This is a genomic window from Cupriavidus sp. 8B (assembly GCF_054589115.1).
In genome coordinates this window covers 43720-100831 of the sequence record NZ_BAAILO010000026.1, presented here as the reverse complement: position 1 = coordinate 100831, position 57112 = coordinate 43720, and the positions used below count along the sequence as shown (strand labels likewise).

Genomic DNA, 57112 nt, shown 5'->3' with positions numbered 1-57112 from the left:
ACGTGGGCCAGCGCCAGATCCATGTTGTCCCCGCCCAGCAGGATGTGCTCGCCCACGGCGATGCGGTGCAGTTCCAGGTTGCCCTCGCGCTCGATCACGGCGATCAGCGAGAGATCGGTGGTGCCGCCGCCCACGTCGACGACCAGGATGATGTCGCCCACCTTGACCTGCTTGCGCCACTGGCCGCCGCTCTTCTGGATCCAGCTATAGAGCGCCGCCTGGGGCTCCTCCAGCAGGGTCATGTGCGCATAGCCCGCGGTTTGCGCAGCCTCTGCCGTCAGTTCCCGCGCTGCCGGATCGAACGAGGCGGGAATGGTGACGGTGATTTCCTGCTCGCCGAACGGCGCGTCGGGATGTGCGTGGTCCCATGCTTCGCGCAGGTGCGAGAGATAGCGTATGGAAGTCTCGAGCGGCGACACGCGCGGCACTTCCGCCGGCGCGTCGTTCGGCAGGATCGCCGCGCGACGGTCTACCCCGGGGTGGCACAGCCAGCTCTTCGCGCTAGAGACGAGGCGGATCGGCGTGGCCGCGCCACGGCTGCGCGCCAGCTCGCCCACGGCGAAGTCGCGCGCGGCGTTCCACGGCAGGGCCAGGTCGTCCGGGGCCAGCTCGCTCGGATGCGGCAGGTACAAAAACGACGGCAACAGGTCGAGTTCTTCGATAGCGCCGGGTGCGGTGAGCTGCGTGACGCCCAGGACGCCCTGGGCGGTTTTCTCGCCGTCACTGGCGGTGAGGTCGACGTAGGAGAGGGCGCAATGCGTGGTGCCCAGGTCGATGCCGATCGAGTAGCGCGGGTCGCTCATAGTTCGACCTCGGCCGGGGCGATCACGGTGGCGTCATGGCGTTCCGCCAGCCGGGGCAGGCGGACTTCCGCCACGCGCCAGCCACGGTGGCTGATGTTGCCGTTGAACGGCGCGCTGCCGACCACATTGCCGGTCAGGCGGATCGCGGTGGCGTCGAACCCGTCGGGCACCGTCACGCGGCTGCCTTCGGCTTCCTCGCGCACGGGCCGGATGGTGAAATGCTCGCGCAGCACGGCGCGGCAGCCGTCATGCACCAGCCGGGCGGCGGCGCCGATTTCCGTGTCGGAATAGCCGGCGATGTCTTCCTCGACAAAGTCGATGAAGCGCGCGTCGCGCTGGAGCAGGCCCAGCAGCTGGAGCGCGGCCTCCGGGCTCGCCTCCTTCAGCGTGCGTGGGGCGGGTGCTGCCTGTGGCGCGGGCGCGGCCACCGGGGCGGCCACTGGAGCGGCGGCAGGAGCAGCGACGGGGGCCGTGCCGTCACGCAGGCGCTGCACGCCGGCGGCAAGCTCGCGGTCGCCCAGGATGTTGAAAAACGTGCCCACGGCAAGCGAAATCCTGCCGAGGAAAGACATGTTCGAGTCGGTCATCAATGGCTCCAGATGTGCTCTGTTGAAGGACGAGCTGTCCCCTGGCGATGCCGTACAGCGCCCCCGTAGCCACTGCGCCAAGCGCTTGCCGGAAGGCAATGGTGCGGCGCGCGGAGGTGCGGGACGGGTGTCGGCATCTTGTTCTTTGGGCCCGGTCGGGCCGCTCAAGGCGGTATTTTGCCCTAAGGCGCCCATCAGCCGGTCATTGCGGCGCTGCAAAGCAGCCACGACTCTCCCTTACACATGACGCCGGAGTAGCCTTTAATAGAAATGAGGCCCGTCACGATCTGCATTGGAGCTGGGATGAAAGCGCTTTCCACCAAGGAACGGACGCGCAGGCGCCCGTCCGACCGGGTACTGAACGTTCTCTCGGCGCTGGTCGGCCTCGTTACCCTCGCGGCCGGCATCGCCTTGCTTATCTACAAGTGGCGCGTAGATCTCGAGGTACCTTACTTTGCGATTCCGCTGGTACTCACCGTGCCTGTGATCGCCGCCGCTGCCTTTCGCTGTTTCTGGGACTAGCGGAGTGCCGTTTTGTGCCCGTTAGCCGGCTTTAGGCGCAGTTAGGCGCGTTGGCCCGCCAGATGGGCGTAGCGAAGGGGCAGATGCTGCGCCGCGCCGCCTCGCGCACACTCCGCGTACCGGCACCCTTGCGCCCACGCAAAACTTGCGTTTTGCGTGGGCGAAGCAAAAACCCCGTGTGGTTCAGACCCCCCCTGGAGAAAATTCAGGCAAAATTCGGGCATTCCTGCCGGGCTGTGACCCAGCCGGTGGCGTTCTCCAACCTATTTCTTGATCCTGAGATAAGCAATGAGTACCCAGCAACCCACCATCATCTACACGCTGACCGACGAAGCTCCGCTGCTGGCGACCAGTGCCTTTTTGCCCATCATCCGCACCTTCACCGCCCCGGCCGGCATCAACGTGACGACCAGCGACATCTCGGTGGCGGGCCGTATCCTGGGCGAATTTCCCGAATTCCTGACCGAGGCACAACGCGTGCCCGACAACCTGGCCGAGCTGGGCCGACTGACCCTGCTGCCCGACACCAATATCATCAAGCTGCCCAACATCAGCGCCTCCGTGCACCAGCTGGTCAGCGCGATCAAGGAACTGCAGGCCAAGGGCTACAAGGTCCCGGACTTCCCGGAAGACCCGAAGACCGATGCCGAGAAGGCCATCCGCCAGCGCTATTCCAAGTGCCTGGGCAGCGCCGTGAACCCGGTCCTGCGCGAAGGCAACTCGGACCGCCGCGCGCCTGCCGCCGTCAAGAACTACGCCCGCAAGAACCCGCACAGTATGGGTGAGTGGAGCATGGCGTCGCGCACCCACGTGGCGCACATGAAGCACGGCGACTTCTATCACGGCGAAAAGTCCATGACCCTGGACCGCGCACGCGACGTCAAGATGGAGCTGGTCACCAAGAGCGGCAAGACCATCGTGCTCAAGCCGAAGGTGTCGCTGCTGGACGGCGAGATCATCGACAGCATGTTCATGAGCAAGAAGGCGCTGTGCGACTTCTACGAAGAGCAGATGGAAGACGCGCGCAAGACCGGCGTGATGCTGTCGCTGCACGTGAAGGCCACGATGATGAAGGTCTCGCACCCCATCGTGTTCGGCCACGCCGTGAAGATCTTCTACAAGGAAGCCTTCGAGAAGCACAGCAAGCTGTTCGACGAACTGGGCGTGAACGTCAACAACGGCCTGGTCAACCTGTACGACAAGCTGGAAAGCCTGCCGAGCTCCAAGCGCGAAGAAATCATCCGCGACATGCACGCTTGCCACGAGCACCGTCCCGAGCTGGCGATGGTGGATTCGGCCAAGGGCATCTCCAACCTGCACGCGCCCAACGACGTGATCGTGGACGCCTCGATGCCGGCCATGATCCGCATCGGCGGCAAGATGTGGGGCGCCGACGGCCGTCCGAAGGACACCAAGGCCGTGATCCCGGAGAGCACGTTTGCCCGCATCTACCAGGAAATCATCAACTTCTGCAAGACCAACGGCAACTTCGACCCGGTCACCATGGGCACCGTGCCCAACGTCGGCCTGATGGCCCAGCAAGCCGAGGAATACGGCTCGCACGACAAGACCTTTGAAGTGCCCGAAGCCGGCGAAGCCCGCATCGTCGACATCGCCACCGGCGAAGTGCTGCTGGTGCAGAACGTGGAAGAAGGCGACATCTGGCGTATGTGCCAGGTCAAGGACGCGCCGATCCGCGACTGGGTCAAGCTGGCCGTCACGCGTGCGCGCAACTCCGGCATGCCCGCCATTTTCTGGCTGGACCCGTACCGCCCGCACGAAGCCGAAATGATCAAGAAGGTCGAGACCTACCTGAAGGATCACGACACCACCGGCCTGGACATCCAGATCATGTCGCAAGTGCGCGCCATGCGTTACACGCTGGAGCGCGTGATCCGCGGCCTGGACACCATCTCGGTGACCGGCAACATCCTGCGCGACTACCTGACCGACCTGTTCCCGATCATGGAACTGGGCACCAGCGCCAAGATGCTCTCGATCGTCCCGCTGATGGCCGGCGGCGGCATGTACGAAACCGGCGCGGGCGGCTCGGCTCCGAAGCACGTCAAGCAGCTGGTGGAAGAAAACCACCTGCGCTGGGATTCGCTGGGTGAATTCCTGGCTCTCGCCGTGTCGCTGGAAGAACTCGGCATCAAGACCAGCAACGAAAAGGCCAAGATCCTGGCCAAGACGCTGGACGCCGCCACGGGCAAGCTGCTGGACAACAACAAGAACCCGTCGCCCAAGACCGGTCAGCTGGACAACCGCGGCAGCCAGTTCTACCTGGCCATGTACTGGGCCCAGGAGCTGGCGGCACAGACCGACGACGCCGCCCTGGCAGCGCAGTTCGCGCCGCTGGCCAAGCAACTGACCGACAACGAGCAGGTCATCGTTGGCGAGCTGTCGGCCGTGCAAGGCAAGGAAGCCGATATCGGTGGCTACTACAAGCCCGACTTCGCCAAGCTGGACATCGTGATGCGCCCCAGCAAGACGCTGAACGCCGCGCTGGCCGCCATCAAGGCTTAATCGATGCAAGCCTGGCCGCCCTGTTTCGCAGGGCGGCCGTCGGCGGCTGCCACGCCTTGGGAAAGGCGAGCCGCCACGGGAGCCCCCGGTACCCGGTAACAGGTACTCGGGGCTCCTGCTATTCCAGCTTGACCCTGCCGTCCTTTGCGAGCCGACGATATTGCGTTATCTCGCCCTGCACGCGCCGGCGGAAATCCTCCGCGTTGCCGCGCATGACCCTGATCGACTGCCGCTGGAACGCCGCTTCCACGGAAGGGTCCAGAAGCACCGCCTGCAACTCCTTTTCCAGCCGTTCCACCACCGCTTGCGGGGTGGCGCGCGGCGCGGCAATCCCGAACCAGAAAGCATTGCTGGGCATGGCGATGCCGATCTCGGCAAAGGTTGGCACAGCCGGATACTGCGGGGAGCGCGTCCCGGCACTGATCGCCAGCGGGCGCAACTTGCCCGACTCGAGGTAAGGCCGGGCAACGGCGATGGGGTCGAGACTCAGGTCGATCTGCCCGCCGATGACGTCGGCGAGGATCTGTGTGCTGCCGCGATAAGACACGGGCGTGATGTCCGCATGCAAGTCGGCCTCGATCATGGCGCCCACGATGTTTTGCGCGGTGCCCGGGCCGGTGGTGCCATAGGTGACGGCGCCCGGATGGGCGCTTGCACGCGCCAGCATGTCCGTGAACGACTTGATGCCAGAGTCCGCACGGGTGGAGAGCATCACCGGAGCCTCCGCGATGATTCCGATCGGCGCCCAGGCGCCTTGCGCCGGGATGGGCAGGCCGGTGCGCAGCGCAGGAAGCATGCTGAACGTGGTGGAACTGGCGAGGAGCAGCGTGTATCCGTCGGCGGGCGCCTTGGCGACCTGCTCGGCGGCGATCATCGTGGCGGCGCCCGGCCGGTTGTCGACCACCACCGGTTGGCCCAGGCGCGTGTTCAGCTTGTCGGCAATCACGCGGGCAATGATGTCGGTGGTGCCGCCCGCCGTGAAAGGGATCACTAGGTGAACGGTCCGCTGTGGGAATTCTTCTGGGACGGCCTGGGGGTTGGGCACCGTGGCCGCCACCAGCATGGAACTGGTGATCAGGCGGCGCAGCGGGTCTAGCGAAAAAAGGAAATCCATGGGCAGGTCAAGTGGCGTCGGGTAGCAGCACCTGCAGGCTGGCGTAAGCAGATAAAGACACCTTGAGCACAAAAAGGAGCTCGGATGTCGGGACTAGATGGCTTTGCCGAGCCATCGCGTTGATTCTACGCCAGATGGTGCGCCGCAGCATGCGTGGTTGGGCGTGCTGTTGGTTGCACTAATCATTTTTCGTACCATATAATGCGAACCATTCTCATTTAAGTTTGGCCGTGCCAGACACTTCACTACTAGCAAGGGAAGCGATGGCCGCCGCCGAATCCGCGTTACAGCAGCATGTCCATGCCCTCTACAGCGATCACCATCGCTGGCTGCAGGGATGGTTGCGGCGCCAGCTCGGCAACGCGTTTGACGCCGCCGACCTGGCGCAGGATGTGTTTCTCCGCTTGCTCCACCGCGAGCCGTGCGATATCCGGGAGCCGCGCACCTACCTGAGCACCATCGCGCGCGGCCTGGTCATCGAGCACTGGCGCCGCCGGGAGCTTGAGCTGGCCTGGCTGGAGACATTGGCGCAGCTGCCCGCGCCGCAGGCACCGTCGCCCGAGAGCCGTCTGCTCTTCCTGGAAACCCTGATCGCCATCGACCGCATCCTGGATGCGCTGAAGCCGCAGGTGCGCAAGGCATTCCTGTGGGCCCAGCTCGAAGGCCTTACCTGCCGGCAGATCGCGGAGCGCCTCGGCGTGTCGCTGGCTACCGCCGAGCGCTATGTCGCGGCGGCGCTGCGCCATTGCTACAGCTTGCGCTTCGGTGGTTGATGCCCGTGAGTGATTCCGCGCTCTGCGACCCAACGGCTACGCCGGGGCCGGAAACCCCGATTCCTGCGCGCATCGTCGACCAGGCCATCAGCTGGACGGTCAAGCTCGACTTCGGCGAGGCCAGCGCCAGCACGCGCAAGGCATTCGCCCAATGGCGCGACGCCAACCCGCTGCATGCGCTTGCCTGGCAGCGCGTGCAGGCACTGCGCGAAGATTTCTCCGCCATGCCGCCGGCGCTGGCGCTGCGTACCCTGCAGGCTGCCGACGCCCGGCGCGGCGCGGGCGGGCTCAAGCGCAGGCAGGTGCTCAAGGTGCTGGCGCTGGCCGGCATCTCGGTGGTCACGGCGGCGAGCGTGCGCGATCTGGCGCCATGGCAGCGCCTGGTAGCCGACGCGAGCACGGCCACCGGCGAGCAGCGCACCGTGCGCCTGATGGATGGCAGCACCATTGTGCTCAACACCGATAGCGCCATCAGTACCGGTCTTGGCAATGAGCGCCGCGTGGTCACGCTGCGGCGCGGGGAGATCCTGGTGACCACGGGCCATGACGATGGCTTTGCTGCCAGCAGTGGCACGGTGCGCCCGTTCTGGGTGCAGACGCCGTTCGGCAGCCTGCGTGCGCTGGGCACGCGCTTTGTGGTGCGGATCGAGGACGAACGCGCGCGCGTCAGCGTGCAGGAGGGCGCGGTCGAGTTGCATCCGGCGGCGGGCGGGGCTAGCGATGTGGCCCGTGCGGGAACGACCTGGTGGCTCGCCAAGGGCAGCAGCATGCCGGCGCCGCCGCTGCCGTTCGAGGCCCACGGCTGGGCCGACGGCGTCATCGCGGGCAAGGACATGCGGCTGGCGGACGTGCTGGCCGAGCTGTCGCGCTACCGCACCGGCCACATCGCCTGTGATCCGCGCGTGGCGGATTTGCGTATCTCCGGCGCCTATCACGTGCGCGACACGGATCGGGTGCTGCGTTTCCTGATGCAGGCGCAGCCCATCACCGTCGTCTATCGCACGCGCTTCTGGGTCTCGGTGGGTCCGGCCGGAGGAAGTTGACCCCATGCCAGCCACGCCCGGAAAGAAACTTGAAAAAGATTGAGGGGATTTCGATTCTCGGCCGGCCTACAGCGTAGGAACTCAAATTGAACGCTGCCGGAGAAAGGAATCATGTCTGTCACCCGTTATGCCACTGCCATCGCCGCTGCGCGCCCACCCCGACCCAAGCCGTTCGCGCTCGCCTTGCACCAAGCCATGGTCTGCCTTGCCATGGGCGCAACCGTGGCGCCGCTTGCCGTGAACGCGCAATCGCAGCCAGCCGCGGCGGACGCCGCGCCGACGCTGCCGGCGGTGACGGTCACCGCCGGCGCCGAGGCGCCGGGCGAGCTGCCGCAGCCCTACGCGGGGGGCCAGGTGGCGCGCGGCGGCCGCCTGGGGCTGCTGGGCAACAAGGGCGTCATGGACACACCGTTTGCCGTCACCAACTACACCGCGCAGCGCCTGGAGGACCAGCAGGCCACCACGCTGGCCGAAGTCCTGAACAGCGATCCGTCCACGCGCTTCACCGGCCAGGTCGGCGGCGTGACCGATTCCTTCTATATTCGCGGCTTCCCGATCAACGAGGGCAACCTGTCAGAGATCGCGTTTGACGGCGTGTACGGCGTGTCGCCTAACTACCATCTGTTTACCGAATACCTGGAGCGGGTCGAAGTGTTGAAGGGGCCAGCCGCCTTGCTGTACGGCATGTCGCCGAACAGCGGCGTCGGCGGCGTGGTCAATGTCGTGCCCAAGCGCGCGCTGGCGACGGACCTGACGCGTTTCACGCTCGACTATGCGTCCGACGCGCAGGTGGGCGGCGCTGTCGACCTGAGCCGCCGTTTCGGTGAAGACCGGGAGTGGGGCATTCGTTTCAACGGCCTGCATCGGCAGGGGCCGACGGCGCTCGACAACCAGAAGTCGCGCGCCGAGGTGGCCGCGCTGTCGCTCGACTACCGCGGCGAGCGCCTGCGGGCGTCGCTCGACCTGATCGAGCAATACCAGTGGGTGGATGCGCCCACGCGGCCGTTCCTGGTCGCAAGTGGGGTGCAGGTGCCGTCGGCGCCGGACGGCCGGCGCAATGTCAGCCAGCCCTGGGGCTGGTGGAAGTCCAACGATGTCTCGACGCTGCTGCACGCGGAATACGACCTCACCGACAATGTGACGGTATTTGCCGATGCCGGCGGTACCCGCTCCGACGTGGCTCGCTTGTCCGACCAGACACCAACCATCCTGAATTCGGCCGGCGCCACCTCGTCGGCCGTGCAGAACTGGAAGTTCCAGGTCAACCGATCGAGCTTCGATACCGGCGTCAGGAGCAAGTTCGAGACCGGCCCGGTCAAGCACGCGCTGGCGCTGCAGGCGAACCTGTACATGGACCGTTTCGCCAGTGCGAACGTGTCCGGCACGCCTGTCACGTCCAATATCTATGCCCCCACCGACCGGCCGCAGCAGAACATCGCCGCGCCGCAAAGCGTGCCGAAGGTGTCCGACTCCACGCTGTCGGGCCTGTCGCTCGCCGACACCTTGAGCGTGCTGGACGACCGCTTGCAGTTCACCCTTGGCCTGCGCTACCAGCAGGTCAAGTCGAGCAACTACGCTGCCACCGGCGCGAAGACCGCTTCGTACGACGAAAGCGCCGTCACGCCGCTGGCGGGCATCGTCTTCAAGCCGTGGCACAACGTGTCGCTCTATGCCAACTACGTGGAAGGGCTCAGCAAGGGGGACATCGCGCCGGCCACCGCGTCGAATGCGGGGCAGGTCTTTGCGCCGTACAAGACCAAGCAGCAGGAGGTGGGCGTCAAGCTCGAGTCGGGCAAGGTGATGGCGACCCTGGCCGCTTTCCGCATGACCAAGCCCAGCGGCCAGCTGTTCGGGACGGTCTACGCCATCGACAGCGAGCAGCGCAACCAGGGGCTGGAGCTGACCGTGTCGGGCCAGGCCTACAAGGGCGTGCGCCTGCTAGGTGGGCTGACCCTGCTTGACGGCGAGCTGACCAAGACCAACAGCGCGGCCACGCGTGGCAACCGCCCGGTGGGCGTGCCTACCGTCATGGCCAACCTTGGCGGCGAGTGGGACCTGCCGTGGGTCCCGGGCCTGACGCTGACCAGCGCGGTCTACTACACGGGCCGCGAGTACGTCAACCAGGCGAACACGCAGCAGGTGCCGTCGTGGACAACGGTCGATCTCGGCGCGCGCTACAAGACGTCGGTGTACGGCAAGTCCACGACATTCCGGGCGGGTTTGTTCAATGCGTTCAACCGGAAGTACTGGTCCGGGGTGGCATCGTACGGCACGATCTCGCTGGGTGCGCCGCGGACCTTCATGGCTTCCATGAGCGTGGACTTCTAAGCATTGACCACACGACGCCGCGCGCTTGGCAGCGCCTTCGCTTGTCTTGCCCTGGGCTTGGGCGTGGCGCCGGATCCGGTGCTCGCCCAGGCGAGCCCGAGGGGGAGCCAGATGGCGAGCGCAGGCCAGGCGCGGATGTTCGCCATCGCGCCTGGCCCGCTCTACGCGGTCCTCAATCGTTTCGCCAGTGCCGGCGGCATTGATCTTTCCTATGATGCCGCGCTGCTCGGCACCGCCCAAAGCCCGGGATTGAATGGCAGCTATACGGTGCCGGATGGGCTGAGGGCGCTGTTGGCGGGCAGCGGGCTGGAAGCGGTGGAACTGCCGGGAGGCGGATTCACATTGCGCAAGGCGCAGGCTGTCCCTGGCATGCAAGCCGCGCCATTGCTGCCCACGGTGACGATCTTCGGGGCGGCAGCGGCTGCGAGCGAGCTGCCCCCGGCCCTTGCCGGCGAGCAGGTCGCGCGCGGCGCCAGGCTGGGCTTGCTTGGCAACACCGACATCATGGATACGCCGTTCAGCGTCACCAGCTACACCGCCAAGGCAATCGAGGACCAGCAGGCGCGCACGGTTGGCGATATGTTGGCCGTTGATTCGTCCGTGCGCTATGTCAGCCAGCCTGGCGGCATCCTGGATGCCTTCACGATCCGTGGCTTTCCCGTTGGCAATGGCAACTTCGGGGAGATTGCCTTCGACGGCATGTATGGCGTGGCCTCCAACTACCGGGTATCGACCGGCTATATCGAACGGATCGAGCTGATCAAGGGCCCGACCGCCATGCTGGTCGGCATGGCGCCCAGCGGCAGTGTCGGCGGTGGCATCAATATCGTTCCCAAGCGGGCGACCGGTCCCGACCTGACCCAGGTCAGCGCCGACTATGCCGTGTCATCGCAGCTTGGTGGCAACCTTGACTTGAGCCGGCGGTTTGGGGGGGAGCGCCAGTTTGGCATTCGCTTCAATGGCAACTATCGGGCGGGCGACACCAACCTGGACAACCAGTCGCGCAACGCCGGCGCCGGCGCGCTGGCGCTGGACTACCAGGGCGAGCGCCTGCGCGCAACGCTGGATTTCATCGGCCAGCAGGAGAAGCTCACGGCGCCATCGCGCCTCTTGCACATCGTTGCCGGCATCAAGGTACCCGATGCGCCCAACGGACGGAGCAATATCTCGCAGCCCTGGGAAAACTCCAGTATCCGCGACCAGTCCCTGCTGGCGCGGGCGGAATACGACATCAGCGACAAGCTCACCTGGTTCATCGCCGGCGGCGGCGGCCGTACCCGGGTGGCCCGGCTCTTTGCCATCACGCCCACCATCATCAACGAGGCCGGCGATATTGCCGTGCTGGACTCGAACTACAAGTTCAACGTAGCCCGCGCCACCGTGGATACGGGCCTGCGCGCCCGCTTCGACACCGGGGTGGTGGGCCATAGCCTGAGCTTCCTCGTCAGCGACTATCGGGACCAGCTGGCGCGCAGCTTCAACAACGCCACGACCACCTCGCTGACAAACCTCTACCAGCCCGTGGCGCTGCCTGCGCAGTCCATCGAGGAGCCTGTCAGCGTGCCGAAGGTTTCCCGGACGCAGCTGTCCGGCGTGGCCCTGGCCGATACGCTGTCGATGCTGGACAAGCGCGTGCAGCTGACGCTGGGCCTGCGCCATCAGCAGGTCAGGTCAGACAATTTCAGTGCGGGCGGCGCTATCGCTTCGCGCTACGACCAGGGCGCCTGGACGCCGATGCTCGGCCTGGTGGTAAAGCCCTGGCAACACGTCACGCTGTATGCCAACCGAGCCGAAGGGCTGAGCAAGGGCGACACCGCCCCCGGCAACGCCAGCAATGCCGGCGAGGTATTCGCACCCTACAAGTCAACGCAGCTTGAGTTCGGCGTGAAGGTCGAGCAGGGCGGGATGATGGCGACCATCAGCGCGTTCCAGATCGCCAAGGCGAGCGGCCAGATGTCCGGGACGCTGTTCGCCGCGGACGGCGAGCAGCGCAATCGCGGGCTGGAGTTTGGGCTGTACGGGGAGGTGGCGGCCGGGGTGCGGCTGCTGGCCAGCGCCACCGTGCTCGATGCCAGGGTTATCCGCAGCGGCAACTCCGGGTTGGCAGGCAAGACTGCCGTCGGCGCGCCGACGCTGCAAGCCAACCTGGGCGCCGAATGGGATGCCGGCTTCGCGCCCGGCCTGACGCTGGCCGGCGGCCTGGTCTACACGGGCCGGCAATATGTCGACCAGGCCAATACGCAAAGCATCCCGCACTGGACCCGCGTCGACATCGGTGCACGGTACCGGACCACCGTGGCGCGCAGGCAGACCACCTTCCGGCTCAATGTCCGCAATGTATTCGACAAGCATGACTGGGCGGCGGTCGATGCCTACGGCGGGCTGGCGCAAGCCGAGCCGCGCACGCTGCTGCTATCTGCGACGATGCGCTTCTGAGGCCGTTTTACTTGGCGGCGGCGGATTCCGCGGCGCGCTTGTCGGCATCGCGCAGGCGCTTGACGGCTTTCCCCAGCAGTCCGCCTTCACTATCCGATACCGCTTCTTCCAGCGTGGCCAGAGCGGCCCTGATCTGCGTGCCGTGCGCGTTCGAGTACGCCTGGTCTTCAATCAGCGCATCGGCTTCCTTGCGCACACGCTTGCCCAGCTTGCGGGCGAACTCGGGATCGAGCTGGCCTTGCGCGGTGGCATTGGCGATGTGGTCGAGCAGGGCGATCAGCCCCGGCGCGGTGGTGGTGGCCGGGACGGCGTCCTCGGTTTTCCTGGGTTTTTTGGGCATGGTTCTTTTCCTCCGGTTGGGGCTCGATTCTAGCGCTAGGGGGAAACCCGAGCCTGCTTCCCAGTATGAAAGATTTGTGACAGCTTGTTGGCGCGAATGGCGGCAACCAGGTCAAGGCAGCGGCAGGAAAAGCGCGGGGCGCCAATGATTTGCTGCGGTGCACACAATAGCACATTGCGGTCGGCATAAAAAAAGGGAGGGGGCACCGCATGTGCCTCCTCCCCTTGGCCGGGCGCCTTGCGGGCGCTCAGACGACCGTGGCCAGCGCCAGGGTCAGCAGCAGCGCGATCACCGAGATGAGCGTTTCGCACACCGACCAGGTCTTGAAGGTCTGGGCCACGGTCATGTTGAAGTACTCCTTGACCAGCCAGAAGCCGCCGTCGTTGACGTGCGACAGGATCAGCGAACCGGCGCCGGTGGTCAGCACCAGCAACTCGGGGCGGGTGCCCGGCACGCTGGCGGCGATCGGCGCGACGATGCCGGCAGCAGTGGTCATGGCCACGGTCGCGGAGCCGGTGGCGATCCGGATCAGCACGGCAACCAGCCAGCCCAGCAGCAGCACCGAGACATGCGCGCCGGTGGCCACATCGACGATGGCGTTGGAGATGCCCGAGTCGCGCAGCACGCGGCCAAAGCCGCCGCCCGCGCCGACCACCAGCGTGATGATGGCGGTGGGCGCCACGCACTCGTTGGTGAACTTGAGGATGTTTTCCCGGGTAAAGCCGCGGCGCTTGCCGAAGGTGTAGAAGCTCACCAGCGCGGCAATCAGCAGCGCGATCACCGAGTTGCCGATCAGCTTGAGGAAGTCGTTGGCAAAGCTCTTGGGCGTGGTGATGAGGTCGGCCCAGCTGCCGATCAACATCAGGATCACGGGCAGCAGGATGGTGAACAGCGTGATGCCGAAGCCCGGCAGGTCATGCGAGGCCTGGACGCGTTCGTCTTCCTCGGTGAACTGCACGGCCAGCGGATTCACATCCGGCAGCGTCACGTAGCGGGTCATCAGCTTGGCGAACAGCGGGCCGGCGATGGCCGCGGTGGGAATGCCCACGATCAGCGCGTACAGGATGGTCTTGCCGATGTCCGCCTTGTAGGCGGTCACGGCCAGCAGCGCGGCAGGGTGCGGCGGGATCAGCCCGTGCACCACCGACAGGCCGGCCACCATCGGGATGCCCACCAGCACCATGGAGGTGCCGGTACGCTTGGCCACGTTGAAGGCGATCGGCACCAGCAGCACGAAGCCCACTTCGAAGAACACGGGCAAGCCGACGATAAAGGCGATGGTCACCATGGCCCAGTGCACGTTCTTCTCGCCGAAGGCGTCGATCAGCGTGCGCGCGATGCGCTCGGCGCCGCCGGACTCCGCCATCATCTTGCCGAGCATGGTGCCCAGGCCCACCACCAGCGCGATGTGGCCGAGGGTGCCGCCTACGCCGGCCTCGAACGATTTGACGATGTCGCCCATCGGCATGCCCACGGCAAAGCCGAGCAGGACCGAGACGACCACCAGGGTGATAAAGGGATTGAGCTTGAATTTCGCGATCAGCACGACCAGTGCGATCACCGCGATCAACGCGTACAGCAATAGGGTGGTTCCGGTTACGGCGCCCATGTTGTCTCCTTTGTGCGAGGTCCGCCGGGCCTCCGGCGGGGCTCCCTCGCGTCCGCTATGAAAAGGGCCGCGCTAGCGGCGGCCGGTTCTGGTTTTGGTGGCGGGCTGGCCTGGGATCAGGCAGCCGGCTTCTTGTAGGCAATGCAGTCCACTTCAACCTTGCAGTCCACTACCATGCTCGACTGCACGCAGGCGCGCGCGGGCGGGTTGGCGCCGAAGTACTCCTTGAAGATCTTGTTGAACGACGCGAAGTCGCGCGCGTCGTCCAGCCACACGCCGCAGCGCACGATGTGCTCGGTGCCATAGCCGGCCTCGGCGAGGATGGCCAGCACGTTCTTGATCGCCTGGTGGGTCTGCGCAACGATGCCGCCGTCGATCACCTCGCCGGCCACCATCGGCACCTGGCCGGAGACGTAGAGCCAGCCGTCGGCTTGCACGGCACGGGAAAAGGGCATGTGCTGGCCGCCGGTACCGGCGCCGCCCTCGACGCCAAATCGTTTGATATCCATGGAGACTCCTGAAGCAGATTGCTGATTGCAGATTAGGTTGTTACTGTTGCGGCCGCATGGGCTCGGTGAAGCTGTCCCCGGCAGGCTTGCTGCGCGCGAGGAAGCGGCCGGCCCGCGTGCCGGTGGGCTTGCGCTGCTGCCACGACAGCTCGCCGTTGACCCACACGGCAGCGATGCCCTCGGCCGGCTGCATGGGATCGGTGAAGCTGGCCGCATCGCGGATGGTGGCGGCGTCGAACAGGACCAGGTCGGCCCAGTAGCCTTCGCGGACAAAGCCGCGCCCGGCCAGGCCGAAGCGTTCGGCCGACAGGCCGGTCATCTTGTTGATCGCGACAGTGAGCGGGAACAGTTCGCGGTCGCGGGCGTAGTGGCCCAGCACGCGCGGGAAGGCGCCCCACAGGCGCGGGTGCGGCAGCGGATCGTTGGGCAGCCCGTCGGAGCCCACTACCGTGGCGGGATGGCTCAGGATGCGGTCCACGTCCGCGTCTTCCATGCAGTGATAGACCGCGCCGGCCGGCTGCAGGCGGCGCGCGGCGTCTTCGAGCCCGAGCTCCCACTCGGCCGCGATATCGGCCAGCAAGCGCCCGCCCATCTCGGGGTGCGGCTCGGACCACGTCACCATGATGTCGAAATCGCTGGTGACCTGCTTGAGGTCGAGCGTGGAGGAACTGGCGGTGTAGGGATAGCAATCGCAGCCCACCGGCTGCCAGCGTTGCGCGCGCTCCAGCGCGTCCAGCACTTCCCCGCTGCGGCCCCAGTTGTCCAGGCCGGCGCACTTCATGTGCGAGATCACCACCGGCACGCGCGCATGGCGCCCGATGCGGAAGGCTTCATCCATCGCCTCCAGGATGTCGGCGAACTCGCTGCGCAGGTGGGTGGCATAGAGCGCGCCCGCATGTGCCAGCGGCTCGGCCAGCGCCAGCACTTCGTCGGTGGTGGCGGCGAACGCATTGGCATAAGCCAGTCCGGTGGACAGGCCGATCGCGCCATGGTCGAGCGCTTCTTCCAGTTGTGCACGCATCGCCGCGATCTCGGCCGGGGTGGCAGTGCGGTCCAGCCGGTCCATATGGTTGCTGCGCAGCGCCGTATGGCCGATCAGCGCGGCCACGTTCACGGCGGGCCGCGCCGCCTGCACGGCTTCGGCATAGGCGGCGAAGTCCGGGTAGCAAAAGGCGTCGGCGGTGCCCAGCAGGTTCATCGGGTCGGGTGGCTCGCCGCGCAGTGTGACGGGCGCCGCGCTGATGCCGCAGTTGCCGACGATCACGGTGGTGACGCCTTGCGACAGCTTGGGGGTCATCTCGGGCTGGCGAACCACGTTGGTGTCGTCGTGCGTGTGCACGTCGATAAAGCCCGGCGCCAGCACCAGGCCTTCGCCTTGCACCACATGCGCGGCGCTGCCGGGGTCGATGGCATCGGCGCCATCTTCCAGCATGGCGATGCGCGCGATGCGCCCGGCGCGCAGCGCCACGTCGGCCAGGCGCGCCTCGGCGCCGGAGCCGTCGAGCAGGGTCACGCCGCGGATGAGGGTATCGAACAGTTCAGGCATGGTCAGTCTCCGAGCGGCTGGCGGCTATCGGTGGCGCCAGTGCCGCGGTGCGCGTCGAGCACGTACTTGAGCCGGCGCAGGTTGTCCTGGCTCTGGTCTTGCTGCAGCAGGGCGAGCTGGGTGGCCAGCACGTCCATCACCAGCAGCATCGCGTAGCGCGAGGCCGAGGGCTTGAAAATGAAATCGGTTTCCAGCGTGCGCACCGGCAGCAGCACGTCGGCACGCGCTGCCAGCGGCGAGCCCAGCGCGGTCACGGCCACCAGTTTCGCGCCGTATTCGCGTGCGATATCGCAACTGGCCAGCATCTCGGGCACGTTGCCCGTGGCGGAGAATGCAAGCACGACATCGTCCTTGTGCAAGGTGGCTGCCACCATCTTCTGCAGCAGCGCGTCCTGGTAGCTGGCCACAGGACGGCCCAGGCGGGCCAGCCGGTAACGCGCCTCGTCGGCCATGAAGGACGAGCCGCCGCCCATGCCAAAAGCGTAGACCATGCGCGCCTTCAGCAACAGGTGCGCCGCACGCTCCATATGGTCGGGATCGATCAGCTTGCGATTGACCTCAAGAGAGTCCAGGATATCCGCATGAATGCTGTCGGCCAGCGTGGCAGGGGACGGCTCCGCCGCGCGGGCGACTTCCGCCTGCAGGAAGCGCTGGCCCACGGCCGTGGCCTGCGCCAGGCGCAGCTTGAGGTCGCGCACGTCGCGGCAGCCGATGGCCTTGGCAAAGCGGGTCACGCTGGCCTCGCTCACCCCGGCCTGGCGCGCCAGCTCGTTGATGCTGGTGGCGGCGGCGCCCGCCAGGTCCTGCAGGATCACCTGGGCGACCTTCTGCTCGGCCAGGCGCAGCGTCGGGCCACGCTCGGCGATGCGGGTCAGGATGTCGAAGGGCGCGGACATGGTTGGCGGGTCAGTGGTGGAGGCGAGCCGTCCCGGGTGCGCAATGTCGTCCCGGAGCCAGCTTTGAATGTTACTTTATAACAAGGGTGAAATATCGTAATTTCAAGGCTATCATTACGTCAATCGGAATTTTGCAGGATGATGACAGCATGCGTGAAATAAAGTACCAAACCGGCACGATCGATCCGCTCAACAAGGCGCTGGGCAAGCTCGACGCCCCGCTGGCACCCGACGAAGCCGGCCAGGTGGGCTGGCAATTGCTGGCCGAAGACCTCAGCCTGCCGGCCGCGGTGCTGTATGAAGAACGCCTGGCGCATAACCTGGAGTGGATGCGCCGCTTCATGGGCGAGTACGGCGTGCAGTTGGCGCCGCATGGCAAGACCACCATGGCGCCCAAGCTGTTCGCGCGCCAATTGGCCGCCGGCGCCTGGGGCATCACGCTGGCCACCGCGCACCAGACCGCCGCCGCGTACGCGCACGGCGTACGGCGCGTGCTGATGGCCAACCAGCTGGTGGGCCGGCGCAATATGGAAATCGTGGCCGACCTGCTGCGCGATCCGGATTTCGAGTTCTTTACGCTGGTGGATTCGGCGGCGCTGGTGGACCAGCTGGGTTCATACTTCCGCGCGCGCGGCCAGAAGCTGCAGGTCCTGCTGGAACTAGGCGTGCCAGGCGGGCGCACCGGCGTGCGCGACGCGCAGCAGCAAGAAGCGGTGCTTGCGGCGCTGGCGCGCTGGCCCGGCGTGCTGTCGCTGGCCGGCGTGGAAATCTACGAGGGCGTGCTCCAGGAAGAGGCCGACATCCGCGACTTCCTGCGGCGTACCGTGGCGGTGACGCGCGAGCTGTTCGCGGCCGGCCGCTTTGGCCGCAGCCCGGTGGTGATGTCCGGCGCGGGCTCGGCCTGGTACGACGTGGTGGCGGAGGAGTTCGCCCGCACCGACATCGGCGCGCCGATCGACATCGTGCTGCGCCCGGGCTGCTACCTCACGCATGACGTGGGCATCTACCGCGCCGCGCAAAAACGCATTCTTGCCAGCAACCCGGTTGCGCAGAAGATGCGCGAGGGCCTGTTGCCGGCCTTGCAGTTGTGGGCCTATGTGCAATCGATTCCCGAGCCGGAACGCGCCATCATCGGCATGGGCAAGCGTGATGCCGCCTTCGATGCGGGCATGCCGATCCCGGCGCAGGTTTACCGGCCCGGCGCGAGCGCGCCGGTGGCGGTGCCCGCGCACTGGGAGGTGACGGGCATGATGGACCAGCACGCTTACCTGGCGATCCGCCCGGGCGACGATGTCCAGGTCGGCGACATGGTGGCCTTTGATATCTCCCATCCATGCCTTACCTTCGACAAGTGGCGCCACATTCCGGTGCTCGACGGCGACCTGCGCGTGATCGATCTCGTGCAGACGTTCTTCTGAGCGGCGCCGCACGCAGCAGCAACGACAGCGATAACAGCAACGACAGCAACGATAGCAACGACAGCTACAACAGTGACAACTGGGGACGCTTGCACCATGAGCATCGACATTCTCGCCTTCGGCGAAGCGCTGGTTGAGTTCAACCAGCAGCCCGACGATCCCGCGCGCTACCTGCAGGGCTTTGGCGGCGACACTTCCAATTTCTGCATCGCCGCGGCGCGCCAGGGCGCCCGCGCCGGCTATATCAGCGCGGTGGGCGAGGACACCTTCGGCGAGCGGCTGCTGGCGCTGTGGACGCAAGAGCGGGTGGATACCCGCCACGTGCGCATCGACGCGGGCTCACCCACCGGCGTGTACTTCGTCACCCACGACGCGCACGGCCACCGCTTCGACTACCTGCGCAGCGGCTCGGCGGCCAGCCACTACAGCCACGAGAACCTGCCCCACCATGCCATTGCCGAGGCGCGCTACCTGCACGTGTCCGGCATCAGCCTGGCCATCAGCACCAGCGCCTGCGATGCCGGCCTGGCGGCGATGGAGCATGCGCGCAAGGCGGGGTGCAAGGTCACGCTCGACACCAACCTGCGCCTGCGCCTGTGGACCCTGGCGCGGGCGCGCGGCATCATGCGCGAGGCCTTCGCGCTGACCGATGTGTGCCTGCCGAGCTGGGACGACATCACCGTGCTGACGGGCCTCAATGACCGCGACGCCATCGTCGACTACCTGCTGGGCTGCGGCATCGGGCTGGTAGCGCTGAAGCTGGGCGAGGAGGGCGCGTATGTGGCCACCCCCGAGGCGCGCACGCTGGTGGCGCCGTACCCGGTGCGCCCGGTGGATGCGACCGGTGCCGGCGATTGCTTTGGCGGCAGTTTTGTCGCGCGGCTGGCCGGCGGCGACGATCCCTTCGAAGCCGCGCGCTACGCCAACGTGGCGGCCGCGCTGTCCACCACCGGCTACGGCGCCGTGGCGCCCATCCCATCCACCGAAACCGTGCTGGCGCGAATGGCGCAGTCGGTTTCCGTGATCGCCTGATTCTTAAGCACTCAATCTCTCAAGCTTTGAGCTCAACCGTCCGACCTGACCGAAGATCCACTGCCATGCAAACTCAATCTCCCTCGCTGATCGAACGCCTTGTTAACGTGCCGGTGATCCCGGTGCTCGAGTTCTCCTCCGTGGACGAAGCCCTGCATGTGTCCGAAGCCCTGATCGGCGGCGGCCTGCCGGTGCTGGAAATCACGCTGCGCACGCCCGTGGCGCTGGAAGCCATCAAGGCGGTGGCGGCAGCCTTCCCGCAAGCCTGCGTGGGCGCGGGCACGGTGCTCACGGCGGCCGACCTGAAGGCCGTGAGCGATGCCGGCGCGCGGTTCGCGGTTTCGCCCGGGCTCACGCCGGCGCTGGCCGTGGCCGCGCAGGGCGCGGGCGTGGCACTGTTGCCTGGCGTCGCCACCGCCAGCGAGGCGATGGCCGCGATGGAAGCCGGTTTCAAGTTCCTGAAGTTCTTCCCGGCGGAAGCGTCGGGCGGGGTGCCGATGCTCAAGTCGCTGTACGGGCCGTTCGCGCAACTGCGCTTTTGCCCCACGGGCGGCATCGACCTTGCCCGCGCGCCAACCTACCTCGCGCTGCCCAATGTGGTTTGCGTTGGCGGCTCCTGGGTGGTGCCCAAGGACGCCGTGGCCAAGGGCGACTGGGCGCGGGTGCGCACGTTGGCGCAGGAGGCTGCTGCGCTGCGCAAGTCCGTCTGAAGCCCCCAAGGGGAAGCCCCAGGCGTCGGACAAAGGCGGATAGCGGGCCGCCGTGCCAGGTTGTAAGCTTGGCATATCCCGATTGCTGGAGGCAGCATGACTGTGCGATTGGCGGGCCCGGCGCCGGGTAGCATGGCAGGCTCCCGTGGCCGCGGCGCGATGCTGGCCCACTGGCTCGGCCGTGCGCTGATCTGCGCGTTCGTCCTGTTTGCCGAGGGTTGCGCCAGCCTGCCGAAGGATGTGCCGCGCGAGCGGAGCGCAGCCCTGGCCGATCCTTCTACTACCGCTCTCGGGCGGCTGGTTGCGCAGAGCTCGCCCGATCCGGCGCTTTCCGGCTTTCACGTGATCGCCTCTGGCGAAGAAGCCTACGGCACGTTGATTTCGCTGGCCGACCATGCCACGCGCACCCTGGACCTCCAGTACTACATCATCGAGGCCGACGAGTCATCCCGCGAGATCCTGCGCCACGTGCGCGCTGCCGCCGAGCGGGGCGTGCGCGTACGCGTGCTGGTGGATGACCTGCATAGCGACGGCGAGGATCGCGCCTTCCTGCGCTTCGCTGGCCATCGCAATATCGAAGTGCGCATGTTCAACCCGTTTCCGGCGGGGCGCTTCTCCAAGCTGACACGGATGCTCTCGTCCGCCACCGATGTCCGGCGGCTCAACCGCCGCATGCACAACAAGGCCTTTATCGCCGACAACGCGCTGGCCATGACAGGCGGGCGCAATGTCGGCAACGCCTACTTCCTGCGCGCCCCGGACACGAATTTCGTCGACCTTGACGTGATCGCCGCCGGCCCCGCGGTACGGCGGCTCTCTGCCGCGTTCGACCGATACTGGAACAACCCGCTGGCTGTGTCGGTGGAAACGCTGGCGACGGTGGCGGAGGCGGCGGACGCGGCCTCCGCCACCGCCGCCAGCGCGGCGCGGCCCGAGCAGGCCCTGGTCGATCCTGAGACCGAAAGCAAGCGTATCGAAGCACAGGGCATGACGCTTCCCGGCAAGATCGATGCGCGGGACAGCTTCCTCGGCCGCCAGTTCACGGCTGGGGGCAAGCTGGCTCTCGAATGGGCTTCGGCAAGCGTGATGGTCGACGCGCCGAGCAAAGCCGCGCCGGACCAGGCGCCGGCCGCCGGCGAGACCATGAGCGAGGAGTTGGGCCGCATGTTGAGCGGGGCGAGCCAGGAGGTGATCCTGATCTCCCCTTATTTCATCCCGGGCGACCGTGGGGTGGCGTGGATGGCGGATCTGGTCAAGCGGGGCGTGCAGGTGCGGGTGCTGACCAATTCGCTGGCCGCGACCGATGCGCCCATCGTCCATGTCGGCTACCGGCGCTACCGGCCCGATCTTCTGCGCGCGGGGGTGGAGCTGCATGAGCTCAAGTCGCGGCCCGGCCGGCCGCAGAAAGCCATCGGGGATTACACGTCGTCGCAGGCCAGCCTGCATGTGAAGGCGGCCGTTGCTGATCGGACCAACCTGTTCGTGGGATCGATGAACTTCGACCCACGCTCGGCCAGCCAGAACACGGAGACGGGGCTGATCATCCATAGCCCCAAGCTGGCGCAGCAAGTCGCGAAGCTGTTCGCCGGGGCGATCGACGACAACAGCTACCTGGTGCGCTTGTCCGATCAGGGCGCTTTGCAGTGGGTGGACGGCAAGGGGGAAAAGGCGGTGGTGCTCGATACCGAGCCGGATACCACCTGGCAGAAGCGTTTGTGGATCGACGTACTGGCGCCGTTCACGCCGGAGCAGTTGCTGTGATGCCGCGGAGCGCCATGCCTGGCGCTCCGTTGCCGGCAGCGCATCTTACTTACTGCGATCGGCTGCGCCTTCCAGCTTTTGGCCACCCTTCTGAATATCCTGGCCCAGGCCGGCCATGGTGTTGCAGCCAGCCAGCAGGGTGGCAAACAGAACGCAGAAGATCCATCCTTTTTTCACGCCAGACTCCTTTCGGTCATTGAATTCGCCGCAATTCTACCGTTGTCGCGACACTCTATTGAAGCACGATACGTGCCATTTTGTAACCGATCGTGCCAGGACGGCGGCACATCCTAGGCGAGCAATTCACGTGAACGTACACAGATTGCGGCATGTGTCTGCGCCAGCCAGTGGGCCGGGAAGGGCTGCGCCAGCAAGTAGCCCTGTATGGCACAGCAGCCCCAGCGTCGTACTTCGGCCAGTTGGTGCCGCGTTTCGATGCCTTTGGCACAGACTGGCAAGCCAAGGCGCCGTGCCTGCTCGCAGGCGGCTTGCAGGTGCGCGGCGGCGCCGGCCTGGTCCGGCTTGCCTGGCTGGTCGGTGCTGCCGATGCAGCGCGCGTTGAATGTGAGCAAGTCAGGTTGCAGCCGCTCCAGGGTTGCCGTGCCACCGGGCGCGTCGGCGAAGTCGCTCAGGGCAAAGCGCAGGCCCGCGCCGCGCAGCGTGGCGAGCTTGGCGGCCGCAACATGGTCGTCGGCGAGCAAGGCCTCGCCGGGAATTTCAAGGCAGATCCTTGCCGGGTCGAGCTTGCGTGCCGCCAGGGTACGCAGCAAGGTATCGATCAGCGGGGTGCCGTGCAACTGGGCGCTGGAAACCAGCAACGACAGTTCCACCGGGGCGGCGACGCCGGGGCAGTCCAGCAAGGGTAAGGCGTGTTCCATCAACCAGCGTGCCACCTCGCCCATCATGCCAAGCGACTCCAGCGCGGGCAGGAAGTCCTGCGGCGCAACACGCCCCAACTCAGGGCTCTGCCAACGCAGCCGCGCCGTGTAGCCGGTCACGCACCCCGTGGCCAGCGATGCCCTTGCCTGCAGGTTCAGCGCGATCTGCCCGCGCGCCAAGGCATAGGGCAGGGCGGCCAGGATCGGTGCGGAAAGTGACGCAGGCGTGGCAACGACACTGCCGGCAACGCCGTCGCCGCCGCGTTTGCGCACGCGCAGCATCGCGTCATAGGCTTCCTGGAGGCTACGCTCCGCCGGCTTGTCGGGTTCGTCCAGCGCCACGCCAATGCTGCTGGACAGGAACAGCTCGAACCCGCCCTGCACGAATGGCCGCGCCAGGCCCGCGGCCACGGTGCGCGCCAGGCGCAGCGCCGCTGCCCCGGGATCGGTCGCGGGCTGTAGCTGTGGGGGCAGCGGCACGGCCGCGCCGAGGTCCGCCTGGCCCAGCCAGCTCACTTCGGCCGTCAGCGCCAGCGCGGCTACGCGCGCCGCGACCTGCGCGCGCAGCCGCGTCGATAGTTCGGCGCCGAGCGTTTCGCTGGCGCGGGTAAAGCGGTCGAGGTGGATCACCAGCACCACGAAGCGCCGCTCCGTGGCCAGCGACTGCTGCCGCCGCGCCATCACGGCAGCCGCGAAGTCGCTTCTTACATGGGGGTCCACCTCCGGCGAGCGGACGGCATCGTCTGCGTCTGGGTGCATGGGGGTCCCTGTGGGCAGCATGAATTCGCCACGGTGGCATGAGCGCGGCCAGGCTAAGCCTTGACCGCGGCAACCGCCGTGCCATCCGCGCGCCGGCTCGGGGATCAGGCCCTCAAGCCGGTGTCAGGGACGGCACGGCACAGTGACGATCATACGGGAGAGCAGGCGCCGCCCGAAGCGTGGCGGATACAGGGATAGTGCGGATTCGCCGGGGCTTGACGCAGATCAAGTTTCGGCGGCAGGCGGGTTTGGGGGTCAGCCGGTGGTCTCGGCGTCGGCGCCGTCGTCGGGCAGCACGCGCGACGCCAGTACCTTGTCGATGCGCTTGCCGTCCATGTCCACGATCTCGAACTTCCAGTCGCCCCAGCGCACGGTGTCGCCGGTCTGCGGAAGGCGGCCCAGCAACAGCAGCAACATGCCGGACAGCGTGTGGTAGCGTTCCTTGTCCTCTTCCGGCACCTGGCGCAGGCCAATGCGGTCTTTCAGTTCGGGGATGGGAATGAGGCCGTCGAGCAGCCAGGAGCCGTCCTCGCGCTGCACGGCCCATTCCTCGCCCACGCCATCCTGCTTGAACTCGCCGGTGATGGCCTCGATCAGGTCCTGCAGCGTCACCAGGCCCAGTACCTCGCCGTATTCGTCGATGACAAAGGCGATCTGGCCGCCGGAAACGCGGAAATTCTCCAGCAGTTCCATGCCGGTCACGCTCTCCGGCACGAAAACCGGGGGCTGCGCCACGGTGGCGAGATCGGTCGGCTCGCCGCGCAGGCGGCGCGCCAGCAACTGGCGGGCGCTCACCACGCCCAGCATGTCGTGCATGCCGCCGCGCACCACCGGGAAGCGCGAGTGATCGGACTCTTCGATGCGGCGCAGGTTTTCTTCCAGCGGGACTTCCACGTCCAGGCAGACCACATCGCCGCGTGGCACCATCAGCGAGGTGAGCTGGCGGTCGTCCAGGCGGAACACATTGCGCACCATGGTGTGCTCGTGCTGCTCGATGACGCCGGCCTCCGAGCCTTCCACCAGCAGGGCATGGATCTCTTCTTCGGTCACCGCCGGGCCGCGGCCGCTTTTCACGCCAAGCATGCGCAGCACCAGCCGGGTTGAGCTGGAGAGCAGCTTGACAAACGGGGTGGAGGCCAGCGCCAGGAAGGAAATCGGGCGCGAGACCAGGCGCGCGATGGTTTCGGGGGCCATCTGGCCGAGGCGCTTGGGCACCAGTTCGCCCAGCACGATGGAGAAATAGGTCAGGCCGGCCACCACGATGGTGGTCGCCACCCAGCCTGCGGTCGAGTCCTGCATGCCAAAGCCCTGCAACCAGACGCCGAGCGGCTGCGCCAGGGTGGATTCGCCAACGACGCCGTTGAGCACGCCAATGGAGGTGATGCCGATCTGGACGGTAGACAGAAACCGGGTGGGATCCTCGCCCAGCTTGATCGCTTCGATCGCGCCGCGGTCGCCTTCCTCGATGCGCCGCTGCAAGCGGGCCTTGCGGGCCGTCATCAAGGCGATCTCAGACATCGCGAACAGGCCGTTGATCAGAATCAGCGCCAGTAATATGGCAATTTCCATCAGGGTGCGCGCCCTGTGCGCGCAGGAGTTATCGAGGGCCAAAGCATAACATTGCTGTGTGTCAGGGCCGCCGCGGGCTTCCCGGGATTGGCATGCCCATGGCCCTGCGTCACTTTGCGCTGATCGCGCCTGCGCCGGGGGCAGCGCGGAAACCGAACGATTCCCCCGTTCGAAAACACGACGTTCGAGACGGTGCAAGTCGGGACCCGTCCGGCTCCCTTGCCTGAAAATACTCCATATCTCCTTGATATAAAAAGAAAAAAAGCTTGTCTCCAGGATCTGGCACAGCGGTTGCGATACAGAGACCGAACCACCGTGCCATGCGGTGCGTTTGGCAACGGCGCTGCCTGGCAGCCGCCGTGAACGCTGACAAAGCAAGGAGACAAGCATGGAAGTGCAATCACAAGTCCAGGTGATGGGCATCGACGCCGGCGGCACGATGACCGACACCTTCTTTGTGCGCGGCGACGGGCGGTTCGTCGTCGGCAAGGCGCAAAGCAACCCGGAAGACGAATCCCTGGCCATCTTCAACTCCTCGGAGGACGCGCTTGCGCACTGGCAGCGCGGGGTCGACGACGTGTATCCCGAACTGCTGACCTGCGTGTACTCGGGCACCGCGATGCTCAATCGTGTGGTGCAGCGCAAGGGGCTGGCCGTGGGCCTGATGGTGAACAAGGGCTTCGAGCACGTCCATTCGATGGGGCGGGCCATCCAGAGCTACCTGGGATACGCGCTGGAGGAGCGTATACATCTCAATACGCATCGCTACGACGAACCGCTGGTGCCCCTGTCACGCACCCGCGGCGTGACCGAACGCACCGATGTGCAGGGCGAGATCGTGATTCCGCTGCGGGATAGCGAGGTGCGTCAGGCGACACGTGAGCTGGTGGCGGCCGGGTCCCAGGCCATCGTGATCTGCTTTCTGCAATCGCACAAGAACGGTACCAGCGAGCAGCAAGCGCGCGATATCACGCGCGATGAACTCAAGAAGCTGGGTGCCGATATCCCGGTGTTCGCCTCGGTGGATTACTACCCGCAGCGCAAGGAAAGCCACCGGATGAACACCACGGTGCTGGAGGCGTACGCGGCCGAGCCTTCGCGGCAGACCCTCAAGAAGGTCAGCGACCGGTTCAGGAAGCACGGCGCCAGGTTCGACCTGCGGGTGATGGCCACCCACGGCGGCACCATCAGCTGGAAGGCCAAGGAACTGGCGCGCACCATCGTATCCGGCCCGATCGGCGGCGTGATCGGCTCCAAGCTGCTCGGCGAAACCCTTGGCTATGACAATATCGCCTGTTCCGACATCGGCGGCACTTCGTTCGACATGGCGCTCATCACCAAGGGCAACTTCGCCATCGCCGCCGATCCCGATATGGCGCGGCTGGTGCTGTCCTTGCCCCTGGTGACGATGGACTCGGTGGGCGCCGGCGCGGGCAGCTTCGTGCGGCTTGATCCCTACAGCGGCGCCATCAAGCTCGGCCCGGACAGCGCGGGCTACCGCGTCGGCACCTGCTGGCCGGAGAGCGGGCTGGACACGGTGTCGGTCTCCGATTGCCATGTGGTGCTGGGCTACCTCAATCCCGACAACTTCCTTGGTGGTGCCATCAAGCTGGACGTGGAGCGGGCGCGGCAGCATATCAAGGCGCAGATCGCCGAGCCGCTGGGCTTGTCGGTGGAGGACGCGGCAGCGGGCGTGATCGAACTGCTCGACCTGCAACTGCGCGAGTACCTGCGATCCAACGTCAGCGCCAAGGGCTACAACCCGACCGAGTTCGTGTGCTTTTCCTACGGCGGCGCGGGGCCGGTCCATACCTATGGCTACACGGAAGGCCTGGGCTTCAAGGACGTGATCGTGCCGGCGTGGGCGGCGGGCTTTTCGGCATTCGGCTGCGCCTGCGCGGACTTCGAGTACCGCTATGACAAGAGCGTCGACCTGGCGCTGCCGCAGGACGCCGCCGATGCGGACAAGGCCCAGGCGGCCCAGACCATCCAGAAGGCGTGGTCGGACCTGGCCACCAAGGTGATCGAGGAGTTCAAGATCAACGGCTTCAAGGCCGAAGACGTGATCCTGCGCCCGGGTTACCGCATGCAGTACATGGGCCAGCTCAACGACCTGGAAATCAGCTCGCCGATCGCCAATGCCGCCACGGCGGGCGATTGGGACCAGATCGTCGATGCCTTCGAGGAAACCTATGGCCGCGTGTACGCCAGTTCTGCGCATTCTCCCGAGCTGGGTTTCTCCGTCACCGGCGCCATCATGCGCGGCATGGTGATCACCCAGAAGCCGGTGCTGCCGGAAGACCCGGAAAGCGGCCCGACGCCGCCCCCGCAAGCCCGCCTGGGCACGCGCCCGCTGTATCGCCAGAGAAAGTGGCATGACGCGGTGCTGTGGAAGATGGAAGCGCTGCAGCCCGGCAACACCATCATCGGGCCCGCCATCATCGAGTCGGACGCGACCACCTTTGTGGTGCCCGAGGGCTTTGCCACCACGCTCGACAAGCATCACCTCTTCCATCTCAAAGAAGTGAAGTAAGGAGACCAGCCATGAATATGATGTCCAGCAAGGAAGTCGGGCTCGCCGACCTGCTCAAGACCGGCGAGACGCTCAAGCAGTTCCGCGACGCCATCCTGGAGCGTACGGCCAACACCGGCCACTACAACGGGCTTACGCGCCTGGCATTCCGCGAACGGGACCCGATCCGCTACGAGAAGCTTTTCTCCAAGCTGCGCGGCGGCCTGGTGCACGCCCGTGAAACGGCCAAGAAGATCGCCGCCAGCCCGATCGTCGAGCAGGAAGGGGAGCTGTGCTTCACGCTCTACAACGCCGCGGGCGACTGCGTGCTGACTTCCACCGGGATCATCATCCACGTCGGTACGATGGGGGCCGCGATCAAGTACATGATCGAGAACGATTGGGAGACCAATCCCGGCATCCATCCCGGGGATATGTTCACCAACAACGATTGCACGATCGGCAATGTCCATCCCTGCGATATCGCCACCATCGTGCCGATCTTCGCGCATGGCAAGCTGGTGGGCTGGGTGGGCGGCGTGACCCACGTGATCGACACCGGCGCGGTGACGCCGGGGTCCATGTCCACCGGGCAGGTGCAGCGCTTCGGCGACGGCTACATGATCACCTGCCGCAAGACCGGCGTGAACGACACCCCGCTGCGCGACTGGCTGCATGAAAGCCAGCGCTCGGTACGCACGCCGAAATACTGGATACTCGACGAGCGCACCCGCATCGCCGGCTGCCACATGATCCGCGACCTGATCGAGGAGGTGATCGAGGACGAAGGGCTGCAAGCCTACGAGGAGTTTGCCTACGAGGTGATCGAGGAAGGGCGCCGCGGCCTGCAGACGCGCATCAAGGCTATGACCCTGCCGGGCAAGTATCGCAAGGTGGCCTTTGTCGACGTGCCGTACAACCACCCCGACGTGCAGACCTCGTCGGCCTTCGCCAAGCTCGATTCGATCATGCATTCGCCGGTGGAAATGGAAATCCGCAAGGACGGTTCGTGGCGCCTGGATTTCGAAGGCGCGAGCCGCTGGGGCTGGCATTCTTATAACGCCCACCATGTGGCCTTTACCAGCGGTATCTGGGTGATGATGACGCAAACGCTGGTGCCCACGCAGCGCATCAACGACGGCGCCTATTTCGGCACGGAGTTCCATCTGCCCAAGGGCACCTGGATGAACCCGGACGACCGCCGTACCGGCCATGCCTATGCCTGGCACTTCCTGGTCTCGGGCTGGAGCGCGATGTGGCGCGGTTTGTCGCAGGCCTACTTCAGCCGCGGCTACCTGGAAGAGGTCAACGCCGGCAACGCCAACACCTCCAACTGGCTGCAGGGCGGCGGCATCAACCAGGAAGGCGAGATCCACGCCGTCAACAGTTTCGAGGCTTCGTCGTGCGGCACCGGCGCCAGCGCCATCAAGGACGGCCTCAACCACGCCGCGGCGATCTGGAACCCGGAAGGCGATATGGGGGACATCGAAATCTGGGAAATGGCCGAGCCCCTGCTTTACCTGGGACGCAACGCCAAGGCCAATTCCGGCGGCTATGGCAAGTATCGGGGCGGCTGCGGCTTCGAGACGCTGCGCATGGTGTGGAAAGCGCAGGACTGGACCATGTTCTTCATGGGCAACGGTTATATGAACAGCGACTGGGGCCTGATGGGCGGCTATCCCGCAGCTACCGGCTACCGCTTCGAGGCCCACAAGACCGGCCTGAAGGAGCGCATCGCCGGCGGCGACAGCCTGCCGCTGGGTGGCGATGCCAATCCGGACCTGCCGGACTACGAGAATCACCTCAACGCCGGCGCGGTCGTCAAGCGCGACCAGCAGTGCATGACCACCGAAGACTGCTACGACAACTACGACCTCTACCTGAACTACCTGCGTGGCGGCCCGGGCTTTGGCGACCCGCTCGACCGCGAGGTCGGAGCCATCGAGCAGGACCTGAACAACGCCTTGCTGCTGCCGGAATACGCGCAGAAGGTATATGGCGCGGTCGCGACCAAGGATGGCAACGGGATCTGGAAGGTGGATGCCAAACAGGCCGCGCTGAAGCGAATCGAGATCCGCAACCAGCGCCTGGCGCGTTCGCAGCCTGTCCAGGAATGGATGAAGGGCGAGCGCGAGCGGATCCTGGTCAAGCATGCCTCGACCCAGGTGCAGCACATGTTTGCCACCAGCTTCGGCCTGTCGAAGACGTTCGAGCAACAGTTCCGGACGTTCTGGGACCTGCCTGACTCGTGGACCTTGACCGAGGACGAACTGGACGTGCCGACCTATGGCTCCAGGTACCGCATGGACCTGTCCAAGATGCCCGACGTCAACACCGTGGTGCTGGTCGAAGAGTGAGGCCAGGCCGGCGCTAACGAACGCACACATTAGTTAGTCAATACGCCAGAGAGGATTCAAGATGTCCACCTACACCAGTGAACAGGTCAAGAACCTGGTCGACGGCAAGCTCGACTGGGACACCACCCTGCGCATGCTGTCGATGCCCAAGGATGCCGCGCGCTTCCAGCTATACGTGCAAGCGCTGCAGAAGAAGCTCGACTGGGATGATCGCATCGTGCTGCCTTTGAGCCCGCACATGTTTATCGTGCAGCAGGCCAAGACCAAAAAGTGGGTCACGCAATGCGACTGCGGCCATGTTTTCTGCGACTACCGGGAGAACTGGAAGCTGCACGCCAACGTCTATGTGCGCGACACGGACGAAGCCATGGCCGAGGTCTATCCGCAACTCATGGCGCCGGATACGCAATGGCAGGTGTACCGCGAGTACTACTGCCCCAAGTGCGGAACCATGCACGATGTGGAAGCCCCCACGCCGTGGTATCCGGTGATCCACGACTTCGAGCCGGACATCGAGGCGTTCTATACCGACTGGGTGAAGCTGCCACTGCCCGAACGCGTGGATTGATGCGGGCCTCGGCATCGCGGTAATCGTTTCTCCACATCCGGGCCTGGGGATGGATCGTCCATCCTTTGGCGCAGGCCTGGCGGCCGTTCGATTTCCGGACGGCCGTTTCGTTTTCGGCCGGTCGCAAGTGGCCCCTGCCGGTCGATCAGGTGCGCGTGCGGCCCGGCAGGCCGAGCGGCTGGCGTGTGGCCTGGGTTTTGCTCTACTAGGAGGGGGGCAAGTCCCGGCTGGTTTTGGCAGCGCCGTCGGGAGTAGGATGCATGAAATGCGTGAAGCGGGCGCAAGTCCCGCGAAGCAGGCGAAGCAAGACACAGAGCCGGTGAACCGGCCATCCTGGCCCGCATTGGGCGGGCCCCCGCAAGGAGACACGGAATGCAAGAAGCCAGCACACCGATGGACTGGTTTTCCCATCCAGACCATGACGCCAGCATCATGTCCGCCTGGGAGCACCTGATCGACGGTGGTGAGGCGAGCGCCGGCGAACTGCGCTGCGTGGTCGACGATTCCTGGCACCGGTGCCTGGTGGGCCGGGTTGATCCCGCTGCCGGCGCCGCGCCGCCGCCGCTTGACGAAAGCGGCCTGAGGGCGCGGCGGGAGAAGAACGATCGGCTGGTCAGTACCAGCCTGCCCCTGATACAGCAGACCCGCGAGTTTCTCTCGCAGACGGGCACCATCATGCTGCTGGCCGATCCTGACGGGATGATCCTCCAGCAGGAGGGCGACATGCGCATCGTCGAGCCCGCCGGGGAAGTCGGCCTGATTCCGGGCTGCGACTGGAAGGAGCTCAACTGCGGGACCAATGCCATCGGCACCGCGCTGGCCTTGCAACAACCTGTGCAAATCCACGGTGCCGAGCATTTCTGTGCCGGTATCAAGCGCTGGACCTGCTCGGCCACGGTCATCCGCGATCCGCTGGACGGCGCCGTGCTCGGCGTGATCGACGTCTCAGGCCTGGCGCAGACCTATAGCTGGCATAGCCTGGCGCTGACCGTGTCGCTGGCCGGCAGGATCGAAAGCCGGCTGGCCAAGCTGGCCATGGAGCGCCGCCTGCGCTTGCTGGATCGCTGCATGAGCCATTTCGCATCGGTGCGCAGCGATGGCGTGCTTGTCCTCGACGAAGGTGGGCGCCTGGTCAAGGCCAATCCGCAGGCGCCTTCGGCGCTGGCGCGGCTGGGCGTGAGCACGGTGCTGAACAGCGCGTTTTCCATCCCCGGCCTGGACGCCCGGGTGGCGCGCGCCGGATCCGGGCCGCTCCCAGAATGGCTCAAGCTGACCCGCTTCGAAGCGATCCGCGATAACGGTGACATGCTGGGTTTCGTGGTGGTGATTCCTGCCGCGCCGCATCGTCTTGCAGCGGGTGCTGCGGGCGTGCCGGCCATGCGGCCGGGCCCGGCGCCGGCGTTTTCCCGGATCGTCGGCAACGGTGCCGCCTTGCGCTCGGCCGTGGAGAAGGCGCAGCACCTGGCACCATCCAGGGTGCCGGTGCTGCTGCTGGGCGAGACCGGCGTCGGCAAGGAGTTGTTTGCGCAAGGAATTCACCAGGCCAGCGCTTGCGCGCAAGGCCCGTTCGTGGCGCTCAATTGCGGGGGGCTGTCGCGGGACCTGCTCGCAAGCGAACTCTTTGGCTATGCCGAGGGCGCGTTCACCGGCGCGCGCAGGTCGGGCGCAGCCGGCAAGATCGAGGCCGCCAACCGGGGGACGCTGTTTCTCGACGAGATCGGCGAAATGCCGCTTGACATACAGCCGCACCTGCTACGCGTGCTGGAGGAGGGGGAGATCTACCGGCTCGGCGAGAATACGCCGCGCAAGGTCAGTTTTCGCTTGGTCGCCGCCACCCACCGCAACCTGCGCGACGATGTGGCCGCGGGCAAGTTCCGCATGGACCTGTTCTACCGCATCGCCGTGACCAATATCGCGATACCGTCCTTGCGCCAGCGCAAGGACGACATCCCGGCCCTGGTCACGCACTGGCTTGGCCAGCTATGCGAGCGCTACGGCCTGCCGGTGGCATCGTTCGACGACGAGGCTTACCGATGCCTGCTTGCCTACGACTGGCCGGGCAATGTCCGCGAGTTGCGCAACGCGCTGGAGGGCTCCTTGCTGATGAGCGCGGGCGGCGTGATCACCGTGGACAAGCTGCCGCTCGAAATCAGCTCTGTGGGCACGCCAGGCGGCGTCAGCGGGCCAAAGGACATCGCCGGCAATGCGCCCGAGCCGGCTTGCTCGCTCGAGATGGCGGAATCGGAATCCATCCGCAAGGCCCTGGCGTACAGCGGCGGCAACCTGACCAGGGCCGCTTCGCGCCTTGGCATCGCGAAGAGCACCCTGTATGAGAAGATTCGGAAATACGGCTTGGGCGCCGCCCTGAGCGAAACACGCGGGCGGGCGACATAGCGCGTCATGCCCGACGTCGCCGGCGGCACTTCATCGAAGACCGGCGCTGCGTTGCCGCATGGGCGCAGGCCCGGCGATTACCTCACAGGTAGTCGCGCGGCGGCCCGGGCCGTGCTGTAATGCCGTCATGGACACCCTAACCCCCAGTTCCGAAACCGCCCTCGATTTCCCCGGCCTGCTGCGTTACTGGCGCGGCAAGCGCGGCTACAGCCAGCTTGCGCTGTCGCTGGCCGCCGGGGTATCGCAGCGGCATATCAGCTTCCTTGAATCCGGCCGCGCCCGGCCCAGCCGCGAAATGGTGCTGTCGCTGGCGGACCGCCTTGGCGTGCCGCTGCGCCAGCGCAACCGCCTGCTGCTTGCCAGTGGCTTTGCGCCGGCCTATACCGAGCACGGCCTGGCCGCGCCCGCGCTGCAGATGGTGCAGCAGGCGGTGGCGCTCATCCTGTCCAAGCAGGAGCCCTATCCCGCCGTGGTGCTGGACCGATTCTGGAACATGCTCGACGCCAACCAGGCATACCGCAACATGATTGGCCTGCTGCTGGGTGGGCGCGCACCGTCCAAGCTGGAGGAGGGCGGCGGGCGCATCAACCTGATGCTGACGGTCTTCAATCCGGACGGCTTGTGGCCGGTCATCGACAACGCGCGCCAGGTCGGGCGCTACCTGCTGCGGCGCGTGTGGCAGGAGTTGCAGACGCAGGCGCAGGACCAGACGGCGCGCGCGATCTTCGAGCGCATTGCAGACTGGCATCCCGATATGGTTGGCCCGGCCGGCGTCCCGCTGTTTGACGACGATGCCGCCGAGCGGACGCCGCCGCCGATGCTGCCGGTGGCGCTTGCCGCCGACGGTTTTCGCGCCTCCCTGTTCTCGACGCTGACCACGCTGGGCATTCCGCAGGACGTCACGCTGCAGGAGATGCGTATCGAGTGTTTCTTCCCGGCCGATGAGGCTTCACGCCATGCGCTCGAGGCGCTGTCGCAGTAGCCGGCGGCCTTGACCGGGATACCTCGTGCGCCATCAAACGGCTGAGAAAAGGAGCCTGCCAGCAGGCGAGTCATGGTGCGCTTGCTTGACGTTTGGGAGACTTCCTGAAATGAGAAGTTTTGTAGCTTCTTTGCTTTGGGAAATTTCCGAATGATTTGAATTGAAAAATTCTTAATAGAAATTTCCAATTCAGGCATGTCGGAAAGCTGCCTTGGAAATCCATGCTTCAACATCGCCTGGCGCGCCCGGCACGCGTAGCAAGACAGGCGGCCAGCGCGCGCGGGCGACAGCTTGCGCAGCGTGGTGTGCGACAATGCGCGTTGCTTTTTGGTCTACACGAGGGTCCGTCCATGTCCTTGCGCGCCTTTTTCCACGCTGCCGCCGTGCTGGTTGGCAGCAGTGTCTGTCTTGCCGCGTATGCCGAGCCTGTTGCTACGGTTCGCCCCGCCGCCACGGCGGGTTTATATGAATGCCAGGCTCCCAGCGGGGGTGTTGTCTTCCGTTCCACGCCGCGCGAAGGTTGCACCGTGCTGGCCGCGCCCGATCCTTCAGCGCCTGATCCGCAGCGCTGGCTGCCCCTGATGGGCGCCAACGGGGTGATCTCTTACTTCGACAAGACTTCGGTGCGACGGCGTGGTCCCGAGGTCGGTGTCGCGGTCATGCGCAACGCGCCGGCCGGCGTGATCCGCACCACCAGTGGCGAGCCGATCCGTTCCTCGCTCAAGCGCATGGTGTTCAATTGCGCCACATCCATGTATGCGGTGGTGGAGCAGACGCTCTACGCTAAGCGTTATGCGCGCGGCGAATCGCTGTACACCATCAGCGCCCCTCACGCTGGCATGCCGCAGCCTGCCAGCGCAGGCACTGTCCCCGGCGAACTGCTCGGCCGCTTGTGTCCTTGATGCCTGTGCCGGCACCCGCAGGCAGGCCGGATGTTGCGCTGCAGTGTCGATAGGCTGGCTGATGCGTCAACCCATTTGTCCCTTGCTTCGTTTTGGTAGTCACGAAGCGCAGGTGCCTAGCGCCACCAAGGGCTGCGGGCAGGCTTCTTTCCACAGCTGACCAGGAGGCTGATATGAAGAAGTGGATCGTGATGTTGACGCTGGCCATGTTTGGTGCGGGCGCTTATGCCCAGGCGTCGGCGCCTGCCGCGCCCGCGGCCGGCGACAAGCCAGCGGCGTCAAGCTCTGGCAAGATGACGAAGAAGCCGGCCAAGAAGAAAAAGAACCATGCGCCTCCTGATGCCGACAAGATGATGAATAAAGGCGCCTGAGCGCCGTTAGTGAAAGGCGACGGGCAGCCAGCGTGCCGGTGCGCGCGCTTGCTGTCGAGCTAGTTCGCCACGCCGCCTGTGCCCGCTGCGTCGCGCGTGAAGCGCGCGATGCAGCGGGCCCGGGTACCGATGCCCAGCGGCGCCATGCGCCATCCGGGGGGACTGGCATCGAGGCGGAACCCGATCGAGAGGCTACGGCCTCTCTTTTTTTGGGCGCGGCGGATCCATTCCGCATGATTCCAGTGCAGTGCACGATTTTGCAGGTGCGCAATGCGCCGTTCCGGTGCTGCCCACGTGCTCGCTACGCACGTTGACTCCGTGCGATCCATATCCTAGCGTTGCAGATTCGGGTGCTATCCCCATGTAGGACGCATGGACCAGCGGTCATGACGGCAGGCGGATTTTCGCCCGCCGCCTTGCCCAGCCGTGGTGGCGCCGCAGGGGAAATAGCTGAAGAAATGGCTGCGCCCCCAACGTGCCCTGCGAGGCACCAAGCGATGATCCGACGGCACGCCCAATGTGATGCCCGGGCTCGAGAGGCGCGCGGAAAGCGGCGTTTGGACGGCCGGGGTTTCAATTTGTTGCAAACGTTGCGTGATCGAAACGTGACTTTTTAGTCTCGAGTTGTTAAGGTCTTATTGCGCATTGCAGCAAGTCGGATACGCTCCGATACACCCAGGCACAAGTTCAGCACCCAATCAAAAGCGATGCGCCACGAGAGCCCCCAAAGCCTCCCCAGGGTACGCGCTGGCCGGCATCCCGCCGTTGCTGTAGTCATCCCGGTCGCATGGTGGTCCGCCTTTTGCTGCGGTGCTTGATCGATCCCAACCGTCCAACTACGCCCGTCACTGGCATTCATGTCCGAAACTGCTACCTTGCCGACCGTCGAATTTATCCAGCGCCGTGCAGCGGCGCCTGCGAACACAAGCGCACTGCGCCTCGGCAGGTGGTTGTGCGGCGGCATGCTGGCAATGTGTGCCGTGGCGGCACACGCGTTCGACTTCGATACCGTGGCGGCGCGCGCGCGCCAGCTGGCCGCAAGCCCTTACAAAGCTCCCGTGCAGAATCTGCCAAGCGAATTGCGCGAGCTGCCGTACGAGCGCTATCGCGAGATCGAATACAAGCCAGAGCGTTTCCAGTGGCGCAATGCCAAGCTGCCGTTCGAGCTCTCCTTCTTTCACGAAGGCATGGTGTTCGACCAGCCGGTGCGCATCAATGAAGTGGTGAGTGGGAGCGCCCGCGAGATCCGCTTCGAGCCGTCTGCGTTTAACTACGGACCGCACAAGGTCGATGCCAGCAAGCTCAAGACCCTTGGCTTTGCCGGCTTCCGCGTGCTCTATCCGCTCAACGGCACCAAGGGCAAGGACGAAGTCGCTTCCTTCCTGGGCGCCAGCTATTTCCGCGCGCTGGGCAAGGACCAGTGGTACGGCTTGTCGGCACGCGGCCTGGCCGTGGATACCGGGCTCAATTCGGGCGAGGAGTTCCCGCGCTTCGTCGAGTACTGGATCGAGCGGCCGTCGCCGGCGGACAAGCAACTGACCATCTATGCGCTGATGGACTCGCGCCGCATGAGCGGGGCGTACCGGATCGTGATCCGGCCAGGCACGGAGACGGTCATGGAGGTGAAGTCGCGCTTGTTCACGCGCGAGAACGTCACCAAGCTTGGCCTGGCGCCGCTGACCAGCATGTTCCTGTTTGGCGAGAACCAACCTTCGTCGGTGCCGGACTACCGGCCCGAGGTGCATGACTCCGACGGGCTCTCGGTGCAGCTTGGCACGGGTGAGTGGCTGTGGCGGCCGCTGAGCAATCCCAAGCGCCTGCTGGTGACCTCGTTTGCCGCGACCAATCCGCAAGGGTTCGGCCTGATGCAGCGGGATCGCAATTTCAGCAGCTACCAGGAAATCGGCGCGTGGTACGAGCGTCGCCCGAGCGCCTGGGTGGAGCCTAAAGGCAACTGGGGCCCGGGCCGGGTCGAGCTGGTGCAGATCCCGACCCCGGACGAGACCAACGACAACATCGTGGCCTATTGGGTGCCTGACAACCCGCCCAAGCCCAAGCAACCTTTCGATTTCGAATATCGCCTGCTGTGGCAGAAGGACGGCGAGAAACAGCCGCCGCTGTCGTGGGTGACACAAACGCGGCGTGGCCAGGGCCTCAGCCGCAAGCAGGACGACACCAGTTTTTCGCTGGTGGTGGATTTTGAAGGCCCGGCCTTCAAGAAACTGGCCGCCGATACCCGGATCGATCCGGTGATCTCGGCCGACAGCAACGGGGAGCTGCTGAACACTTCGACGCAACGCAATGCGGCCACCGGCGGCTGGCGCATGACCATGGTCGTGCGCCGCAAGGACGAGAACAAACCGGTCGAATTGCGCGGCTATCTTCGCAACGGCAATACAACCCTATCTGAGACGTGGAGCTACATCTTACCCCCAGGCTAAAGCGGCGCACCGCTCCGGCGGCGGCATGCGAGCGCTATCTCGATCGCGTTCCTGTCTCGCCCGACCAGCGTCGCGAGCTGCTTAACAACGTCGCTGGCAGCGACGCCGCCGACACCGAGTCGGCCATGCATCTGCTGCAGCGAACACTCGCGGCCAAGGACGGCGAGCCATCCCCGGCGGGCGCGTCCTACGGCTCGGTGGGGCGCCGCCTCAACCTTGCCTATGGCGCCCCCCAGGCAGCGGGCGAGCCGCTGGTCCAGCGCCGCGACGATGGCACGGTGCATATCGACACGGGTCCCAAGCCCGAGCGCGCTTCGATGGTGCCGCGGGCATGGCCTCCGCACATCGTCACCGGCTTCCTGCGCAACCTGGGCCGGCGCATGCTGGGCCGCCCGCCCGTGCCGGAGACCTGGGACACGTTGCATGACGGTCCCGATGCCGAGGGCAAATGGCATCCGGCGGGCTCGCACCGGCGTTGGGTACTGCTCGGCCTGGTTGCCGGGCAGACCGCGCTGGCTACGTACTTCATGACCAAGGTGCTGCCTTATCACGGCACCGACCCGCTGGAGATCGCCGTGCTGGCGCTCTTCGCCATCCTGTTCTCGTGGGTGTCGGCAGGGTTCTGGACCGCCATGATGGGCTTCCTGGTGCTGGCCAAGGGCGGCGACCGCCATCTGATCTCGCGATCGGCCGCGGTGGATGGTCCCATCGCGCAGGAGGCGCGCACGGCGGTCATCATGCCGATCTGCAACGAGGACGTGACCCGGGTGTTTGCCGGACTGCGCGCGACCTATGAGTCGATGGAGCGCACCGGTGAGCTGGCGCGCTTCGATTTCTTCGTGCTGTCGGACAGCGGCAACCCGGACCTGCGTACCGCCGAGACCGATGCGTGGATGGAAACCTGCCGCGCGGTCAACGGTTTCGGCCGCATCTTCTACCGCTGGCGCCGCCACCGCGTGAAGCGCAAGACCGGCAACGTGGCGGACTTCTGCCGCCGCTGGGGCAGCGCCTATCGCTACATGGTGGTGCTGGACGCCGATAGCGTGATGAGCGGCGAATGCCTGACCACGCTGGTCAAGCTGATGGAAGGCAATCCGGGCGCTGGCATCATCCAGACCGCGCCGCTAGCCGTGGGCCGCGAGACCATGTATGCGCGCGTGCAGCAGTTTTCCACGCGCGTGTACGGGCCGCTGTTTACCGCCGGCCTGCATTATTGGCAACTCGGCGAATCGCACTACTGGGGCCACAACGCCATCATCCGCATCCAGCCGTTCATGGAGCATTGCGCGCTGGCGCCGCTGCCCGGCAAGGGTCCGCTGGCAGGAGAAATCCTCTCGCACGATTTCGTCGAGGCCGCCTTGATGCGCAGGGCCGGGTGGGGCGTGTGGATTGCCTATGACCTGGAGGGCTCCTATGAGGAACTCCCGCCGAACCTGCTCGATGAGGTCAAGCGCGATCGACGCTGGTGCCAGGGCAACCTGATGAACTTCCGCCTGTGGATGAAGCAGGGCTTCCACGCCGTGCACCGCGCGGTGTTCCTGACCGGTGTGATGGCTTATCTGTCGGCGCCGCTGTGGTTCCTGTTCCTGGTGTTGTCCACCATCATGCTGGCCAAGCATGCGCTGGTGCCGCCGGAGTACTTCACGCAGCCCTACCAGCTGTTCCCGACCTGGCCGGAGTGGCATCCCGAGAAGGCGCTGGCGCTGTTCTCGGCGACCGCCACGCTGCTGTTCCTGCCCAAGATCGCCAGCGTGGTGCTGCTGATGAAGGACTCGCGCAACTATGGCGGACCGTTGCGCCTGGTGCTGTCGATGCTGATTGAAGTCGTGATGTCGGCTTTGCTGGCCCCGGTCCGGATGCTGTTCCACACCAAGTTCGTGGTGGCGGCCTATAGCGGCTGGGGCATTACCTGGAAGTCGCCGCCGCGCGAAGATGCGCAGACCAGCTGGGGCGAGTCGTTCCGCCGCCACGGCATGCATACCTTGCTGGGCCTGGCGTGGGGCGGGCTGGTGCTGTGGCTGGACCAGAATTTTGTCTGGTGGCTGCTGCCGATCGTGGGTTCGCTGGCATGCTCGATTCCGCTTTCGGTCTGGCTGTCGCGGGTCTCGCTTGGCCGTGCGATGCGCGGGGCCAGGTTGTTCGTGACCCCGGAGGAGGCTACGCCCCCGCGCGAGATGGTGGCCATGCAGAAACACGTGGAGGCAGCGGGAGAGCCGCCGGCATTTATCGACGCCGTGGTCGACCCGGTGACCAATGCGCTGATGTGCGCGACCGGCTCGTCGCGCGTGGTGCAGCCACAGGCCACGCAACTGGAGCACGCCGCGCTGGTGCAGCAGGCCCTGAGCGCCGGTCCGGACGCGCTCACGGCTGCCCAGAAACACCTGCTGCTGGGCGATCCCTTTGCGCTGGCCCAGTTGCATGAACTGGTATGGGGCTCACCGCTGGCGCACGCACGATGGAAGGAAACCCGGGTGCTGCCCCGGCGCGCGGCCAACGTGGTGCCGTTGCGTCCAAGGCTCACCTGAACTTGCGCCGCGCCGGCGCGCCTGCTCCCGGCGGCAGGGCGCCGGGAGCCTGGCAGGAAATCCGAATAGGGTGGGCGCGGGAATAGAGAGGGTTTAGCGAGGGTCTAGCGCAGCGCCGAGGAGCAGATGGGCGCGTTGATGTAGACGTCGCCGACGCGGCGCTCGCCGCGCTCGTTGCGCGTCATGTAGCGGAACATCATGCTGACGCCCAGCTTGGTCAGGATTTCAACGTCCCGGTTTGCGCAGATATTGCGCTGCAGCGGCGCGGCGTAGCTGAGCTCGAAGCTGGCGAGGTCCAGCATGGGGCCTCGGTATTTGGTCAGCTCCAGCTGGAACAGGACATGTTTGCCAGGGACCGACTGGCAGCGGCGCAAGCGCGTCTCGCCATCGATCTCGATGGGCAGGGCATCGTTGAGCTGGCGGCAGGCGCGCGACAATATGTTGTCGGGCCGAGCGGTATTGCGCAGCAATTCGGGCACGCCGGCCGCGCCGGTGTTCTGGCCCGTGGCGGCGCCCTTGAGCATTTGTGCCAGGGCATCGGCCTCGTCCATTACGACAGGGGCAGGCGCAGAGGCTGCGGGCCTGGCTGGAACCGGTGCCGCGTGCGCGCACTGCGCCCACGGCAAACTAGCCGCGCCGGCGGCCAGGGTAAGAAGGACAGAAAGCAGTTTGTATCTTGTTCTCATGCAGGAAAACGTTGCCGGGAACCGCGCCAGCGGGTGGGTTCCCGCGGTGCGTCGGGCTGCGTGATCGCCCGCCCCGGGCGGCCGACAGGCTGGCATTGTACCCTTGGCTTTGCTGCCGTTGAAAGCCACGCACTCCTCCGATCCGCGGCGAAGCGAGGCCCGAAATCGCCGCGATGCCGCGGCATCGCCAGGCCTGTCATCACAGTTGCGCGCACCCGGTCGGACGCGCGCCTGCATCATCGCCGCGCGGCGTGCCGAGTGCGCGGCTTGTTACGCTATGCAACAATTACGTCTTTAGCCGCTCCCGCGCCGCTACGCCGTTAGCCGATTTGACGTGATTGGGCGCTGGTGGCCGTGCCGGCCGCCTGGTTGCTCCTCAGGATGTTTCGATGACCCGCTCCACCCGCGCCCCGCAATCCGGGCGCTTTCCGCTTTGGCTCCTGGTATGCGCTTCGCTTACCGCACTGGCGCCGCTTTCCATTGACATGTACCTGCCGAGTTTCCCCGCGCTGGCTGGGGATCTCGGGGTCGATATCGGCCGCGTGCAGCTCACGCTGGGGACCTTCCTGGTCGGGTTGGCGGTGGGGCAGGCATTCTATGGTCCGATCAGCGATCGCTATGGCCGCAAGCCGCCGCTCTACGTCGGCCTGGTAGCCTATGCGCTGGCCGCGGCCGGATGCGCGCTCGCGCACGACGTCGAGGCGCTGATGCTGTGGCGCTTCCTGCAGGCCCTGGGCGGCTGCGCTGGCATGGTGATGGCGCGTGCCGTCATTCGCGACCGGCTGGAAGCCCATGAATCCGCGCGTGCCTTCTCCTCGCTGATGCTGGTGATGGGGCTGGCGCCGATCCTGGCGCCCATCATCGGGGGGGGCGTGCTTGCAGCTTTCGGCTGGCGTGCCATCTTCTGGCTGCTGTGCGGCAGCAGCCTGCTGATCCTGTGGGTGGTCCACCGGTACATGGAGGAATCGCTCGATCACGCCAGCGCCATGCCATTGCGCCTGGGCCGCGTGCTCTCCAACTACGGCGAGTTGCTGCGAGATCGGGGTTTCGTCGGCTATTCGCTGTCGGCCGGCTGCGCGCAGGCGGGAATGTTTGCATACATTGCGGGCTCGCCGTTCGTGCTGATCGAGTTGCATGGCATCGATCCCTCCCATTACGGCTTCGTGTTCGGCGCCAACGCATTGGGCCTGATCGGCATGTCGCAGCTCAACGCGCGCCTGGTGCGCAACCGCACGCTCGACCACGTGCTGCGCGGCGCGCTGCTTGCGCCGTGCCTGGCCGGCCTCGTCCTGGCCGCGGCTGTGCTGGCCGGCCTGGCGCCGCTGCCGGTGCTGCTGGCGGGCTTCTTTGTGTTTATCGCCAGCCTCGGCTGCATCCTGCCGAACGCCTCGGCATTGGCCATGGCCCAGCAAGGCCATCGTGCCGGCACCGCTTCGGCACTGATGGGGACGCTGCAATTCTCCCTGGGTACCTTGGCCGGCGCCGCCGTCAGCTTCTGGCGGGACGGCAGCGCGCTGCCGCTGGCGGTGGTCATGGGCGTTTGCGGTACCGGCGCCGTGCTGATGCGAGCCTTTGGCCGTTCAGGCGCGACGGTCCAAAGCGCCGAATGATGCGGGCTCCTCTGGCGTAGCAGGGCGGCCAGGCTCAGCGTGGCTGCACGCTCCCATCGATACACGGCTAAGCGGCCGCGCTGTTTTGCAGCACCACCAGTTGGGCTGGCATTGGGGCGGCAAAGCCGGCCTCGCCAAAACTATCGCGGATCACGCGGTTGCTGTCGAAATACACCTGCCAGTAATGGTCGGTATGGCAGTACGGACGTACCGCGAGCACCGGCCCCACCAGGGTGAACTCGATAATCTCCACGTCGGGCGGCGGCTCGGCCAGGACGTTGGGCAGCGCGGCCAGCCGCTCCTTGAGCAGGGTGACGGCCGCGGCGGCGTCGGTGCAGCCGGCCAGCTGGGCCTTGAGCTCGACCCGGCGGTACGGGTTGGCGCTGAAGTTCTGGATTGTGTCCGCAAAGACCTTGTTGTTGCCGACCACGGTCAGGACGTTGTCTGGCGCGTCGAGCGTGGTGGCAAACAGGCCGATCTCCCTGACGGTGCCGGTCACCCCGCCTACGGTGACGAAATCCCCGACCTTGAAGGGTCGCAGCACCACCAGGAAAGCGCCTGCCGCGAAGTTGGACATCAGCCCCGACCACGCCATGCCGATGGCGATGCCGGCCGCCGCGATCAGCGCGGCAAAGCTGGTGGTCTGGATGCCGAAGTAACCCAGGATGCCGATCACCAGCACGATATTCAGGGTCACCGTGACGATGGAGCCGACATAGCGCAGCAAGGTCGGGTCGACCTTCTGCTTGGTCAGGGACCCCTGCACCATCCGCACCACGACGTGGATCAGCCACCGGCCAACCACCCAGAAGACGAGGGCGGCGATGACTTTGAACCCGACTTCCGTTGCATAGGCGACGACAACATCCTGGTACTTCTGCAGCGTTGTAGCATCCATCGCGTTTCTCCCTTGCTGGCTCGGCAGGTACACAGGCAAGTAACAACATGCAGCGGATGCCCGGGCGCGTCGGGGGCGGGGCGCGAAGGCGGGCAACGCATTATTGCTACGCAGCGAGCGGAAGTTCAAGCACAAAATGGCCGCGAAGGGCGCAGCGCGCCACTTGCGGCCATGCGGCGGGAGGTGGGGCAATGGGGGGCGCAAGGGCGCCATTGCCCTGCGCGCCAGGCCTTACCAGTTGGTTTCGCGTTCCGGCGTGGCCGAGATGCGATGCAGCGACAGGTCCGCGCCGTTGTATTCCGATTCAGCGTCAAGCCGGATGCCAACCACCTTCTTGAGCGTGCCGTACACCACGGTGCCACCCACCAGGGCGATCACGATGCCGAGCAGGGTGCCGATGAGCTGAGCGCCCAGCGAAACACCGCCGATGCCGCCGAGCGCCTGGGTGCCGAAGATGCCGGCGGCAATGCCGCCCCATGCGCCGCACAGCCCGTGCAGCGGCCAGACGCCCAGCACGTCATCGATATGCCATTTGTTCTGGGCCAGCGTAAACAGGTAGACGAAGAGCCCGCCTGCGATCGCGCCGGTCAGCAGTGCGCCTAGCGGATGCATCAGGTCCGAACCCGCGCAGACCGCCACCAACCCGGCCAGCGGGCCATTGTAGGCAAAGCCCGGATCGTTGCGGCCGGCTGCCCAGGCCGCCAGGGTGCCGCCGGCCATGGCCATCAGGGAGTTGATGGCCACCAGCCCGCTGATCTTGTCGACGGTTTGCGCGCTCATGACATTGAAGCCGAACCAGCCTACCGCCAGCACCCATGCGCCCAGCGCCAGGAACGGGATGTTAGAGGGCGGGTGCGCGCTGATGCGGCCGTCTTTCTGGTAGCGGCCGCGGCGCGCGCCCAGCAGCAGGATGGCGGGAAGCGCGATCCAGCCGCCCATGGCGTGGACCACGACGGAGCCGGCGAAGTCGTGGAATGGCGCGCCCGCGACCGAGGCGATCCAGTCCTGCACCCCGAAGCGGTTGTTCCAGGCGATGCCCTCGAAGAAGGGGTAGACCAGGCCAACCAGCACGAAGGTTGCCACCAACTGCGGATTGAAGCGCGAGCGCTCCGCAATCCCGCCAGAAATAATCGCCGGTATGGCGGCGGCGAACGTGGCCAGGAAAAAGAACTTCACCAGCTCATAGCCGCTCCTCTCCGCCAGCGCGTGGGCGCTGGTGAAGAACTCGACCCCATAGGCCACGGTGTAGCCAATAAAGAAATAGGCGATCGTGGAAACGGCAAAATCCACCAATATCTTGACCAGTGCATTGACCTGGTTCTTCTTGCGCACCGTGCCCAGCTCCAGGAACGCAAAGCCCGCGTGCATGGCGAGCACCATGATCGCCCCTAGCAAGATGAACAGGGCATCGGTGCCGCTCTTCCATTTGTCCATACAATCCTCAATGCGCAAAATGGGAGCACACGGATGCAAAAAGCGTACCAGTCTGGGGCGTGGCGGCCAGGATTCTGCACCGTGTTGGTGGGTTTTGCACCGGATTGTCGCGCTCGATGGGACGCGGTGCGGATTGCGAAGCAGGATCCGGGAAGCGATCCGTCATGCGATGGGGATGCCAGGAGCGTGAGGGTTGCGCCAAAATGATGCAATGCTTCGTTTTGGGGCGCGCGCCTGTCGGCTAATGCACCATAATGGTTCTTCGTGTCAGGGCCGTCCGCAGCCATCTGCATGCCGCCCATCTGGCCGGTAAGGTGCTCTCCGGGGCGGCACGGTGCGCGCAGGAATGGCCTGGCCTTGTTCAAGCGGCGCATTGCATCCCGTACGCGCATTCGAATGACCATTACCCTTGATGACCGCATTTTAAAGCACGGAAAAGGAGGGGTAAATTCCCCGCAAAGGCGCTTGACTCAAGGATTTGCGGCTTTTTTCGTTGCATTGGTGCCACTGGGGATTGCCCAATGCGTAAAGCGCGGATTAGACTGCGCCGATCGGTAATTTGCCGCGTGGCAGACACTCCGATCAAGACGACCAACAAGGGAAATCAGCCATGAATAAAGGTGAACTGGTATCTGCCATCGCCGCTGACGCGGAACTGAGCAATGCTGCAGCGGAGCGCGCGCTGAATGCCGCTCTGGACAACATTAAGAAGGCGGTTGCCAAGGGTGATTCGGTAACGCTGGTGGGCTTCGGCAGCTTCAGCTCCGGCAAGCGTGCTGCGCGTACCGGACGCAATCCGCGTACTGGCGAGACCATCAAGATTCCGGCCGCCAAGACGGTCAAGTTCTCTGCCGGCCAAGGGTTCAAGGACGCTGTGAACAAGAAGAAATAAGTAGTCCGCGCCCCAGGCGCAAACAAGAAGGCGGCCCGTTGGGCCGTTTTTTTATTGGTGCCGGGGTGCTTTTCGACCTTCTCGGGGGCAAGGCAGGGCGATCGTTCCGGGTTAAACTGCCGATCGTCGGCGCCAGCCTTTCGACCCGCACCGCGGGTCGGCCCGGCCGCTTCCATATTCCGGATTCTCATCATGAATGACCTGTCCCACCAGCTTTCCATGACCGTGCTGATGACGCCGGACATGGCTAATTTCTCCGGCAATGTGCACGGCGGCACCATCCTCAAGTACCTCGACATGGTGGCCTACGCCTGTGCCAGCCGCTATGCCGGGCGCTATGTGGTCACGCTGTCGGTCGACCAGGTCGTGTTTCGCCAGCCCATCCACGTGGGTGAACTGGTGACGTTCCTGGCGGCAGTCAACTTTACCGGCCGCAGTTCCATGGAGATCGGCATCAAGGTGATCACGGAGAACATCCGCAGCAAGCTGGTTCGCCATACCAACAGCTGCTACTTCACCATGGTGGCGGTGGACGACAATGGCGCTCCCGCCGAAGTGCCGCCGCTGGTGCCCCGCGACGAAGTCGAGCGCCAGCGCTTTGCCGCGGCCCAGTTGCGCCGCCAGTTGCGCCAGGAAATGGAAAAACGGCACGATGAAATCACCGGCACGGTGTCCTGAGGTGGGCAGCATGGCCATGCAATCCGGGCATACCCATTGCGTTTCCCGTAGGCCGCTGTGGCCCCTGGCGGGCCTGAGTGGCCTGCTGGCGGCCCTGGCGCTGCTGGCGCCGGCCGCGCATGCCGAGGAAATCGGCAGCGTGAGCACCAATTTCCGCATGACCGGCTCCGACAAGGTCGTGATCGAAGCCTATGACGACCCGCTGGTCGAGGGCGTGACCTGTTACGTGTCGCGTGCCCGCACCGGCGGCATCAAGGGCTCGCTGGGCATGGCCGAAGATCCGCCGGAAAGCTCCATTGCCTGCCGCCAGGTCGGGCCGATCACGTTCAAGGGGCCGCTGCGCCAGCAGGACAATGTGTTTTCCGAACGCATGTCGATCCTGTTCAAGACCTTGCACGTGGTGCGCACGGTCGACCGCAAGCGCAATACCCTGGTCTACCTGACCTACTCGGACCGCATCGTTTCCGGCAGCCCGCAGAATAGCGTGACAGCCGTGCCGGTGGCGGCGGACACGCCGATTCCGGTCAAGTAGGCATCCGTATCCAGATATAGCACCACGACAAATCCATCATTCCAATCCGGAGAAGACAGCATGAGTGAGCAAGGCAAGGTTGCGCTGGTGACGGGCGCGGCCCGCGGTATCGGCAAGGCGGTGGCGCAGGCGCTGCTCGTGGCAGGCTACCGGGTGGTGTTTGCCGGGCGTACCGCCGAGCCGCTCGAGGCGCTGGTCGCGCAAGCCAAGGCCGAGGGCCATACGGCGCTCGCCGTGCAGTGCGACGTCAGCGACCCGGCTTCGGTGGAGCGGCTCTTCGCCCAGATCCGCGACCATTTCGGCCGGCTCGACGTGCTGTTCAACAACGCCGGCATCAATGCGCCGGCGGTGTCGATCGATGAACTGTCTGTTGCGCAATGGCAGGCGGTGCTGGACACCAACCTGACCGGCGTGTTCCTGTGCTCGCGCGCCGCCTTTGCGCTGATGAAGTCGCAGAGCCCGCGTGGTGGCCGCATCATCAACAACGGCTCGATCTCGGCGCACGCGCCGCGTCCCAACACGGTGCCGTACACGGCCACCAAGCACGCCATAACCGGGCTGACCAAGAGCCTCTCGCTGGATGGCCGCGCCTTTGACATCGCGTGCGGGCAGATCGATATCGGCAACGCCGCCACCGACATGGCCTCGCGCATGGCGCGCGGCGTGCCGCAAGCCAACGGCGAGATCGCGCCCGAGCCGCTGATGGACGTGGCGCATGTGGCCAGCTCGGTGGTTCACATGGCCAACCTGCCGCTGGATGCGAATGTGCAGTTCATGACCGTGATGGCCACCAAGATGCCCTTCGTCGGGCGCGGCTGAACATGGCGCAACCGCCTGGCCGGCATCGCGGCGGCCAGGCGGCTCCCGCTATTTGACCGCCAGCGCCTCGCTTTCGGCCCGGCAGTCGCCGGTCGGCTTCAGGCCCTTGGCGCGGACTTGCGCAACCTCCGCCTTGGCTGCCGCAAGATCCGCACGGAAGGTGGGGTCGGCTTGCAGGCGCGCCACGGTAGCTGCGCCCATGATGCGGCCCTGCGTCGCATCGCTTTGCCAGTGCACATTGCAGACCAGCCGGCTTTGGCCATAGGCCAGCCCGCGTGTCAGGATCGCATTGGATTGTTGCGGCGCGATTTCCGCCAGGATCAGCGCCCATGCCCAGCCGATGGCGTTATGGCCCGAAGGGTAGGAGCCATCCTTGGAAAGCATGGCTTCCTCGGCAGGCGTGCAACTCGGCTGCTGGTTGACCATGAACGGCCGGGCGCGCGCATATTTGTCTTTCACGCCGTACGTCGATAGTCCCGCATCGGCCAGGGTCCGGCGCAGCAACAGGTAGAGCCGGGGCGTCTGCTCTTGTGATATCGGCGCATCCAGCGCGCACGAAAAGATCCCCGCGGCCTGCGGGAATTTGAGGTTGGCGTCGAGCGTGGCCTGGCGGTAGCGCGCCGTGTCCCGCAGGGGCTGGTTGCCGCGCGCGATCTCGTCGTCCAGGGCTTGCGCCGCGGAGCCGGGCGCGGGCGGCGGCGGCACCAAGGCGAGGCTATCGGGCCGTGCGTCCGCTGGCAGGTAGCCGGCGAGAATGCCGGGCCGTATCTCCGGCACCGCAGCCGCGGTGCCGCCCTGGCCCTGGCTGGCACAGCCCGCAAGGAACAAGGCGGCGCCCAGCACGGACAAGCCGGCGAGCCGGTTGCTGGATGGCATGACATGTTTGGTGGATGAGTGTGCTTGCATCTGTTGGTCGTTTCCATGGTCCCCGTAGGACCGGCGTGGTACCGGTAAGCAGGCGGCCATGCTCCCGTTCACGGCCGCCCGGGTGATCTTGTCCATGTCCTGCGCGCGTGCTCAGGCTTCGAACATCTTGCGCAGTGTCGACTTCAGGATCTTGCCGTTGGCATTGCGCGGCAGCATGTCGGGGCAGAAGACGATCCGCACCGGCACCTTGAAGGCCGCCAGCCGCTCGGCCACGAACGCCTGCAGTTCTGCCTCGGTGGCTTGCGCGCCTGGCTTCAGGCTGACCACGGCCGCGGGCTCTTCGCCCAGCGTGCGGTGGGGGATGCCGACCAGTGCCGCGTCCATGACCGCGGGGTGGCCGTACAGCGCGCTTTCTACCTCGATGCTGTAGATGTTCTCACCGCCGCGGATCAACATATCCTTCATGCGGTCGACAATATAGACAAAGCCTTCCTCGTCCAGCCGTGCGATGTCGCCGGTCTTGAGCCAGCCGCCGATAAACGTTTGTGCGGTGGCTTCCGGCTTGTTCCAGTAGCCGCGCACCACGTTGGCGCCGCGCACCATCAGTTCGCCGGTCTCGCCAGTGGGCAAGCTGCGCCCGCGCCCGTCCACCACTTTCATCTCGCCGATGGGCAAGGCCGGGCCGCCGCTTTCGGGGCGCTCCACATACTCTTCGGCGCTGTGGCTGGTGAAGGTGGCCGAGGTCTCGGTCATGCCCCAGCCGATGCCGGGGGCCGAATGCGGGAACACTTCCTTGATGCGGCGCACCAGTTCAGCCGATGCGGGCGCGCCGCCGTAGTTGACGTTTTCCAGCGAGGACAGGTCGAAGCGTTCGCGCTCCGGATGCTCGATGATCTGCCAGGCGATGGTGGGCACGCCGCCGGCCGCCGTGCAACGCTCGCGCTCGATCAGCCCCATGGCGCGCACCGCGTCCCAGCGGCGCATCAACACGATCTTGCTGCCGCTGGCAAGCGCGCCGTTCAGCACCGCCATGCAGCCGGTAACGTGGAAGAACGGTACCGACAGCAGCATGCCCTTTTGCGGCGCGGCCGGATCGGGCGCGGGGATCGGCTCGCCGCTGCGCAGGCAATTGCGCATCGGGCTGAACGCGCCCGCCACGGCCACGTTGGTGGCGTTGCGGTGGGTGCCGAGGGCGCCCTTGGGCTTGCCGGTGGTACCTGACGTATAGAAGATGGTAGCGTCGTCGTCGGCGTCGATGGCCACAATGGGCACCGGCAGTTCGGGCAGCGATGCCCATTGCTCGGGCGTGCCGATCAGGCTCTCCAGCGCGCTGATGCGTGCGTCGCTGGCTGGTGCACCGGCGCGGCTGACGTAGATTTTCTCCAGCGCGGGGCAGCCTGGCAGGTGCTCGATGATGCGGCCCAGGCGTTCATCGTCAACGATGGCGATCTTGCTGCCGGAATCGGCCAGGCCGTACTCCAGTTCTGCCCCGGTCCACCAGGCGTTGAGTGGCGTGACGATCGCGCCTGTCAGCAAGGCGCCGTAGAAGACGGCCGGCCATTCCGGCAGGTTGCGCATGGCCAGCGCCACGCGGTCGCCCTTCTTCACGCCATCGCGGATCAGCGCATGCGCGATGGTGAGCGCGGCGCGGGCGAACGCATCGTACGAGACACGTTCGTCTTCATAGACCACGAAGGTCTTGTCGCCCAGCGTGCGGGCTTGCAGGAACAGGTCGCGCAGCGTGGGCGGCGCGTTTTTCCAGACGACGGTGGTAATGCCCCGGATCACGCGCGTTTCAGTTTCGAAAGGGGCGCCGGGCGCGGTAAGGCGGGCGTGGGCCTCGGCCAGGCTGATAGCCGGCCAGGTCGTAGCGGTTTGCGGGTTGTTCGACATTGGTGCCTCCCTGACTGCATGGCAGGATGGGCAACGCTCTGGCATGCCGGCGCGGCAGCTTGCCCGCAGGCCGCGCCTGCCCGGTGTGGCGGGCGGCAACGCATGCGGGCACGAAGTGCCCCGGCTCAGGCCTCAGGCCTCAGGCATTGGGCCTGAGGCCGGGAGCGAGCCCGGAACGGGAACAGCAGGTGTGGCGCGGCTCAGATCGTGACGCCGCCGTCCACCACCATGGCCTGGCCGGTCATGAAGGTGCTGGCCGAGGAGGCCAGGAACACCGCGGCGCCGGCAATCTCCACCGGCTCGCCGATGCGGCGCAGGGGCGCGCCTTGCGTCGACAGCTTGTAGCGCTCCGGATCTTCCCACAGCGCCTTGGCGAAATCGGTGCGGATCAGGCCAGGGGCGATGCAGTTCACGCGCACGTTGCTCGGGCCGAACTCCACCGCCAGGTTGCGCGCCAGTTGGAAGTCGGCTGCCTTCGACACGTTGTACACGCCGATGGTGGGCGAGCCGCGCAGGCCGCCGATGGACGACACGATGATGATCGAGCCGTCCTTGCGCTCAAGCATCTGCGGGGCCACCATCTGGATCAGCCAGTGGTTGGAGATGACGTTGTTGTCCAGCACCTTGCGGAACTGCTCGTCGGTCACGCCGCTCATCGGGCCGTAGTAGGGGTTGGAGGCCGCGTTGCAGACCAGTACGTCGATCTTGCCGAACGTGCTGTTGGTCTGGTCGACCAGGCGCTGCAGGTCTTCCTTGGAGGAGATATTGGCGGGCACGGCAATCGCGGTGCCGGCGCCGTGCTTGGCATTGATGGCATCGACGACTTCCTGGCAGGCCTCGGCCTTGCGCGAGGAAATCACCACTTTGGCTCCCTGCACCGCCATCTGCTCGGCGATGGCGCGGCCGATGCCGCGAGAAGAGCCGGTGACGACGGCAACCTTGCCGGTCAGGTCGAACAATGACATGCGTGTCTCCTGGTGTCCTGGTCCTCGCGGGGCGGGACCAGATGATCTTTAAAGGGCGCTATTGAATCTGCATCCTGGCAGCACCGCCCGGCGCGCATTCTGCACAGCGGTTCATGCAGGGGCTTGTCAGTACCATAGTGCTACCGGCCGGTACATTATGGTTGGGAGGCATGGCTCAGTCCACAAGCAAATCGGCAGTCGCCCCGGCTTATCAGAGAATTTTCTGTTGGCAATTCATTCGGTGCATGACGTCAGCAAGACTGCGGCATGATGTCCGCACCCACAAACGGCGAACAGGCCGCAACAGGCCGAAAGGGCCACAAAGGACGAGGTAAGCGTTTCATGCTTTGGCAAATCAGGGATACCGAGGTCTACCTGCTGGGTGTGATCCACGTGCTGGATGCGCCGTTGCCGGCGCTGGCGTCGGCCGCGGAGCGCGCGTATCGGGCTTCGGCGCGGGTGGTCTTCGAGGTGGCGCTGGACCAGCCGCCGGACTTCGGGCCGGCGTATTTCCCGGACGGCGATGGTCTTAGCCGCCATCTACAGCCTGCTACCTTCGAGCAGGTGCAGGCGCTTTGGCTGGAGTTCGGCCTGCCCGGCCCGGAACTGGAGCGCCTGCGCCCCGTGTTCGCCGCGATGCACCTGCAGTTCGCGGTGGCCGCCAGGCACGGCATCCTGGCGCAGCATGGCGTCGATCGTTTTTTGTGGTCGCGCGCCGTTGTCGACGGGCGAACGACGGATGCGCTGGAGGATGGCACCGAGGCGTTGCGGATGTTGCAGTGCGTGCCGCTGGCGGAGCAGGTGTCGATGCTGGCTTTCTTCGCCGAGCAGCCGGAGCTGGCCGCGGCGGAGCCGGCGGATATGGTGCGCTGGTGGCGGCAAGGGCAGGCCGGGCCGTTTGGCGCGCTGCTAGCCCAGCGCCGCGCGCAATGGCCCGACACGCTGGCGGTGCTGGTCGATGCACGCAACCAGCAGTGGATGCCAAAGATCCAGGCGCTGATCGCGGATCGGGTGCCGACCCTGATCGTGGCCGGTGCCCTGCACATGGTGGGGGATGCGGGGCTGCCGGCGCTGCTGGGGGCCGCCGGCTTCGAATTGCTGCCCGAACCCTGGTGAGCCAACGGCTAGCTGTTGCGACGCGCCTCGATCAGCGCGGGCAGCATCTGCGCCAATCGCGCCTGGCCAGCGGGATCCAGCACCAGCCCGAAGCGATCCCCCAGCGCCTCGACGATGGCAGCCGGCGTTTCCAGATGCTGGCGCTGCACGCTGCCATCGGCCGCGCGCACGGCAAAGTCGCCGTTGACCAGCGTCAGCCGGGTGTCGCCCTGCGAGCGCGCCAGGGTCAGGGCGTTGCGGAACAGGCTGTCGGGATGGGTGGAGGTGTACCAGTTGCGCGGCTCGAAATCGACGGCCTGCTGGGGCGAAAGATCGAACTGGTAGAGCTTGAACCAGGCGCTTGCGCCCTTGACCTCCAGGTCGTAGACGTGAAAGGCCGCCCCTGTCGTCTCCACGCTGATCAGGCGGTACGGAAACGACGGATCGGCTTGCTCCGCCTGCGGTAGCGGCATGGCCCGATATGGGGTAGGGCCGCCAAAGCCTACGTCCACGATATAACTGTGATGCGCGGCCTCCACGCGCAGCAGCATGTGCGATTGCATGGTGGGCACGTCTTCCGGCACGTTCCAGCGCACGCGCGCGGCAAGCGGCGTGACCACGTAGCCAAGCGCGCGCAGCGCGGCGGCAAGCAAGGTGTTTTGCTCGAAGCAGTAGCCGCCGCGTGCATTGGCGACCAGCTTGTCGAACACCGCGTCCAGGTTGATCTTGATCGGGCGCTGCAGCAACACGTCGACATTTTCAAAGGGAATATGCGCCAGTTGCGCGGCGATCAGGCTGTCGAGCGTAGCGAGGTCCGGCTGGCTCGGCAGCGGATGGCCGGTGCGGCTGAGATAGGCGTGCAGGCGGGTGTCGTCGAGTGAGGTCATGGCGAAGGGATGTTTGGCTTGTGCTGCCCGCGCAGGCGGTAAGGATCGGAAAGGGCGGCGCTGTCAGGTGAGCGCCAGCAATGCCGGCAGGTCGATCAGCTCGATGTCGGCGTAATGCAGCCGCAATAGCCCGCGCGCTTCGAGCTCGCGCAGGGCCTGGTTGACGGTCTGGCGCGACAGCCCGAGCATCTGCCCGAGTTGTTCCTGCGGGATATGCACGGAGCGGCGCTCCAGCCCGGGCAGGTCGCCGTAGGCCTGCGCAATGGCCACCAGCCGGCGCCCGGTGCGCGCCAGGGGAGGCAGCAACTGCGTTTCTTCCACGTAGTGGAAGGCCTCGCGGGTCTTGGCGGCGAGCAGCTTGCCGAACTCGCGCCACCATTCGGGATGTATGGACAGCATCGCGTAGAGCTTGTCGCGCTGCAGGTGCAAAACGGTGGCCGCGCTGGTGGCATGGGCGTCGTGCGTGCGCTCCAGCCCGTCGAACAGGCAAATCTCGCCAAACCAGGTCCCCGGCCCCAGCAGGCCGAGCAAAGCGGCCTTGCCGGACTCGCTGTGGGTGTCGATCTGCACCGTGCCGGCGATCACGCCGTAGATGCCGTCGAAGGCGTTGCCGCGGGTAAACAGCAGCTGGCCGGGGGCCAGCTTGCGCGTGGCCGCGTCCCGCAGCAGGGCGTCTTGCATGGCCGCCGGCAAGGCGCCAAACCAGCTCCCGCCGCGCACGGCGTGCAACGGGTCCAGGGCCGGCTCCTGCTGGTTGCGGGTTGCCAGGCGCATGATGGTCTCCTTGATCGATGCCCTTGCGGACTGTCAAAAACCGGACAGACGGGCTTTTTCCTGCCTATTAATATACGGCCACAACGCGTAGCCACAATACGTGGTCACAAATACGCCGCCACAAATAACGCAGCCACAAATAACGCAGCCACAAATAACGCAGCCACAAATAACACGGCCACAAATAAACGCGGCCACAACGACGCCCCGGCAGGAGACCCCGTGAAGACACTGATCGACCACCTGGCTAACTACGCAGCCTATCACCGCGACGCGCGCAATGTGTTCAGCCATTTCATCGGCATTCCCATGATTGTGCTGGCTGTGACCACGTTGCTGGCCCGCCCGGCCATGCCGCTTGGCGATGGCGCGGGATACCTGACGCCGGCGATGGTCGTGTATGGGCTGTCCTGCCTGTTCTACCTGCGCCTGTCGGCGGGGTTCGGGCTGGCGATGACGGCGATCCTGGCTGGGTTCGTCTACGTCGGCGGCGCCATCGCCGCGCTGTCCACCGGCGCGTGGCTGGCCTGGGGCATCGGGTTGTTTGTGGCGGGCTGGCTGATCCAGTTCGTCGGCCACTACTACGAAGGCCGCAAGCCGGCATTTGTGGATGACCTGGTCGGCCTGCTGATCGGGCCGCTTTTCCTTGTCGCGGAAGTGGCCTTTGCGATGGGCCTGGCGCGGGACACCCGCGAGGCCGTCAGCGGCCACACGCAGTGATAGCCGGCGTACTAGCCGCCGTGCGCCAGCAGCCAGTCGCGCAGTTGCAAGACCTTGTCGTCGGGCGGCAGGCCGCGCCGGTGGACGAAATAATAGGCCTTGCGATTGTCGTTCTCCGCCGGCAGCGTGGCTAGCGGTACCACCAGCCGGCCCTGCGCCAGTTCCTCGGTGATCAGAATGCGTGGGATCAGCGCCACGCCGATGCCGGCGGCCGCCGCCTGCGCCAGCATGGTGTAGAGGTCGTAGCGCGGGCCGCGCAAGGCCTGTGCCGGCAGCGCCGCGCCCGCGGCCGCGAGCCAGTCGCTCCAGGCGCGCAAGCGCGTGTTCAGGTGCAGCAGCGGCAATTCCAGCAACTGATCCAGGTCCAGGCGCTTGCGGCGCCCCAGCAGGGCGGGGCTGCACACCGGCACCGACGGGCCTTCCTGCAGGATCCGCTCGCCCTGCGTGCCGGGCCACAGTCCTTCACCGTAGTAGATGGCCGCGTCGAACGCGGTATCGCTGAGCTCGAACGCCTCGGTGCGCGCCGAGAGATGCAGCGTGAGATCGGGCAAGGCGCGCGCTAGCTGCGGCAGGCGCGGGATCAGCCACTGGCTGGCAAAGGTGGGCCCGATGGCCAGTTCGATGGCGCGCCCGCGCGGGCGCTGGGCCATCACATCCAGCGTCACCTGCTCGATCTGGTCAAGCCGTTCGCGGACTTCTTCGGCATAGGTCCCGCCGGCCGGGGTCAGCACGATGCGCTTGCGGATGCGGTGAAACAGCGGCACGCCGAGCCGTGCTTCCAGCCCCGCGATCTGCCTGCAGACCGCGCTCTCTGTCACCGCCAGCTCGTCGGCTGCGCGGGTAAAGCTGCCCAGGCGCGCCGCGGCCTCGAACATCTGCAGTGCCGTGAGGCTGGGAATGCCCTTGCGCATAGTGCGTTTTTGGAAGGAAGTTGGTGCGAAGTTATCAATTGTACGAACTCTGCCGCAGTCGCACAATAAGCCCCATCCGGAGGCCGTCGGCCCCCGCTATCCCCCGAAAACAAACACATTCCAGCGCATTGACCATGACGAAGCCGAATCTGCAACGCCTCCTCGAGACCGTTTGTGGCGAAACCCAAGCAGCCGAGTTGCTGCAATTGATGAATGTTTCCCCGCAACTGCTGTCTTCTCCCAGCGAACAGGCCAGCCGTGCCGAAGTGGCGCAGGCGCTCAATATGGTGTTGTTCGCCGGCATCCTCGAGCGCGTGCCGACCGGCATGGCCTATACCCGCGACGTGATCCAGGCGGGCGGGCAAGTGGTGTTCGACCACGGCGCGCTGCGCACGGTGAAGTGGGATTGCGGCAGCCTGCCCTCGGGCGAGATCGCTTTCACCCGCATCCTGGGGCCGCTGGGCTACCGCCTCAACGGCACCTATCCGCTCGAGCGCATCGGCATGACCGGGCGCTCCTACGCGCATGCCGACCTGCCTGACGACATCGCCCAGTACTTCCTGAGCGAGCTGCATCCCGAGCGTTTCAGCGCCGATTTCCAGGCTGCCGTGTCGCGCGTGGTGTCGGAATCCGCTGATCCGCTCGGCGACGAGGCCGTGGCGCAACTGGCCCTGCTGGAGCGCGATGCGAGCCTGCCGATGGCCGATGCGGCGCGCCTGGTGCCGCAACTGGCGGCCTGCTTCGCCCGCCACCATGCCGAGCCGGCGCTGGCCGACTATGAATTGCTGCTGAAGGAATCGGCCGAGATGGCCTGGATTTCCACCGAGGGCAATGCCTTCAACCACGCCACCGACCGCGTCGCGGATGTGCGTGCCGTGGCAGACGCGCAGCGCAGCCTGGGCCGCCCCATCAAGGATTCGGTGGAAGTGTCGCGCTCCGGGCGGGTCCTGCAAACGGCATTCAAGGCCGATCCGGTGGAGCGCGGGTTTGTCGGCGCCGACGGCGTAGTGGTCAAGCGCACCGTGCCGGGCTCGTTCTACGAGTTCATCACGCGCGATTTCGTGCCCGCGACGGAGGCTGCAGCCGGCACGCTGGACCTGTCGTTCGATGCCGGCAATGCGCAGGGCATCTTCAAGATGACCGCAGCCTGCTGAAGCCGGTAATGCGGCAATAGGACAAGGGCCGGCTCGTCCGGCCTTTTTTGGGCTTATGGCTGGCCAGCGGGCAAGCGCAGGCAGGC

Annotated in this window: 47 protein-coding genes (1 of these 47 cut by a window edge); 27 read left to right on the top strand and 20 right to left on the bottom strand. The window is 65.9% G+C overall.

The genetic code is table 11. The annotated features are described in order from the left end of the window. Both ACYP5B_RS02535 and ACYP5B_RS02530 read right to left on the bottom strand, forming a co-directional pair. Positions 1-803, bottom strand: the beginning of a protein-coding gene (locus ACYP5B_RS02535) for an Hsp70 family protein (protein WP_459568439.1). 1045 nt of this gene lie to the left of the window's left edge; 803 of the gene's 1848 nt are visible here — the first part of the coding sequence; it begins with the start codon at positions 801-803; the stop codon falls past the left edge of the window. After that, positions 800-1390, bottom strand: a complete 591-nt coding sequence (locus ACYP5B_RS02530; protein WP_459568438.1) for a DUF2760 domain-containing protein — start codon at positions 1388-1390, stop codon at positions 800-802. Before ACYP5B_RS02530 ends, ACYP5B_RS02535 begins: the two co-directional genes overlap by 4 nt. A 303-nt stretch (positions 1391-1693) precedes the next feature. Between ACYP5B_RS02530 and ACYP5B_RS02525 the strand changes: the two genes are divergently transcribed. Next, positions 1694-1912, top strand: coding sequence for a hypothetical protein (locus ACYP5B_RS02525; protein ID WP_400096278.1), 219 nt, complete (start codon positions 1694-1696; stop codon positions 1910-1912). Between the two features lie 288 nt (positions 1913-2200). Beyond that, the gene (locus ACYP5B_RS02520; RefSeq protein ID WP_459568437.1) at positions 2201-4438 is read left to right on the top strand and encodes an NADP-dependent isocitrate dehydrogenase; all 2238 of its coding nucleotides are present in this window, start codon (positions 2201-2203) and stop codon (positions 4436-4438) included. A gap of 118 nt (positions 4439-4556) precedes the next feature. On the opposite strand, the gene ACYP5B_RS02515 is transcribed toward ACYP5B_RS02520, so the two are convergent. Beyond that, positions 4557-5552 (bottom strand): Bug family tripartite tricarboxylate transporter substrate binding protein, encoded by a 996-nt coding sequence (locus tag ACYP5B_RS02515; protein ID WP_459568436.1) that lies wholly within the window; start codon positions 5550-5552, stop codon positions 4557-4559. Between the two features lie 263 nt (positions 5553-5815). Here ACYP5B_RS02515 and ACYP5B_RS02510 point away from each other — a divergent pair, with 263 nt between their 5' ends. The 4 genes from ACYP5B_RS02510 (at position 5816) to ACYP5B_RS02495 (ending at position 12132) form a co-directional block, all read left to right on the top strand. Next, the gene (locus tag ACYP5B_RS02510; RefSeq protein ID WP_174423586.1) at positions 5816-6325 is read left to right on the top strand and encodes a sigma-70 family RNA polymerase sigma factor; all 510 of its coding nucleotides are present in this window, start codon (positions 5816-5818) and stop codon (positions 6323-6325) included. Continuing rightward, positions 6325-7368 carry a FecR domain-containing protein gene (locus ACYP5B_RS02505; RefSeq protein WP_459568435.1) on the top strand — a complete coding sequence of 348 codons (1044 nt, stop codon included), beginning with the start codon at positions 6325-6327 and terminating at the stop codon, positions 7366-7368. The genes ACYP5B_RS02510 and ACYP5B_RS02505 overlap by 1 nt, the downstream gene beginning before the upstream one ends. Positions 7369-7479: 111 nt before the next feature. Further along, on the top strand, positions 7480-9696 hold the full coding sequence (locus ACYP5B_RS02500; RefSeq protein ID WP_459568434.1) for a TonB-dependent receptor: 2217 nt from the start codon (positions 7480-7482) through the stop codon (positions 9694-9696). Positions 9697-9699: 3 nt separating this feature from the next. Then, positions 9700-12132 (top strand): TonB-dependent siderophore receptor, encoded by a 2433-nt coding sequence (locus tag ACYP5B_RS02495; RefSeq protein WP_459568433.1) that lies wholly within the window; start codon positions 9700-9702, stop codon positions 12130-12132. A 7-nt stretch (positions 12133-12139) separates the two neighbouring features. On the opposite strand, the gene ACYP5B_RS02490 is transcribed toward ACYP5B_RS02495, so the two are convergent. From ACYP5B_RS02490 to ACYP5B_RS02470, 5 genes are all read right to left on the bottom strand, one after another. Continuing rightward, positions 12140-12472: a hypothetical protein gene (locus tag ACYP5B_RS02490; protein WP_318232247.1), complete on the bottom strand. Its 333-nt coding sequence runs from the start codon at positions 12470-12472 to the stop codon at positions 12140-12142. 247 nt (positions 12473-12719) lie between these two features. After that, positions 12720-14081 (bottom strand): GntP family permease, encoded by a 1362-nt coding sequence (locus ACYP5B_RS02485; protein WP_400096284.1) that lies wholly within the window; start codon positions 14079-14081, stop codon positions 12720-12722. A gap of 116 nt (positions 14082-14197) precedes the next feature. Then, entirely contained in the window at positions 14198-14590 is a 393-nt protein-coding gene (locus ACYP5B_RS02480; RefSeq protein ID WP_006163400.1) for a RidA family protein, read from the bottom strand. A 40-nt stretch (positions 14591-14630) separates the two neighbouring features. Beyond that, positions 14631-16136: an N-acyl-D-amino-acid deacylase family protein gene (locus ACYP5B_RS02475; RefSeq protein WP_459568432.1), complete on the bottom strand. Its 1506-nt coding sequence runs from the start codon at positions 16134-16136 to the stop codon at positions 14631-14633. Positions 16137-16138: 2 nt separating this feature from the next. Continuing rightward, entirely contained in the window at positions 16139-17032 is an 894-nt protein-coding gene (locus ACYP5B_RS02470) for a MurR/RpiR family transcriptional regulator (RefSeq protein ID WP_459568431.1), read from the bottom strand. A gap of 149 nt (positions 17033-17181) precedes the next feature. Between ACYP5B_RS02470 and ACYP5B_RS02465 the strand changes: the two genes are divergently transcribed. From ACYP5B_RS02465 to ACYP5B_RS02450, 4 genes are all read left to right on the top strand, one after another. After that, positions 17182-18450 carry an amino acid deaminase gene (locus ACYP5B_RS02465; RefSeq protein ID WP_459568430.1) on the top strand — a complete coding sequence of 423 codons (1269 nt, stop codon included), beginning with the start codon at positions 17182-17184 and terminating at the stop codon, positions 18448-18450. A gap of 96 nt (positions 18451-18546) precedes the next feature. After that, the gene (locus tag ACYP5B_RS02460) at positions 18547-19482 is read left to right on the top strand and encodes a sugar kinase (RefSeq protein ID WP_318232252.1); all 936 of its coding nucleotides are present in this window, start codon (positions 18547-18549) and stop codon (positions 19480-19482) included. Between the two features lie 65 nt (positions 19483-19547). After that, positions 19548-20192, top strand: a complete 645-nt coding sequence (gene eda, locus ACYP5B_RS02455) for a bifunctional 4-hydroxy-2-oxoglutarate aldolase/2-dehydro-3-deoxy-phosphogluconate aldolase (protein ID WP_318232253.1) — start codon at positions 19548-19550, stop codon at positions 20190-20192. 96 nt (positions 20193-20288) lie between these two features. Continuing rightward, a complete protein-coding gene (locus tag ACYP5B_RS02450) occupies positions 20289-21953 on the top strand; it encodes a phospholipase D-like domain-containing protein (RefSeq protein WP_459568429.1) in 1665 nt (554 codons plus the stop codon). 45 nt (positions 21954-21998) lie between these two features. On the opposite strand, the gene ACYP5B_RS02445 is transcribed toward ACYP5B_RS02450, so the two are convergent. The 3 genes from ACYP5B_RS02445 to ACYP5B_RS02435 form a co-directional block, all read right to left on the bottom strand. Further along, on the bottom strand, positions 21999-22130 hold the full coding sequence (locus tag ACYP5B_RS02445; RefSeq protein ID WP_006163387.1) for an entericidin A/B family lipoprotein: 132 nt from the start codon (positions 22128-22130) through the stop codon (positions 21999-22001). A gap of 113 nt (positions 22131-22243) precedes the next feature. Continuing rightward, complete coding sequence (locus ACYP5B_RS02440) at positions 22244-23590, bottom strand: EAL domain-containing protein (protein ID WP_459568428.1); 1347 nt, start codon at positions 23588-23590, stop codon at positions 22244-22246. A 255-nt stretch (positions 23591-23845) separates the two neighbouring features. Next, positions 23846-25159: a hemolysin family protein gene (locus ACYP5B_RS02435; RefSeq protein WP_459568427.1), complete on the bottom strand. Its 1314-nt coding sequence runs from the start codon at positions 25157-25159 to the stop codon at positions 23846-23848. A gap of 388 nt (positions 25160-25547) precedes the next feature. On the opposite strand from ACYP5B_RS02435, the gene ACYP5B_RS02430 reads away from it, so the two are divergent. From ACYP5B_RS02430 to mdoH, 9 genes are all read left to right on the top strand, one after another. Next, positions 25548-27692 (top strand): hydantoinase/oxoprolinase family protein, encoded by a 2145-nt coding sequence (locus tag ACYP5B_RS02430; RefSeq protein ID WP_459568426.1) that lies wholly within the window; start codon positions 25548-25550, stop codon positions 27690-27692. An 11-nt stretch (positions 27693-27703) separates the two neighbouring features. After that, a complete protein-coding gene (locus tag ACYP5B_RS02425) occupies positions 27704-30028 on the top strand; it encodes a hydantoinase B/oxoprolinase family protein (RefSeq protein WP_459568425.1) in 2325 nt (774 codons plus the stop codon). A 61-nt stretch (positions 30029-30089) separates the two neighbouring features. Then, positions 30090-30596 (top strand): acetone carboxylase subunit gamma, encoded by a 507-nt coding sequence (locus ACYP5B_RS02420; protein WP_318232259.1) that lies wholly within the window; start codon positions 30090-30092, stop codon positions 30594-30596. A 372-nt stretch (positions 30597-30968) separates the two neighbouring features. Beyond that, the gene (locus ACYP5B_RS02415) at positions 30969-32990 is read left to right on the top strand and encodes a sigma-54-dependent Fis family transcriptional regulator (protein WP_459568424.1); all 2022 of its coding nucleotides are present in this window, start codon (positions 30969-30971) and stop codon (positions 32988-32990) included. 127 nt (positions 32991-33117) lie between these two features. After that, complete coding sequence (locus ACYP5B_RS02410; RefSeq protein WP_400096291.1) at positions 33118-33972, top strand: helix-turn-helix domain-containing protein; 855 nt, start codon at positions 33118-33120, stop codon at positions 33970-33972. Between the two features lie 350 nt (positions 33973-34322). Further along, positions 34323-34874 carry a surface-adhesin E family protein gene (locus ACYP5B_RS02405; protein WP_400096292.1) on the top strand — a complete coding sequence of 184 codons (552 nt, stop codon included), beginning with the start codon at positions 34323-34325 and terminating at the stop codon, positions 34872-34874. A 173-nt stretch (positions 34875-35047) separates the two neighbouring features. Continuing rightward, entirely contained in the window at positions 35048-35245 is a 198-nt protein-coding gene (locus tag ACYP5B_RS02400; protein WP_318232263.1) for a hypothetical protein, read from the top strand. A gap of 857 nt (positions 35246-36102) precedes the next feature. Then, on the top strand, positions 36103-37686 hold the full coding sequence (locus ACYP5B_RS02395; RefSeq protein ID WP_400096293.1) for a glucan biosynthesis protein G: 1584 nt from the start codon (positions 36103-36105) through the stop codon (positions 37684-37686). Then, positions 37659-40211, top strand: a complete 2553-nt coding sequence (gene mdoH, locus ACYP5B_RS02390; RefSeq protein ID WP_459568423.1) for a glucans biosynthesis glucosyltransferase MdoH — start codon at positions 37659-37661, stop codon at positions 40209-40211. The genes ACYP5B_RS02395 and mdoH overlap by 28 nt, the downstream gene beginning before the upstream one ends. Before the next feature lie 104 nt (positions 40212-40315). Here mdoH and ACYP5B_RS02385 read toward each other — a convergent pair whose 3' ends face one another. After that, positions 40316-40762 carry a hypothetical protein gene (locus tag ACYP5B_RS02385; protein WP_400096295.1) on the bottom strand — a complete coding sequence of 149 codons (447 nt, stop codon included), beginning with the start codon at positions 40760-40762 and terminating at the stop codon, positions 40316-40318. Between the two features lie 524 nt (positions 40763-41286). On the opposite strand from ACYP5B_RS02385, the gene ACYP5B_RS02380 reads away from it, so the two are divergent. After that, the gene (locus ACYP5B_RS02380) at positions 41287-42507 is read left to right on the top strand and encodes a Bcr/CflA family multidrug efflux MFS transporter (protein ID WP_459568422.1); all 1221 of its coding nucleotides are present in this window, start codon (positions 41287-41289) and stop codon (positions 42505-42507) included. A 67-nt stretch (positions 42508-42574) separates the two neighbouring features. On the opposite strand, the gene ACYP5B_RS02375 is transcribed toward ACYP5B_RS02380, so the two are convergent. Then, positions 42575-43405 carry a mechanosensitive ion channel family protein gene (locus ACYP5B_RS02375; RefSeq protein ID WP_459568421.1) on the bottom strand — a complete coding sequence of 277 codons (831 nt, stop codon included), beginning with the start codon at positions 43403-43405 and terminating at the stop codon, positions 42575-42577. A 231-nt stretch (positions 43406-43636) separates the two neighbouring features. Continuing rightward, the gene (locus ACYP5B_RS02370; RefSeq protein ID WP_318232269.1) at positions 43637-44839 is read right to left on the bottom strand and encodes an ammonium transporter; all 1203 of its coding nucleotides are present in this window, start codon (positions 44837-44839) and stop codon (positions 43637-43639) included. Between the two features lie 610 nt (positions 44840-45449). Here ACYP5B_RS02370 and ACYP5B_RS02365 point away from each other — a divergent pair. The 4 genes from ACYP5B_RS02365 to ACYP5B_RS02350 all read left to right on the top strand — a co-directional run bounded on the left by ACYP5B_RS02365 (position 45450) and on the right by ACYP5B_RS02350 (position 47760). Further along, positions 45450-45731, top strand: coding sequence for an HU family DNA-binding protein (locus tag ACYP5B_RS02365; protein ID WP_017226623.1), 282 nt, complete (start codon positions 45450-45452; stop codon positions 45729-45731). Between the two features lie 192 nt (positions 45732-45923). After that, positions 45924-46409 carry an acyl-CoA thioesterase gene (locus ACYP5B_RS02360; protein ID WP_043355051.1) on the top strand — a complete coding sequence of 162 codons (486 nt, stop codon included), beginning with the start codon at positions 45924-45926 and terminating at the stop codon, positions 46407-46409. Positions 46410-46425: 16 nt separating this feature from the next. Beyond that, the gene (locus ACYP5B_RS02355) at positions 46426-46941 is read left to right on the top strand and encodes a CreA family protein (RefSeq protein ID WP_459568464.1); all 516 of its coding nucleotides are present in this window, start codon (positions 46426-46428) and stop codon (positions 46939-46941) included. Between the two features lie 60 nt (positions 46942-47001). Continuing rightward, entirely contained in the window at positions 47002-47760 is a 759-nt protein-coding gene (locus ACYP5B_RS02350; RefSeq protein ID WP_459568420.1) for an SDR family oxidoreductase, read from the top strand. A 48-nt stretch (positions 47761-47808) separates the two neighbouring features. On the opposite strand, the gene ACYP5B_RS02345 is transcribed toward ACYP5B_RS02350, so the two are convergent. From ACYP5B_RS02345 to ACYP5B_RS02335, 3 genes are all read right to left on the bottom strand, one after another. Further along, positions 47809-48636, bottom strand: coding sequence for an acid phosphatase (locus ACYP5B_RS02345; protein ID WP_459568419.1), 828 nt, complete (start codon positions 48634-48636; stop codon positions 47809-47811). 141 nt (positions 48637-48777) lie between these two features. After that, positions 48778-50520: a class I adenylate-forming enzyme family protein gene (locus ACYP5B_RS02340; protein ID WP_459568418.1), complete on the bottom strand. Its 1743-nt coding sequence runs from the start codon at positions 50518-50520 to the stop codon at positions 48778-48780. A 200-nt stretch (positions 50521-50720) separates the two neighbouring features. Next, the gene (locus tag ACYP5B_RS02335; RefSeq protein ID WP_006160016.1) at positions 50721-51485 is read right to left on the bottom strand and encodes an SDR family oxidoreductase; all 765 of its coding nucleotides are present in this window, start codon (positions 51483-51485) and stop codon (positions 50721-50723) included. A 342-nt stretch (positions 51486-51827) separates the two neighbouring features. Here ACYP5B_RS02335 and ACYP5B_RS02330 point away from each other — a divergent pair, with 342 nt between their 5' ends. Beyond that, positions 51828-52601, top strand: coding sequence for a TraB/GumN family protein (locus ACYP5B_RS02330; RefSeq protein ID WP_459568417.1), 774 nt, complete (start codon positions 51828-51830; stop codon positions 52599-52601). Positions 52602-52609: 8 nt separating this feature from the next. On the opposite strand, the gene ACYP5B_RS02325 is transcribed toward ACYP5B_RS02330, so the two are convergent. Together ACYP5B_RS02325 and ACYP5B_RS02320 are read right to left on the bottom strand one after the other, a co-directional pair. After that, a complete protein-coding gene (locus ACYP5B_RS02325; RefSeq protein WP_459568416.1) occupies positions 52610-53467 on the bottom strand; it encodes an arylamine N-acetyltransferase family protein in 858 nt (285 codons plus the stop codon). 63 nt (positions 53468-53530) lie between these two features. After that, positions 53531-54241, bottom strand: a complete 711-nt coding sequence (locus ACYP5B_RS02320; protein ID WP_459568415.1) for a Crp/Fnr family transcriptional regulator — start codon at positions 54239-54241, stop codon at positions 53531-53533. A gap of 222 nt (positions 54242-54463) precedes the next feature. Here ACYP5B_RS02320 and ACYP5B_RS02315 point away from each other — a divergent pair, with 222 nt between their 5' ends. After that, complete coding sequence (locus ACYP5B_RS02315; protein WP_459568414.1) at positions 54464-54961, top strand: Mpo1 family 2-hydroxy fatty acid dioxygenase; 498 nt, start codon at positions 54464-54466, stop codon at positions 54959-54961. An 11-nt stretch (positions 54962-54972) separates the two neighbouring features. Here ACYP5B_RS02315 and ACYP5B_RS02310 read toward each other — a convergent pair whose 3' ends face one another. Further along, the gene (locus ACYP5B_RS02310) at positions 54973-55872 is read right to left on the bottom strand and encodes a LysR substrate-binding domain-containing protein (protein WP_318232278.1); all 900 of its coding nucleotides are present in this window, start codon (positions 55870-55872) and stop codon (positions 54973-54975) included. Between the two features lie 134 nt (positions 55873-56006). Here ACYP5B_RS02310 and ACYP5B_RS02305 point away from each other — a divergent pair, with 134 nt between their 5' ends. Continuing rightward, the gene (locus tag ACYP5B_RS02305; RefSeq protein WP_459568413.1) at positions 56007-57026 is read left to right on the top strand and encodes a 2-oxoadipate dioxygenase/decarboxylase family protein; all 1020 of its coding nucleotides are present in this window, start codon (positions 56007-56009) and stop codon (positions 57024-57026) included. Positions 57027-57112 lie beyond the last annotated feature (86 nt).

Bases quoted from the DNA above. Each gene is read 5' to 3' on its own strand.
- eda (WP_318232253.1), top strand. From the start codon at position 19,548: ATGCAAACTCAATCTCCCTCGCTGATCGAACGCCTTGTTAACGTGCCG.
- ACYP5B_RS02475 (WP_459568432.1), bottom strand. From the start codon at position 16,136: ATGCCTGAACTGTTCGATACCCTCATCCGCGGCGTGACCCTGCTCGAC.
- ACYP5B_RS02530 (WP_459568438.1), bottom strand. From the start codon at position 1,390: ATGACCGACTCGAACATGTCTTTCCTCGGCAGGATTTCGCTTGCCGTG.
- ACYP5B_RS02395 (WP_400096293.1), top strand. From the start codon at position 36,103: ATGTCCGAAACTGCTACCTTGCCGACCGTCGAATTTATCCAGCGCCGT.
- ACYP5B_RS02505 (WP_459568435.1), top strand. From the start codon at position 6,325: ATGCCCGTGAGTGATTCCGCGCTCTGCGACCCAACGGCTACGCCGGGG.
- ACYP5B_RS02510 (WP_174423586.1), top strand. From the start codon at position 5,816: ATGGCCGCCGCCGAATCCGCGTTACAGCAGCATGTCCATGCCCTCTAC.
- ACYP5B_RS02375 (WP_459568421.1), bottom strand. From the start codon at position 43,405: ATGGATGCTACAACGCTGCAGAAGTACCAGGATGTTGTCGTCGCCTAT.
- ACYP5B_RS02450 (WP_459568429.1), top strand. From the start codon at position 20,289: ATGACTGTGCGATTGGCGGGCCCGGCGCCGGGTAGCATGGCAGGCTCC.
- ACYP5B_RS02330 (WP_459568417.1), top strand. From the start codon at position 51,828: ATGCTTTGGCAAATCAGGGATACCGAGGTCTACCTGCTGGGTGTGATC.
- ACYP5B_RS02335 (WP_006160016.1), bottom strand. From the start codon at position 51,485: ATGTCATTGTTCGACCTGACCGGCAAGGTTGCCGTCGTCACCGGCTCT.
- ACYP5B_RS02415 (WP_459568424.1), top strand. From the start codon at position 30,969: ATGCAAGAAGCCAGCACACCGATGGACTGGTTTTCCCATCCAGACCAT.
- ACYP5B_RS02515 (WP_459568436.1), bottom strand. From the start codon at position 5,552: ATGGATTTCCTTTTTTCGCTAGACCCGCTGCGCCGCCTGATCACCAGT.
- ACYP5B_RS02460 (WP_318232252.1), top strand. From the start codon at position 18,547: ATGAGCATCGACATTCTCGCCTTCGGCGAAGCGCTGGTTGAGTTCAAC.
- ACYP5B_RS02500 (WP_459568434.1), top strand. From the start codon at position 7,480: ATGTCTGTCACCCGTTATGCCACTGCCATCGCCGCTGCGCGCCCACCC.
- ACYP5B_RS02350 (WP_459568420.1), top strand. From the start codon at position 47,002: ATGAGTGAGCAAGGCAAGGTTGCGCTGGTGACGGGCGCGGCCCGCGGT.
- ACYP5B_RS02425 (WP_459568425.1), top strand. From the start codon at position 27,704: ATGAATATGATGTCCAGCAAGGAAGTCGGGCTCGCCGACCTGCTCAAG.
- ACYP5B_RS02355 (WP_459568464.1), top strand. From the start codon at position 46,426: ATGCAATCCGGGCATACCCATTGCGTTTCCCGTAGGCCGCTGTGGCCC.
- ACYP5B_RS02365 (WP_017226623.1), top strand. From the start codon at position 45,450: ATGAATAAAGGTGAACTGGTATCTGCCATCGCCGCTGACGCGGAACTG.
- ACYP5B_RS02435 (WP_459568427.1), bottom strand. From the start codon at position 25,159: ATGGAAATTGCCATATTACTGGCGCTGATTCTGATCAACGGCCTGTTC.
- ACYP5B_RS02430 (WP_459568426.1), top strand. From the start codon at position 25,548: ATGGAAGTGCAATCACAAGTCCAGGTGATGGGCATCGACGCCGGCGGC.
- ACYP5B_RS02405 (WP_400096292.1), top strand. From the start codon at position 34,323: ATGTCCTTGCGCGCCTTTTTCCACGCTGCCGCCGTGCTGGTTGGCAGC.
- ACYP5B_RS02410 (WP_400096291.1), top strand. From the start codon at position 33,118: ATGGACACCCTAACCCCCAGTTCCGAAACCGCCCTCGATTTCCCCGGC.
- ACYP5B_RS02465 (WP_459568430.1), top strand. From the start codon at position 17,182: ATGCGTGAAATAAAGTACCAAACCGGCACGATCGATCCGCTCAACAAG.
- ACYP5B_RS02360 (WP_043355051.1), top strand. From the start codon at position 45,924: ATGAATGACCTGTCCCACCAGCTTTCCATGACCGTGCTGATGACGCCG.
- ACYP5B_RS02340 (WP_459568418.1), bottom strand. From the start codon at position 50,520: ATGTCGAACAACCCGCAAACCGCTACGACCTGGCCGGCTATCAGCCTG.
- ACYP5B_RS02440 (WP_459568428.1), bottom strand. From the start codon at position 23,590: ATGCACCCAGACGCAGACGATGCCGTCCGCTCGCCGGAGGTGGACCCC.
- ACYP5B_RS02525 (WP_400096278.1), top strand. From the start codon at position 1,694: ATGAAAGCGCTTTCCACCAAGGAACGGACGCGCAGGCGCCCGTCCGAC.
- ACYP5B_RS02490 (WP_318232247.1), bottom strand. From the start codon at position 12,472: ATGCCCAAAAAACCCAGGAAAACCGAGGACGCCGTCCCGGCCACCACC.
- ACYP5B_RS02420 (WP_318232259.1), top strand. From the start codon at position 30,090: ATGTCCACCTACACCAGTGAACAGGTCAAGAACCTGGTCGACGGCAAG.
- ACYP5B_RS02310 (WP_318232278.1), bottom strand. From the start codon at position 55,872: ATGCGCAAGGGCATTCCCAGCCTCACGGCACTGCAGATGTTCGAGGCC.
- ACYP5B_RS02325 (WP_459568416.1), bottom strand. From the start codon at position 53,467: ATGACCTCACTCGACGACACCCGCCTGCACGCCTATCTCAGCCGCACC.
- ACYP5B_RS02485 (WP_400096284.1), bottom strand. From the start codon at position 14,081: ATGGGCGCCGTAACCGGAACCACCCTATTGCTGTACGCGTTGATCGCG.
- ACYP5B_RS02320 (WP_459568415.1), bottom strand. From the start codon at position 54,241: ATGCGCCTGGCAACCCGCAACCAGCAGGAGCCGGCCCTGGACCCGTTG.
- ACYP5B_RS02380 (WP_459568422.1), top strand. From the start codon at position 41,287: ATGACCCGCTCCACCCGCGCCCCGCAATCCGGGCGCTTTCCGCTTTGG.
- ACYP5B_RS02385 (WP_400096295.1), bottom strand. From the start codon at position 40,762: ATGGACGAGGCCGATGCCCTGGCACAAATGCTCAAGGGCGCCGCCACG.
- ACYP5B_RS02305 (WP_459568413.1), top strand. From the start codon at position 56,007: ATGACGAAGCCGAATCTGCAACGCCTCCTCGAGACCGTTTGTGGCGAA.
- ACYP5B_RS02400 (WP_318232263.1), top strand. From the start codon at position 35,048: ATGAAGAAGTGGATCGTGATGTTGACGCTGGCCATGTTTGGTGCGGGC.
- ACYP5B_RS02480 (WP_006163400.1), bottom strand. From the start codon at position 14,590: ATGGATATCAAACGATTTGGCGTCGAGGGCGGCGCCGGTACCGGCGGC.
- ACYP5B_RS02470 (WP_459568431.1), bottom strand. From the start codon at position 17,032: ATGTCCGCGCCCTTCGACATCCTGACCCGCATCGCCGAGCGTGGCCCG.
- ACYP5B_RS02370 (WP_318232269.1), bottom strand. From the start codon at position 44,839: ATGGACAAATGGAAGAGCGGCACCGATGCCCTGTTCATCTTGCTAGGG.
- ACYP5B_RS02345 (WP_459568419.1), bottom strand. From the start codon at position 48,636: ATGCCATCCAGCAACCGGCTCGCCGGCTTGTCCGTGCTGGGCGCCGCC.
- ACYP5B_RS02520 (WP_459568437.1), top strand. From the start codon at position 2,201: ATGAGTACCCAGCAACCCACCATCATCTACACGCTGACCGACGAAGCT.